This is a genomic window from Rhodanobacter sp. A1T4, assembly GCF_014207185.1.
GTDB lineage: Bacteria > Pseudomonadota > Gammaproteobacteria > Xanthomonadales > Rhodanobacteraceae > Rhodanobacter.
In genome coordinates this window covers 344,339-402,009 of the sequence record NZ_JACHCP010000002.1, presented here as the reverse complement: position 1 = coordinate 402,009, position 57,671 = coordinate 344,339, and the positions used below count along the sequence as shown (strand labels likewise).

General features: G+C 60.6%; 49 protein-coding genes (2 of these 49 running past the window's edge). 37 read left to right on the top strand and 12 right to left on the bottom strand.

Going from position 1 to position 57,671, the window contains the following annotated elements; genetic code table 11:
- On the top strand, window positions 1–192 hold the 3' end of the coding sequence (locus HDE80_RS04990; RefSeq protein WP_184668469.1) for a flavin reductase family protein. It extends 417 nt beyond the left edge of the window; only the last 192 of its 609 coding nucleotides appear in the window; its start codon lies off the left edge, out of view; it ends in the stop codon at window positions 190–192.
- A gap of 14 nt (window positions 193–206) precedes the next feature.
- On the opposite strand, the gene HDE80_RS04985 is transcribed toward HDE80_RS04990, so the two are convergent.
- Window positions 207–14,456, bottom strand: a complete 14,250-nt coding sequence (locus HDE80_RS04985) for an autotransporter-associated beta strand repeat-containing protein (RefSeq protein WP_184668467.1) — start codon at window positions 14,454–14,456, stop codon at window positions 207–209.
- A gap of 538 nt (window positions 14,457–14,994) precedes the next feature.
- Between HDE80_RS04985 and tgt the strand changes: the two genes are divergently transcribed.
- From tgt to HDE80_RS04960, 5 genes are all read left to right on the top strand, one after another.
- Window positions 14,995–16,134, top strand: coding sequence for a tRNA guanosine(34) transglycosylase Tgt (gene tgt / locus HDE80_RS04980; RefSeq protein ID WP_184668460.1), 1,140 nt, complete (start codon window positions 14,995–14,997; stop codon window positions 16,132–16,134).
- Window positions 16,135–16,390: 256 nt separating this feature from the next.
- Window positions 16,391–16,723 carry a preprotein translocase subunit YajC gene (gene yajC / locus HDE80_RS04975; RefSeq protein WP_184668458.1) on the top strand — a complete coding sequence of 111 codons (333 nt, stop codon included), beginning with the start codon at window positions 16,391–16,393 and terminating at the stop codon, window positions 16,721–16,723.
- Window positions 16,724–16,834: 111 nt separating this feature from the next.
- The gene (gene secD, locus HDE80_RS04970; RefSeq protein WP_184668457.1) at window positions 16,835–18,718 is read left to right on the top strand and encodes a protein translocase subunit SecD; all 1,884 of its coding nucleotides are present in this window, start codon (window positions 16,835–16,837) and stop codon (window positions 18,716–18,718) included.
- Between the two features lie 9 nt (window positions 18,719–18,727).
- Window positions 18,728–19,690, top strand: coding sequence for a protein translocase subunit SecF (gene secF / locus HDE80_RS04965; protein ID WP_184668455.1), 963 nt, complete (start codon window positions 18,728–18,730; stop codon window positions 19,688–19,690).
- Between the two features lie 237 nt (window positions 19,691–19,927).
- Window positions 19,928–21,043, top strand: coding sequence for an acyltransferase (locus tag HDE80_RS04960; RefSeq protein WP_184668453.1), 1,116 nt, complete (start codon window positions 19,928–19,930; stop codon window positions 21,041–21,043).
- 98 nt (window positions 21,044–21,141) lie between these two features.
- On the opposite strand, the gene murU is transcribed toward HDE80_RS04960, so the two are convergent.
- Together murU and HDE80_RS04950 are read right to left on the bottom strand one after the other, a co-directional pair.
- A complete protein-coding gene (gene murU, locus HDE80_RS04955; protein ID WP_184668451.1) occupies window positions 21,142–21,846 on the bottom strand; it encodes an N-acetylmuramate alpha-1-phosphate uridylyltransferase MurU in 705 nt (234 codons plus the stop codon).
- Complete coding sequence (locus HDE80_RS04950; RefSeq protein WP_255483582.1) at window positions 21,843–22,877, bottom strand: phosphotransferase; 1,035 nt, start codon at window positions 22,875–22,877, stop codon at window positions 21,843–21,845. Before HDE80_RS04950 ends, murU begins: the two co-directional genes overlap by 4 nt.
- Window positions 22,878–23,131: 254 nt before the next feature.
- Between HDE80_RS04950 and HDE80_RS04945 the strand changes: the two genes are divergently transcribed.
- The 3 genes from HDE80_RS04945 to HDE80_RS04935 are packed head-to-tail and all read left to right on the top strand — an operon-like array spanning window position 23,132 to window position 25,747.
- Window positions 23,132–24,742: a flavin monoamine oxidase family protein gene (locus HDE80_RS04945; RefSeq protein WP_184668449.1), complete on the top strand. Its 1,611-nt coding sequence runs from the start codon at window positions 23,132–23,134 to the stop codon at window positions 24,740–24,742.
- Window positions 24,739–25,212, top strand: a complete 474-nt coding sequence (locus HDE80_RS04940; protein WP_184668447.1) for a cytochrome c — start codon at window positions 24,739–24,741, stop codon at window positions 25,210–25,212. Before HDE80_RS04945 ends, HDE80_RS04940 begins: the two co-directional genes overlap by 4 nt.
- A 34-nt stretch (window positions 25,213–25,246) precedes the next feature.
- On the top strand, window positions 25,247–25,747 hold the full coding sequence (locus tag HDE80_RS04935; RefSeq protein WP_184668445.1) for a RidA family protein: 501 nt from the start codon (window positions 25,247–25,249) through the stop codon (window positions 25,745–25,747).
- A gap of 59 nt (window positions 25,748–25,806) precedes the next feature.
- Here HDE80_RS04935 and HDE80_RS04930 read toward each other — a convergent pair whose 3' ends face one another.
- Window positions 25,807–26,145 carry a P-II family nitrogen regulator gene (locus tag HDE80_RS04930; protein WP_184668443.1) on the bottom strand — a complete coding sequence of 113 codons (339 nt, stop codon included), beginning with the start codon at window positions 26,143–26,145 and terminating at the stop codon, window positions 25,807–25,809.
- 253 nt (window positions 26,146–26,398) lie between these two features.
- On the opposite strand from HDE80_RS04930, the gene HDE80_RS04925 reads away from it, so the two are divergent.
- From HDE80_RS04925 to HDE80_RS04885, 9 genes are all read left to right on the top strand, one after another.
- Window positions 26,399–26,950, top strand: a complete 552-nt coding sequence (locus HDE80_RS04925) for an SUF system Fe-S cluster assembly regulator (protein ID WP_184668441.1) — start codon at window positions 26,399–26,401, stop codon at window positions 26,948–26,950.
- A gap of 8 nt (window positions 26,951–26,958) precedes the next feature.
- Window positions 26,959–28,422: a Fe-S cluster assembly protein SufB gene (sufB, locus tag HDE80_RS04920; RefSeq protein WP_184605068.1), complete on the top strand. Its 1,464-nt coding sequence runs from the start codon at window positions 26,959–26,961 to the stop codon at window positions 28,420–28,422.
- Window positions 28,422–28,952, top strand: coding sequence for a GNAT family N-acetyltransferase (locus HDE80_RS04915; protein WP_184668439.1), 531 nt, complete (start codon window positions 28,422–28,424; stop codon window positions 28,950–28,952). Before sufB ends, HDE80_RS04915 begins: the two co-directional genes overlap by 1 nt.
- Before the next feature lie 43 nt (window positions 28,953–28,995).
- Window positions 28,996–29,514, top strand: coding sequence for a hypothetical protein (locus HDE80_RS04910; protein ID WP_184668432.1), 519 nt, complete (start codon window positions 28,996–28,998; stop codon window positions 29,512–29,514).
- Window positions 29,511–30,014, top strand: a complete 504-nt coding sequence (locus HDE80_RS04905) for a hypothetical protein (RefSeq protein ID WP_184668430.1) — start codon at window positions 29,511–29,513, stop codon at window positions 30,012–30,014. The genes HDE80_RS04910 and HDE80_RS04905 overlap by 4 nt, the downstream gene beginning before the upstream one ends.
- Window positions 30,015–30,019: 5 nt before the next feature.
- Complete coding sequence (gene sufC / locus HDE80_RS04900; RefSeq protein ID WP_184668892.1) at window positions 30,020–30,784, top strand: Fe-S cluster assembly ATPase SufC; 765 nt, start codon at window positions 30,020–30,022, stop codon at window positions 30,782–30,784.
- The gene (sufD, locus tag HDE80_RS04895; RefSeq protein WP_184668428.1) at window positions 30,781–32,100 is read left to right on the top strand and encodes a Fe-S cluster assembly protein SufD; all 1,320 of its coding nucleotides are present in this window, start codon (window positions 30,781–30,783) and stop codon (window positions 32,098–32,100) included. The genes sufC and sufD overlap by 4 nt, the downstream gene beginning before the upstream one ends.
- Before the next feature lie 15 nt (window positions 32,101–32,115).
- Complete coding sequence (locus HDE80_RS04890) at window positions 32,116–33,363, top strand: cysteine desulfurase (RefSeq protein WP_184668426.1); 1,248 nt, start codon at window positions 32,116–32,118, stop codon at window positions 33,361–33,363.
- Between the two features lie 81 nt (window positions 33,364–33,444).
- Window positions 33,445–34,335 carry an acyltransferase gene (locus HDE80_RS04885; RefSeq protein WP_184668424.1) on the top strand — a complete coding sequence of 297 codons (891 nt, stop codon included), beginning with the start codon at window positions 33,445–33,447 and terminating at the stop codon, window positions 34,333–34,335.
- Window positions 34,336–34,420: 85 nt separating this feature from the next.
- Here HDE80_RS04885 and HDE80_RS04880 read toward each other — a convergent pair whose 3' ends face one another.
- Complete coding sequence (locus HDE80_RS04880; RefSeq protein WP_184668422.1) at window positions 34,421–35,410, bottom strand: hypothetical protein; 990 nt, start codon at window positions 35,408–35,410, stop codon at window positions 34,421–34,423.
- A gap of 346 nt (window positions 35,411–35,756) precedes the next feature.
- Between HDE80_RS04880 and HDE80_RS04875 the strand changes: the two genes are divergently transcribed.
- The 3 genes from HDE80_RS04875 to HDE80_RS04865 all read left to right on the top strand — a co-directional run bounded on the left by HDE80_RS04875 (window position 35,757) and on the right by HDE80_RS04865 (window position 37,978).
- Window positions 35,757–37,277: a helix-turn-helix transcriptional regulator gene (locus HDE80_RS04875; protein WP_184668420.1), complete on the top strand. Its 1,521-nt coding sequence runs from the start codon at window positions 35,757–35,759 to the stop codon at window positions 37,275–37,277.
- 161 nt (window positions 37,278–37,438) lie between these two features.
- Window positions 37,439–37,621 (top strand): CsbD family protein, encoded by a 183-nt coding sequence (locus HDE80_RS04870; RefSeq protein WP_184604895.1) that lies wholly within the window; start codon window positions 37,439–37,441, stop codon window positions 37,619–37,621.
- 102 nt (window positions 37,622–37,723) lie between these two features.
- On the top strand, window positions 37,724–37,978 hold the full coding sequence (locus HDE80_RS04865; protein ID WP_184668417.1) for a CsbD family protein: 255 nt from the start codon (window positions 37,724–37,726) through the stop codon (window positions 37,976–37,978).
- A gap of 155 nt (window positions 37,979–38,133) precedes the next feature.
- Here HDE80_RS04865 and HDE80_RS04860 read toward each other — a convergent pair whose 3' ends face one another.
- The 3 genes from HDE80_RS04860 to HDE80_RS04850 form a co-directional block, all read right to left on the bottom strand.
- Window positions 38,134–38,895: an ABC transporter permease gene (locus HDE80_RS04860; protein WP_184604899.1), complete on the bottom strand. Its 762-nt coding sequence runs from the start codon at window positions 38,893–38,895 to the stop codon at window positions 38,134–38,136.
- Entirely contained in the window at window positions 38,892–39,884 is a 993-nt protein-coding gene (locus HDE80_RS04855; RefSeq protein ID WP_184668415.1) for an ABC transporter ATP-binding protein, read from the bottom strand. Before HDE80_RS04855 ends, HDE80_RS04860 begins: the two co-directional genes overlap by 4 nt.
- 103 nt (window positions 39,885–39,987) lie before the next feature.
- The gene (locus tag HDE80_RS04850) at window positions 39,988–42,021 is read right to left on the bottom strand and encodes a M13-type metalloendopeptidase (protein WP_184668413.1); all 2,034 of its coding nucleotides are present in this window, start codon (window positions 42,019–42,021) and stop codon (window positions 39,988–39,990) included.
- A 194-nt stretch (window positions 42,022–42,215) separates the two neighbouring features.
- Between HDE80_RS04850 and HDE80_RS04845 the strand changes: the two genes are divergently transcribed.
- From HDE80_RS04845 to HDE80_RS04800, 10 genes are all read left to right on the top strand, one after another.
- Window positions 42,216–42,764: an N-acetyltransferase gene (locus tag HDE80_RS04845; RefSeq protein WP_184668411.1), complete on the top strand. Its 549-nt coding sequence runs from the start codon at window positions 42,216–42,218 to the stop codon at window positions 42,762–42,764.
- Window positions 42,761–43,075 (top strand): non-heme iron oxygenase ferredoxin subunit, encoded by a 315-nt coding sequence (locus tag HDE80_RS04840; protein ID WP_184668409.1) that lies wholly within the window; start codon window positions 42,761–42,763, stop codon window positions 43,073–43,075. Before HDE80_RS04845 ends, HDE80_RS04840 begins: the two co-directional genes overlap by 4 nt.
- Window positions 43,076–43,752: 677 nt before the next feature.
- A complete protein-coding gene (locus HDE80_RS04835; RefSeq protein WP_184668407.1) occupies window positions 43,753–44,133 on the top strand; it encodes a RidA family protein in 381 nt (126 codons plus the stop codon).
- Window positions 44,134–44,247: 114 nt separating this feature from the next.
- Window positions 44,248–44,637, top strand: coding sequence for a nuclear transport factor 2 family protein (locus HDE80_RS04830; RefSeq protein ID WP_184668404.1), 390 nt, complete (start codon window positions 44,248–44,250; stop codon window positions 44,635–44,637).
- Window positions 44,638–45,108, top strand: coding sequence for a VOC family protein (locus tag HDE80_RS04825; protein ID WP_255483581.1), 471 nt, complete (start codon window positions 44,638–44,640; stop codon window positions 45,106–45,108). It abuts the gene before it with no gap.
- 63 nt (window positions 45,109–45,171) lie between these two features.
- The gene (locus HDE80_RS04820; protein ID WP_184668402.1) at window positions 45,172–45,699 is read left to right on the top strand and encodes a GNAT family N-acetyltransferase; all 528 of its coding nucleotides are present in this window, start codon (window positions 45,172–45,174) and stop codon (window positions 45,697–45,699) included.
- Window positions 45,700–45,797: 98 nt separating this feature from the next.
- The gene (locus tag HDE80_RS04815; RefSeq protein WP_221437425.1) at window positions 45,798–46,352 is read left to right on the top strand and encodes an isochorismatase family protein; all 555 of its coding nucleotides are present in this window, start codon (window positions 45,798–45,800) and stop codon (window positions 46,350–46,352) included.
- A 125-nt stretch (window positions 46,353–46,477) separates the two neighbouring features.
- Entirely contained in the window at window positions 46,478–46,858 is a 381-nt protein-coding gene (locus HDE80_RS04810; RefSeq protein ID WP_184668396.1) for a tautomerase family protein, read from the top strand.
- A 93-nt stretch (window positions 46,859–46,951) separates the two neighbouring features.
- Window positions 46,952–47,356 (top strand): nuclear transport factor 2 family protein, encoded by a 405-nt coding sequence (locus HDE80_RS04805; RefSeq protein ID WP_184668394.1) that lies wholly within the window; start codon window positions 46,952–46,954, stop codon window positions 47,354–47,356.
- Between the two features lie 53 nt (window positions 47,357–47,409).
- Window positions 47,410–47,670: a hypothetical protein gene (locus tag HDE80_RS04800; RefSeq protein WP_184668392.1), complete on the top strand. Its 261-nt coding sequence runs from the start codon at window positions 47,410–47,412 to the stop codon at window positions 47,668–47,670.
- A 52-nt stretch (window positions 47,671–47,722) separates the two neighbouring features.
- On the opposite strand, the gene HDE80_RS04795 is transcribed toward HDE80_RS04800, so the two are convergent.
- Window positions 47,723–48,574, bottom strand: a complete 852-nt coding sequence (locus HDE80_RS04795; protein WP_345776412.1) for a MipA/OmpV family protein — start codon at window positions 48,572–48,574, stop codon at window positions 47,723–47,725.
- A 165-nt stretch (window positions 48,575–48,739) separates the two neighbouring features.
- Here HDE80_RS04795 and HDE80_RS04790 point away from each other — a divergent pair, with 165 nt between their 5' ends.
- Entirely contained in the window at window positions 48,740–49,447 is a 708-nt protein-coding gene (locus HDE80_RS04790) for an MtnX-like HAD-IB family phosphatase (protein ID WP_184604933.1), read from the top strand.
- A gap of 56 nt (window positions 49,448–49,503) precedes the next feature.
- On the top strand, window positions 49,504–50,904 hold the full coding sequence (locus tag HDE80_RS04785) for an aminotransferase class III-fold pyridoxal phosphate-dependent enzyme (RefSeq protein WP_184604934.1): 1,401 nt from the start codon (window positions 49,504–49,506) through the stop codon (window positions 50,902–50,904).
- A 352-nt stretch (window positions 50,905–51,256) separates the two neighbouring features.
- On the opposite strand, the gene HDE80_RS04780 is transcribed toward HDE80_RS04785, so the two are convergent.
- Both HDE80_RS04780 and HDE80_RS04775 read right to left on the bottom strand, forming a co-directional pair.
- Window positions 51,257–52,486 carry a beta-ketoacyl-[acyl-carrier-protein] synthase family protein gene (locus tag HDE80_RS04780; protein ID WP_184668380.1) on the bottom strand — a complete coding sequence of 410 codons (1,230 nt, stop codon included), beginning with the start codon at window positions 52,484–52,486 and terminating at the stop codon, window positions 51,257–51,259.
- Entirely contained in the window at window positions 52,486–52,758 is a 273-nt protein-coding gene (locus HDE80_RS04775) for a phosphopantetheine-binding protein (protein ID WP_184604938.1), read from the bottom strand. Before HDE80_RS04775 ends, HDE80_RS04780 begins: the two co-directional genes overlap by 1 nt.
- Window positions 52,759–52,826: 68 nt before the next feature.
- On the opposite strand from HDE80_RS04775, the gene HDE80_RS04770 reads away from it, so the two are divergent.
- The 4 genes from HDE80_RS04770 to HDE80_RS04755 all read left to right on the top strand — a co-directional run bounded on the left by HDE80_RS04770 (window position 52,827) and on the right by HDE80_RS04755 (window position 57,371).
- Entirely contained in the window at window positions 52,827–53,903 is a 1,077-nt protein-coding gene (locus HDE80_RS04770) for a GNAT family N-acetyltransferase (RefSeq protein WP_184668888.1), read from the top strand.
- On the top strand, window positions 53,890–54,771 hold the full coding sequence (locus HDE80_RS04765; protein WP_184668378.1) for an arginase family protein: 882 nt from the start codon (window positions 53,890–53,892) through the stop codon (window positions 54,769–54,771). The genes HDE80_RS04770 and HDE80_RS04765 overlap by 14 nt, the downstream gene beginning before the upstream one ends.
- Before the next feature lie 366 nt (window positions 54,772–55,137).
- A complete protein-coding gene (locus HDE80_RS04760) occupies window positions 55,138–55,731 on the top strand; it encodes a hypothetical protein (RefSeq protein WP_184668377.1) in 594 nt (197 codons plus the stop codon).
- Complete coding sequence (locus tag HDE80_RS04755) at window positions 55,728–57,371, top strand: XVIPCD domain-containing protein (RefSeq protein ID WP_184668375.1); 1,644 nt, start codon at window positions 55,728–55,730, stop codon at window positions 57,369–57,371. Before HDE80_RS04760 ends, HDE80_RS04755 begins: the two co-directional genes overlap by 4 nt.
- A gap of 143 nt (window positions 57,372–57,514) precedes the next feature.
- On the opposite strand, the gene HDE80_RS04750 is transcribed toward HDE80_RS04755, so the two are convergent.
- Window positions 57,515–57,671: the final stretch of a DegT/DnrJ/EryC1/StrS family aminotransferase gene (locus HDE80_RS04750; protein ID WP_184668373.1), read on the bottom strand. Its footprint extends 1,055 nt past the window's final position; 157 of the gene's 1,212 nt are visible here — the last part of the coding sequence; its start codon lies off the right edge, out of view; it ends in the stop codon at window positions 57,515–57,517.

Here is a 57,671-nt window from a genome sequence, read left to right as displayed (position 1 = left end):
GTGATTCCGTATCCCGCGAAAAACCCACGCCAGTTTCTGATCTTCGCTCGCGTGCTGCTGGCGCATATCGATGACGCTGTGATGGCGGATGGCCGGCATGTTGATCCGGCCAAACTTGACCTGGTCGGTCGCCTCAGCGGCAGCGGGTATTCGACTACGCGCGACCGCTTCGCTATGAAGCGGCCGGCGTAAACAGGCTCTCAGGCTCAGCCGCTGCACATCGGGTCATGCGGGACTTTTTCCTTGGCCAATAGCGGATGCGTCCGGTGATGGATTGCTTCGCCGGGGGCACCGACCGTGCTCTGCGGATGATTGGCTAGCAGTGCATGTTTTTTGTGCATCGCCGTGATCCCGGATGCCGCGCCATGACGTTGTTTGCATTGACCGAGTGGCGTTCCCGCCTCCGGCGTCGTCGCCGTCGTGGCAGCAGCAGGGATGGCGGTGGTAGGGGTTGCGGCAACCGACGCCACGCCCAAACCGGCGGCGATGGCCGCTGTCCCGATCGCAGGCGATGAGTTTGCCCGCGTGGTGGATGCATGGTCCGGCAGCATTGCTGCGGGCATGGGCACCGACTGTTGCCGTGCGCTGAAGGCTGGCGCCGAAGCCGGCTTGCCAAAGCTCCACCGGAACCCGAGATTGACGGCATTGCTGGTGCTGTTTTTGGCGATGTCGTTGCTGTAGTAGATATATGTGCTGGCCTGTGGCGTGATATTGATACTGATACCTAACCCGGCCTGCCAGTGATTCCGCACCGGTGCCGTACCCTGGACAGCGAAGCTATCCGAAGCAGCGCCGGCGAAGGCATTGTCGATCGATACGGTTTGATCCCTGGTGTTGTGCAGATAACGCACTAGCAGAATCGGATGGATCAGGGCCCCGTCCGGGGACATGTTGAAGTCGCCGATCAGTCGCGCGCCCACGCCGTACTCCATGCTGCTTGCGTTGGAACGGCCCACGTTGAGATCGGCATCGCCGGCGCCCTGCTCGGTGAAGGCGTCATACCTGACCTTTGCGTAGTAGGCGCCGACAAAGGGTTCCAGATGCATGTTCTCGAACTGGAAGCGGTAGCCGCCCTCCAGGGCCGCATTGATCGCGTTGCCATCGTAACTGCCGTTGGCAGTAGGACTGAACTGGGAGCCGACCTGAATCTGCCGACTGCCGTTGGCGTGTTGCCAACCGTAGGATGCGAGGCCCTCGGCCCACCATTGCTGCGGGTTGTAGTACAGCGCGTGGAGACCGATCGAGTACTGGTCGACCTTGGTAAGGTCGTCGCGTTGATCGACGGAGGTACGTGAGTTGGCAACGCTGGCATTCAGACCCAGGCGCAGGTCAGGCAGGACCGGTGTATCGGTGCCCACGATCAGTCCATGAATCTGGTAGTCGGTCGCGGCGACATTGTCGGTGCTGCTAAAGCCGCTGTCGGCGTTATAGGGTTCGGCCCAGACGGCGGTTCCCTGTTCATCGGTATCGCGCGCCAGCCGCAGTCGGTCGAACACCGTATCCTGATATTGGCTCTGGCCGCTCAACTCGGCCTGCGCGGCCGATGCGTAAGTTTCGCCGGTGAGAGTGCCGAACGACTTGACCACCTGGTTCGCGGTCAGGCCGCGCGCATAGCCGAGCAGGGTAGGCAGCTGAGTGGAACTGGTGGCGATCTTCTGCAAGGCACTGGCCATGTTGTACTGGTTGCTGTTGAGGCCAGGGAACTGGTTGAACGGCGTGCCGCCGGTGCCGCCGCCAGAGCCACCGACCTGGCTCAGCGTCAGAATCACCTGATTGCCTTGATTCGCCACGCTGGCATTGAGGAAGGGCAGCACGTTTTGCGTTACGCCGGCATACGTGCCAGTGATGCCGCCGCTGGCGTTGAGGATGGTGTAGGTGTTCGTTGCGGCATATGTTCCGGCGGAGGGCAGGGCAATCAACTGGCCGCCGAGTGAGGCAGTGCCATTGACCTGGATATGGTCGCTGCTGCCGCTGTCGTTTTCACGAATCTGCGTGGAGGAACCCGCGCTGCTCGTGAGTCCGCCCAGGGTCAGGGTGGAGCCCGGCATGTTGGTGCCTGCTGCCGAGCCACTGGCTCCGCTGACGCCGCTGGGCGCCAGGATGCCGTTTACCGTGACCGGGCCGGAGATGCTGCCGCCGCCGACCAGAGCGCCGGTACTGGCTATCGTGGCCGGTCCGCTCAGGGCTCCGTTCACGACCAGATTGCCGCCTGCCGTCGTGCCGCCGGCAAAGCTGGCCGTGGTGCCGCTGGCTATCGTCAGCGTGCCGGCACCGACATTGAGGTTGGAAATATTGCTGAACGATGCAGCGGGCAGGGTGCTGTCACCGCTACCGGTGATGTTCAAGGTGGTATCGGTACCGACTCCGTTCACCGTACCGGTGACGCCGGCCAGGTTGGCGTAGCTGACATTCAGGCTGCTATTGCCACCCAGATTCAGCGTGCCGGCAATCAGCCCGTTCGCTGTTGCCGCGCTGCCGCTGCCATTGAGGCTGGCAGTGGCACCAGTGCCTATGCTGATGCCACCGGTATAGGGATTGCTTGCGTTCAACACACCGCCGTTAACCGTCAGCGCGCCACTGAGACCACTGAGCGAGCCGTCCAGGTTCAATGTGCCGCTGCCTTCCTTGTCCAGCCCGCCAGTGCCGGCGAGGTTGCCTGTCAAGCCGAGGTTTTGCGAGCCCTGTACGGTCAGGCCAGTTGCGCCGACGTTGACGTTGTTGCTTACGGTCACCGCTGTTCCCGCCTGCAAGGTGGCGCCATCGATCGCCAATGCACCGGTACCCAGCGCATTGTTGTTGCCTAGGATCAAACTGCCGCCCGTCACCGTGGTGCCACCGCTGAAGCTGTTGGCGCCGTTCAACGTCAGCGCGGCAGAGCCGCTCTTGGTCAGGCTGCCGCTGCCGGAGAGCTGACCACCCAGGGTCAGCGCCTGGCTACCGGTGTCGGTCAGTGCCGCATTGAGTGCGATGTTGTTGGCCACGGTTACTGGAGCGGTGGCGTCTAACGTTGCCGTACCGGCTATCGTGAGTGCGCCTGTACCCAGGGCTGCATCGTTGCCGAGCAAGAGGCCGCCACTGTTGACGGTAAGCCCACCACTGAAGCTGTTGGCGCCAGCAAGGGTCAGTGTCGACGCACCGTTCTTGACCAGGTCGCCAGCGCCGGAGATCGTGCCGCCAAGATTCACTGCACTATTACCCGGCAAGGTCAGATCCGCGCCGCTGGCCAGATCGACATTGTTGGAAAGGCTCAACGGATTGCCATTGCTGTCCAATGTGGCCGAGCCTGCGACCGTCAGTGCGCCGGTGCCCAGTGCGCCGTTGTTGCCAAGGACCAGGCCACCGGCATCAAGCGTCACGCCGCCGCCGAACGTATTCGCGCCAGTCAACGTCTGCACGCCGGTACCGGTCTTGGTCAGGCCGCCACTGCCGGCGATCGTGCCAGCGAAAGTCTGGTTGCTGGCATTGCCGAAGCTCAACGTGTTCGCACCCAGGTTCACCGCCCCACCGGCACCAGCCAGCGAACCGATGACTTGATTGCTACCGGCCGAGATATCCAACGTGGCGGCGGTGCCCAGGGTGACCGCACCGGTCGCCGCCAGACTGCCGCCGGCACCAAGTGCCAGCGTGCCCGTGTCGATAGTGGTGCCACCGCTGAAGGTATTGGCGCCGGTCAGGGTCAGAGTCGCGCTGCCGTCCTTGGTCAGGGCGCCGGTGCCGGAGATCGCACCGCCTACGGTGAGCGCGTTGCTGCCCAGCACATCCAGGGTCGTCCCCGCAGCCAGGTTGACATTGTTGGCCAGGCTGACCGGTGCATTCGCATCCAGCGAAGCTGAGCTGTTGACACTCAGCGTGCCTGTGCCGAGCGCCGTATTGTTGCCGACAATCAGGCCGCCGGCGTCGAGATCGACACCGCCACTGAATGTGCTGGCGCCGGTCAGCGTCTCTACGCCGCTGCCGTTCTTGGTCAGTGCACCACTACCAGCGATCGTACCGGCGAAAGTCTGGTCGCTGGCATCGCCGAAGCTCAACGTATTCGCGCCCAGGTTCACCGCGCCGCCGGCACCGGCCAGCGAGCCGATCACCTGATTGCCGCCGGCTGAAAGATCCAGCGTGCCTGCACTGCCTAAAGTAACTGCGCCAGTTGCGGTAAGGCTGCCGCCAGCGCCGAGGGCCAGTGTGCCGGCGTCGATGGTGGTCCCACCGGTAAAGGTATTGGCGCCATCGAGGGTCTGTGTCCCTGCGCCGTTCTTGATCAGACCGCCGGTGCCGGCGATGACGCCGGCGAAGCTGGCGTTGCCAATACCACCCAGGGTCAGCGTATTGCCGCCGAGCGTGACATTGCTGCCGCCCACGCCATTCAGTGCGCCGATCGCCTGATTGCCACCGGCGGAGATATCGAAATCGGTACCAGCCGCGCTCAGGGTCACCGCACCGTTCGCTGCGAGGCTGCCGCCGGCGCCGATCGCCAGCGTGCCGGCGTCGATGATGGTGCCGCCGGTAAAGGTGTTGCTGCCGGTGAGTGTTTCAGTGCCGGTGCCCTGTTTGGTCAATGACCCGGTGCCGGCGATCGAACCACTGAACGTGCCGTTGGTGGCACTGCCCAAGGTCAGGTCGTTGGCACCCAGATTGACCGTGCCGCCACCGACCAAGGTGCCGAAGGTCTGCGTACCGTTGCCGGCGGAGAGATCGAACGTGGCACCGGTGGCCAAATTCACGATGCCGCTACCGAACAGGCTGGCGCCGGCGCCCAGCGCCAGCGTGCCGCTATCGATAAAGGTGTTGCCGGTATAGGTGTTGGCGCCATCCAAGGTCAGGGTGGCGTTGCCGTCCTTGGTCAGACTGCCGATACCGGACAAGGCACCGCCCAGGGTCAACGCGTTAGTGCCCAGCACGGTCAGTCCGGCATTCAGCACGATGTTATTGCCCAGCGTGACCGCACTGCTGGAATCCAGGGTGGTCGCACCGCCCACGGTCAGTACGCCGGTGCCGAGCGCCGCGTTATTGCCGACGATCAGGCCGCCGGCGTTGAGATCGATACCGCCACTGAAGGTATTGGCGCCATCGAGCGTCTGAGTGCCGGCGCCCAGCTTGACCAGGCTGCCGGTGCCGGCGATGACACCGCCGAAGTCGGCATTGCCCACGCCGCCCAGGGTCAGCGCATTGCCGCCGAGATTGACGCTGCCCGAGGTGCCGGCCAACGAGCCGATGCTCTGGTTGCCGCCGGCGGAAATATCGAACGTACCGCTGCCGCCCAGCGTCACCGCGCCGGTCGACAGCAGGCTGCCACCGGCACCGATGGCCAGGGTGCCCGACAGGATGTTGGTGCCGCCGGCATACGTGTTCGCACCGCTCAGCGTTAGCGTTGAGCTGCCACTCATGGTGAGGCCGCCGGCACCGGAGATCACGCCGCCGAGGGTCAACGCCCCCGCACCTTGCACAGCCAGACCGGAACCGGCACCCAGGGTGACGCTGTTGCCCAGCGTGATGTTGCCGCTGGAGGCCAGGGTCGCGGCGCCAGTGACATCGAGTACGCCGCTGCCGAGCGCGCTGTTGTTGCCGACGATCAGACCACCGGCGTTGAGATTGACGCCGCCGCTGAACGTATTGGCGCCATCAAGCGTTTGAGTGCCAGAGCCGTTCTTGATCAGGCCGCCGGTGCCGGCGATCACGCCGTCGAAGCTGGCGTTGCCGATGCCGTTCAAGGTCAGCGAATTGCCACCCAGCGCAAGATTGCTGCCGGCGACGCCGGAGAGAGCACCGATCGCCTGATTGCCGCCGGCAGAGATATCGAAGGTGGCGCCGGCACCACTCAAATTGACGGCGCCGTTGGCGGCCAGGCTGCCGCCGGCGCCCAGCGCCAGCGTACCGTCACCGATCGTCAGACCGCCGGTGAAGGTATTGGCACCGCTCAGTGTTTCGGTGCCGCTGCCTTGTTTGATCAGGCCACCGGTGCCACCGATGATGCCGCCGAAGTCCTGATTGGTCACGCCGCCAAAAGTGAGCGTGTTGGCGCCCAGGGAAACGTTGCTGCCGGCGATGCCGGACAGATCGCCGATGGTTTGATTGCCGCCGGCGGAGATATCAAAGCCAGCACCAGCACCGCTGAGATTCACCGCGCCGGTTGCTGCCAGACTACCGCCGGCGCCCAGCGCCAGCGTACCGTCACCGATCGTCAGGCCGCCGGTGAACGTGTTCGCACCGGTTAGTGTTTCGGTGCCGCTACCCTGTTTGATCAGGCTACCGGTGCCACCGATGATGCCGCCGAAGCCTTGATCGGCAATGCCGCCAAAAGTGAGCGCGTTTGCGCCCAGAGAGATGCTGCTGCCAGCCACGCCGGACAGATCACCAATGGTCTGATTACCGCTGGCAGAGATATCGAAGCCGGCACCAATACCGCTAAGGTTCACCGCACCACTCGCCGCCAGACTACCGCCAGCACCCAGAGCCACCGTGCCTGCACCGATATTCAGGCCGCCAGTAAAGGTATTGGCACCGTTCAAGGTCAGCAGCGATGAGCCGTTCTTGGTGAGACCGCCGGTACCCGATAACGAGCCACCCAGGGTCAGTGCATTACTGCCCAGTACGGTCAGCCCAGCGTCCAGCACGACGTTATTGCCCAGCGTGACCGCGCTATTGGAATCCAGCGTAGCTGCACCGTCCACGGTGAGTGCGCCGGTGCCAAGTGCAGCGTTGTTGCCGACAATCAGGCCGCCGGCGTCGAGATCGATGCCGCCACTGAACGTATTGGCACCACTGAGCGTCTGTACGCCGGTACCGAGTTTGACCAGGCTCCCGGTGCCAGCGATGACACCGCCGAAGTCGGTATTGCCCACGCCACCCAGGCTCAGTGCATTGCCGCCAAGATTGACGTTGCCCGAAGCGCCAGCCAGTGAACCGATGCTCTGGTTGCCGCCGGCGGAAATATCGAACGTGCCACTGCCGCCCAGGGTGACCGCACCGGTTGACAGCAGGCTGCCACCAGCGCCAAGCGCCAATGTGCCTGCATTGATCGTGGTGCCGCCGGTGAAGGTATCGGCACCGGTCAAGGTCAACGTGGCGCTGCCGTCTTTGCTCAGGCTGCCATCGCCGCTGATCACACCACCCAAGGTCAACGCATTGCTGCCCAATACATCCAGGCCAGCGCCTGTAGCCAGGCTGATGTCGTTGGCGAGTACGACCGGGGCATCCGCATCCAGGGTAGCGGCACCGCCGACGCTTAGTGTGCCGCTGCCGAGCGCCGTATTGTTGCCGACGATCAAGCCACCCATATTCAGTGTGACACCGCCACTAAAGGTATTGGCGCCGTCGAGGGTCTGTGTCCCTGCGCCGTTCTTGATCAGACCGCCGGTGCCGGCGATGACGCCGGCGAAGCTGGCGTTGCCAATACCACCCAGGGTCAGCGTATTGCCGCCGAGCGTGACATTGCTGCCGCCCACGCCATTCAGTGCGCCGATCGCCTGATTGCCACCGGCGGAGATATCGAAATCGGTACCAGCCGCGCTCAGGGTCACCGCACCGTTCGCTGCGAGGCTGCCGCCGGCGCCGATCGCCAGCGTGCCGGCGTCGATGATGGTGCCGCCGGTAAAGGTGTTGCTGCCGGTGAGTGTTTCAGTGCCGGTGCCCTGTTTGGTCAATGACCCGGTGCCGGCGATCGAACCACTGAACGTGCCGTTGGTGGCACTGCCCAAGGTCAGGTCGTTGGCACCCAGATTGACCGTGCCGCCACCGACCAAGGTGCCGAAGGTCTGCGTACCGTTGCCGGCGGAGAGATCGAACGTGGCACCGGTGGCCAAATTCACGATGCCGCTACCGAACAGGCTGGCGCCGGCGCCCAGCGCCAGCGTGCCGCTATCGATAAAGGTGTTGCCGGTATAGGTGTTGGCGCCATCCAAGGTCAGGGTGGCGTTGCCGTCCTTGGTCAGACTGCCGATACCGGACAAGGCACCGCCCAGGGTCAACGCGTTAGTGCCCAGCACGGTCAGTCCGGCATTCAGCACGATGTTATTGCCCAGCGTGACCGCACTGCTGGAATCCAGGGTGGTCGCACCGCCCACGGTCAGTACGCCGGTGCCGAGCGCCGCGTTATTGCCGACGATCAGGCCGCCGGCGTTGAGATCGATACCGCCACTGAAGGTATTGGCGCCATCGAGCGTCTGAGTGCCGGCGCCCAGCTTGACCAGGCTGCCGGTGCCGGCGATGACACCGCCGAAGTCGGCATTGCCCACGCCGCCCAGGGTCAGCGCATTGCCGCCGAGATTGACGCTGCCCGAGGTGCCGGCCAACGAGCCGATGCTCTGGTTGCCGCCGGCGGAAATATCGAACGTACCGCTGCCGCCCAGCGTCACCGCGCCGGTCGACAGCAGGCTGCCACCGGCACCGATGGCCAGGGTGCCCGACAGGATGTTGGTGCCGCCGGCATACGTGTTCGCACCGCTCAGCGTTAGCGTTGAGCTGCCACTCATGGTGAGGCCGCCGGCACCGGAGATCACGCCGCCGAGGGTCAACGCCCCCGCACCTTGCACAGCCAGACCGGAACCGGCACCCAGGGTGACGCTGTTGCCCAGCGTGATGTTGCCGCTGGAGGCCAGGGTCGCGGCGCCAGTGACATCGAGTACGCCGCTGCCGAGCGCGCTGTTGTTGCCGACGATCAGACCACCGGCGTTGAGATTGACGCCGCCGCTGAACGTATTGGCGCCATCAAGCGTTTGAGTGCCAGAGCCGTTCTTGATCAGGCCGCCGGTGCCGGCGATCACGCCGTCGAAGCTGGCGTTGCCGATGCCGTTCAAGGTCAGCGAATTGCCACCCAGCGCAAGATTGCTGCCGGCGACGCCGGAGAGAGCACCGATCGCCTGATTGCCGCCGGCAGAGATATCGAAGGTGGCGCCGGCACCACTCAAATTGACGGCGCCGTTGGCGGCCAGGCTGCCGCCGGCGCCCAGCGCCAGCGTACCGTCACCGATCGTCAGACCGCCGGTGAAGGTATTGGCACCGCTCAGTGTTTCGGTGCCGCTGCCTTGTTTGATCAGGCCACCGGTGCCACCGATGATGCCGCCGAAGTCCTGATTGGTCACGCCGCCAAAAGTGAGCGTGTTGGCGCCCAGGGAAACGTTGCTGCCGGCGATGCCGGACAGATCGCCGATGGTTTGATTGCCGCCGGCGGAGATATCAAAGCCAGCACCAGCACCGCTGAGATTCACCGCGCCGGTTGCTGCCAGACTACCGCCGGCGCCCAGCGCCAGCGTACCGTCACCGATCGTCAGGCCGCCGGTGAACGTGTTCGCACCGGTCAACGTCAATAGCGATGCACCGCTTTTGATCAGACTGCCGGTGCCGGCGAGCACACCGTTCAACGTGACTGCTTGGCCGCCGAGCAGATCCAGCGAACCGCCGGCCCCGAGATTGATGTTGTTGCCGAGATTGAGCGCCAGGCTGCCGTCTAAGGTGGCCGCACCGCCGACGTTCAACGCGCCCGTACCTAGCGCGGCGTTATTGCCGAGCAGCAGACCGCCTGCATTGAGGTTCAAACCACCACTGAAGGTATTGGCACCGTTCAAGCTCAGGGTCGACGCGCCATCCTTGATCAGGCTGCCGGTGCCGGAGAGCACCCCGTTCAAGGTGAGCGCCTGACCGCCAAGGAGATCCAGCGAACCGCCGGCCCCGAGATTGATGTTGTTGCCGAGATTGAGGGCCACGCTACCGTCTAACGTGGCCGCGCCGCCGACGTTCAACGCGCCCGTACCTAGCGCGGCGTTATTGCCGAGCAGCAGGCCGCCGGCATTGAGGTTCAAGCCACCGCTGAAGGTGTTCGCACCGGTCAAAGTCAACAGCGAGGCACCGCTTTTGATCAGACTGCCGGTGCCGGCGAGCACACCGTTCAACGTGACTGCTTGGCCGCCGAGCAGATCCAGCGAACCACCCACCCCGAGATTGATGTTGTTGCCGAGATTGAGGGCAAGGCTGCCGTCTAACGTGGCCGCGCCACCGACGTTCAACGCGCCCGTACCTAGCGCGGCGTTATTGCCGAGCAGCAGGCCACCGGCGTTGAGGTTCAAGCCGCCGCTGAAGGTGTTCGCACCGGTCAAAGTCAACAGCGATGCACCGCTTTTGATCAGACTGCCGGTGCCGGCGAGCACACCGTTCAACGTGACTGCTTGGCCGCCGAGCAGATCCAGCGAACCGCCGGCCCCGAGATTGATGTTGTTGCCGAGATTGAGGGCCACGCTACCGTCTAACGTGGCCGCGCCACCGACGCTCAACGCACCCGTGCCCAAGGCTGCATTGTTGCCAAGCAGCAGGCCGCCGGCATTGAGGTTCAAACCGCCACTGAAGGTATTGGCACCGTTCAAGCTGAGGGTCGACGCGCCATCCTTGATCAGGCTGCCGGTGCCGGCGAGCACCCCGTTCAACGTGAGTGCCTGGCCGCCGAGCAGATCCAGCGAACCACCCGCCCCGAGATTGATGTTGTTGCCGAGATTGAGGGCAAGGCTGCCGTCTAACGTGGCCGCGCCACCGACGTTCAACGCGCCCGTACCAAGCGCGGCGTTATTGCCGAGCAGCAGGCCACCGGCGTTGAGGTTCAAGCCGCCGCTGAAGGTGTTCGCACCGGTCAAAGTCAACAGCGATGCACCGCTTTTGATCAGACTGCCGGTGCCGGCGAGCACACCGTTCAACGTGACTGCTTGGCCGCCGAGCAGATCCAGCGAACCGCCGGCCCCGAGATTGATGTTGTTGCCGAGATTGAGCGCCAGGCTGCCGTCTAAGGTGGCCGCACCGCCGACGTTCAACGCGCCCGTACCTAGCGCGGCGTTATTGCCGAGCAGCAGACCGCCTGCATTGAGGTTCAAACCACCACTGAAGGTATTGGCACCGTTCAAGCTGAGGGTCGACGCGCCATCCTTGATCAGGCTGCCGGTGCCGGAGAGCACCCCGTTCAAGGTGAGCGCCTGACCGCCAAGGAGATCCAGCGAACCGCCGGCCCCGAGATTGATGTTGTTGCCGAGATTGAGGGCCACGCTACCGTCTAACGTGGCCGCGCCGCCGACGTTCAACGCGCCCGTACCAAGCGCGGCGTTATTGCCGAGCAGCAGGCCACCGGCGTTGAGGTTCAAGCCGCCGCTGAAGGTGTTCGCACCGGTCAAAGTCAACAGCGAGGCACCGCTTTTGATCAGACTGCCGGTGCCAGAGAGCACACCGTTCAAGGTGAGCGCCTGGCCGCCAAGGAGATCCAGCGAACCGCCTGCCCCGAGATTGATGTTGTTGCCGAGATTGAGCGCCAGGCTGCCGTCTAACGTGGCCGCGCCACCGACGTTCAACGCGCCCGTACCTAGCGCAGCGTTATTGCCGAGCAGCAGACCGCCGGCATTGAGGTTCAAACCACCGCTGAAGGTATTGGCACCGTTCAAGCTCAGGGTCGACGCGCCATCCTTGATCAGGCTGCCGGTGCCGGAGAGCACCCCGTTCAAGGTGAGCGCCTGACCGCCAAGGAGATCCAGCGAACCGCCCGCCCCGAGATTGATGTTGTTGCCGAGGTTGAGGGCCACGCTACCGTCTAACGTGGCCGCGCCACCGACGCTCAACGCACCCGTGCCCAAGGCTGCATTGTTGCCAAGCAGCAGGCCGCCGGCATTGAGGTTCAAACCGCCGCTGAAGGTATTGGCACCGTTCAAGCTGAGGGTCGACGCGCCATCCTTGATCAGGTTGCCGGTGCCGGAGAGCACCCCGTTCAACGTGAGTGCCTGGCCGCCGAGCAGATCCAGCGAACCACCCGCCCCGAGATTGATGTTGTTGCCGAGATTGAGCGCCAGGCTGCCGTCTAAGGTGGCCGCACCGCCGACGTTCAACGCGCCCGTACCTAGCGCGGCGTTATTGCCGAGCAGCAAGCCACCGGCATTGAGGTTCAAGCCGCCGCTGAAGGTATTGGCACCACTAAGTGTTTCCACCCCTGTGCCCAGTTTTACCAGCGAGCCGATACCACCGATGATGCCGCCGAAGCTCTGATTGGTGGCGTCGCCAAAACTGAGCGCGTTTGCACCCAGCGTGATGCTGCTGCCAGCAATGCCGTAGAGCGCGCCGATGGTCTGGTTGCCGCCAGCAGAGATATCGAAGCCGGCGCCGGCGCCACTGAGGTTCACTGCGCCGTTCGCCGCCAGACTGCCGCCAAGGCCCAAAGCCACCGTGCCTGCACCGATATTCAGACCGCCAGTGAAGGTGTTGGCGCCGTTCAAGGTCAACAGCGAGGCACCACTCTTGATCAGGCCACCGCCGCCCGACAATACGCCGCCCAAGGTCAGCGGCTGGCCGCCGAGAATATTCAGCGAACCACCTGCACCGAGATTGATGTTATTGCCGAGATTGAGTGCAAGACTGCCGTCCAAAGTGGCTGTGCCGCCCACGTTCAGTGTGCCGGTGCCGAGTGCCGCGTTATTGCCCAGCAACAGGCCGCCCGCGTTCAAGTTCAGGCCGCTGGTGAAGGTGTTGGCGCCGTTCAAGGTCAGCAACGCAGTACCATCCTTGATCAGGCTGCCGGTGCCGGAGAGCACGCCGTTGAACGTGAGCGCTTGGCCACCAAGCAGATCCAGCGAGCCACCCGTGCCGAGCGTTACGTTGTTGGCCAACGTAAGGGACAGGGTGCCATCCAGACTGACCGCGCCACCGACGCCAAGCGCGCCAGTGCCCAGGGCGCCGGCATTGCCCAGCAGCAGGCCGCCGCCGTTCAGCGCAAAGCCGCCGCTGAAGGTATTGGCACCCGAGAGGGTCTGGATACCCGTACCGAGTTTGATCAGGCCACCGCTGCCGAGGAGGGTGCCGGCATAGCTGGTATTGCCTAAGCCGCCCAAGGTCAAGGTGGTCGCGCCGAGATTGACGGAACCGCCAAGACCACCCAGTGAACCGATGGTCTGGTTGGCAGCCAGCGAAAGATCCAGGCTGGTGCCCGCCGCGAGATCGATCGCGCCGGTTGGCGAAAGACTTCCGCCCGCACCCAGCGCCAGTGAGCCGCCATTAATGGAGAAGCTGCCGCTGAGACTGTCGGCGCCGTTCAAGGTCAGCGTGCCGGCGCCGCTCTTGGTCAAATTGCCTGCACCGGACAGTATGCCGTTGAGCCCCAGCGTATTGCTGCCCAGGAGATTCAACGAACCGCCGCCATTGACGACGATATTGTTGGCGAGGTTGAACGCGCCACTGGTATCCAGCGTGGCGGTACCGCCCACGCTCAGGTTGCCACTGCCCAGTGCCCCGGCATTGCCCAGCAACAGGCCGCCGGCATTCAGGGCGACGCCACCACTGAACAGGTTGGCGCCACCCAGCGTCACCACGCCTGTATTCGTGACCGCCAGCCCGCCGGTGCCCGATAGGACGCCGCTCAACGAGAAGGCATTGCTGCCGCCGAGCGTGAGGTTGCCGATGTTCAGTGAGAAGTTGTTAGCCAGCGACAGGCCGGCGATGGAGGCTGCGATCGCGCCGCCGTTGACGTTGAAGATGCCGCTGCCGAAGGCGCCGGCATTGTCGAAATTGACCAGGCCGTCGTTGAGCGTGGTGTCGGCGCTGACCACGGCGCCCTGCAGGTTCCAGGTACCGCTATTGACGGTGAGGTGCTGGAAGCCCAGATAGTTCGTGGCGGAAATCGTGGTCACCGTGCCGCCCGTGCCCGAACCAGGGCCGGTGGTTGAGTTCTGCAGCTCCAGCTGGTTGCCGGTGCCGGTGCCTGCGTCGACGACGCCTGCAGCAGCCAGTTTCACGTTGACGCTGCTCACGGTGCCAGCGCCGGCGGTGCCGACAGCATTGACGCTCGAGCCGGATACCGCAGTGAAGGTATTACCGTTGACGGTATCGCCCAGGTACACGCTGCCATTGATGGTGCCGGCATTAAGAAAGGTGTTGCCGCCCGCCGCCGTGGTGGTGCCGAAGCCGATGCGACCGGTTATCGTGGCGCCAGTATTGTTGGTGAAATTGGTCTGGCCGCCGCCATAGGAGATGACAGCGGTCGCATCGGCTGTCGACCCGAGGCCGCCGAAGATCGACATGCCGATCGTGCCGCTGTTGTTGATGGTGCTGACGCCGCCGGTACCATTTTGCGTCACCAGCGCCTGGCCGCCAAAGCCGAACAAGGAAGCGATGTTGAACAATCCGTTGATCGACCCACCGGCCAGGTTGTTGACCGTGATCAGGTTGCCGGAACTATTGCCGAGTACGGCGCCGCTGGCTGCAAGGCTGAGGCCGCCGTTGATGGTTGGGTCGATCGAGCCCTGATTGTTCAGGGTGATGCCATTGCCGCTCAACGTCATGGCCGTGCCGCCAAGCAGGGGCGGCACACTGACTACGGCGCCGGTCTGCACGTTTACCGTGACGTTATTGATGTTGCTGCTGACATTATTGGTATTGGATCCGGTCGCGCAGGTAATGACGGGACTTGCCGTCGTACAGGCCGCATAAGCCGTGCCGGTTAAAAAGGGCGTCACTAAAATCGGCGCCAGGGCCAGAAAGATTCCCTTGGCCAGCGAATTCCGACGAACACGATCAAGACGATGCGGATACATGACAGCCCCTATTTTGAATGCGCTATGACATGTTTCTTGCGAGACAGACCTTTTGCTTGTGCGACGACGGCACAGCTATACCCGTCGTGTTCAATCGACCCTGCGAACTGCCTACGCCAGCTTCTGACTACACGTGATGTTTTCGTTTGAAATGCATTCTGCTGAGTTGTCCGGATACAAAATCGGCCAATTTAATTAAGAAACACGGGTATTCAATGATGGGCTTTCTAATGCCTGGCAATGCATAAAATCGGCAAATTGCAAATTTGTTGTGTGCCTTTTCTCGCGCTTCGTTACGACCCGAATCAAGAGCAAAATAAGAATAAAAATGATCGGCCGGCGCTGGACTAAAAACGCTTGACGAACGCTTCGACTGACTGGCTTTGGTGCACCAGTCGCTTGCGTTTCGCCAACAGGCCCTTCGTCAGCAGGCGTGCTCCAAACACGCGATAATGGGCGGATGACTTCGCTTACTTTTGATTTGCACGCCACCGACGGCGCAGCCCGGCGCGGCCGCCTCACGTTTGACCGTGGCACGGTGGAAACGCCGGCATTCATGCCGGTGGGCACCTACGGCTCGGTGAAGGCGATGACACCGCGCGATGTCAAGGACATCGGCGCTGAGATCATCCTCGGCAACACCTTCCACCTTTTTCTGCGACCGGGGTTGGAGGTCGTCGAGCGGTTCGGCGGTCTACACAAGTTCATCGGCTGGGACAAACCGATCCTCACCGACTCGGGCGGCTTCCAGGTTTTTTCGCTGGCGCACAAGCGAAAAATCACCGAGGAAGGTGTGACCTTCGCCTCGCCAGTCGATGGCTCGAAGGTGTTCCTGTCGCCGGAAGTGTCGATGCAGATTCAGACGACGCTGGATTCGGACATCGCGATGATCTTCGACGAGTGCACGCCGTATCCGGCCACTGAGAAAGTGGCCAGTGACTCGATGGAGCTGAGCCTGCGCTGGGCTGAGCGCTCGCGTCGTGGCTTTGATGATCTGCAACGCGCCAATTCAAAGCCGCCCAACGCGCTGTTCGGCATCGTGCAGGGCAGCGTCTACGAGAGTCTGCGCAAGCGCTCCGCCGAAGGGCTGATCAAGATCGGCTTCGACGGTTATGCGGTCGGTGGTCTGGCGGTGGGTGAGCCCGAGGCCGAACGCAACCATGCGCTGGATTTCACTGTGCCGTTGCTGCCGCAGGACAAGCCACGCTACCTAATGGGCGTGGGCCGGCCGGAGGACATCGTCGAAGCCGTGCGCCGAGGTATCGACATGTTCGACTGCGTGATGCCGACACGCAATGCGCGCAACGGTTTCCTGTTTACTGCCAAGGGTACGTTGCGCATTCGCAACGCCAAGTATTCGCTGGATACCCGGGTGATCGAGGAAGGCTGCGATTGCTACGCCTGCGCAGGCGGCTTCAGTCGGGCCTACCTGCGCCATCTGGATCGTTGTAACGAGATTCTCGGCAGCCAGCTCGCCACCATGCACAACCTGCGCTACTACCAACGGCTGATGGTGGGCTTGCGCAAAGCCATCGCTGGCCATGCGCTGGATGCCTTCACCGCCGAGTTTTATGCCCAGCGACGGCCCGCTACCGTCTAGCGTGCTACCGTCTGGCGCGGGCCAGTTCGACGCGCGTCTCGAACCTCTGCCTGTCTGACGGGTTACAGAAAACGGGGTTGGTCCGGCTCGACATGGACTTGCAATGCGGCGCCTGCACCCTCAGTAAGAGCGGGCGCCCAGGCCAACTCGAGTCGGGGCAGCCGTGCACGGCTGGGGGGTGCATGGCATAATCGTTGATCTTTGACCGGGCGGTAGCTGATTTCTCAGGCTGCGCCACCACTTGCGAGACACCCCGATGACTTTTTCGATCCCGTTCGTGCTTGCCCAGGCTGCTGCAGGTGCCCAAGGCGGCAATCCTATCCTGACTTTTCTTCCGATCATCGTGCTGTTTGGCGTGTTCTATTTTCTGATGATTCGCCCGCAGATGAAGCGCCAGAAAGAGCTGCGCACCATGCTGTCCGCGTTGGCCAAGGGCGACGAAGTGGTGACCAACGGCGGTATCGCCGGGCGCATCGACGAAGTGGGCGAGACCTTCATCAGTGTAGAAATTGCCACCAATGTGGTGGTCAAGGTGCAAAAGGGTTCGGTCTCGCAGGTGTTGCCCAAGGGCTCGTTGAAGTCCGTCTGATCGGCGGACACCGGGCGTCGGCTCGGCCGCTTTGGGGCTGCTTTTCACGGGATACTACCGATTCTCGCTAACACCGCAGGCTTTTCACTGCGGTTCTGATGGATGCAAGGCATGAGTGATTTTCCCCGCTGGAAGTACGCGCTGGTCGCGATAGTGATGTTGTTCGGCATCCTCTATGCCTTGCCGAACGCTTTTTTCCCGGTGGCCGCCGTGCAGGTCAGCGCCAACCGCGGCAGCGCGCCGATCGATCAGTCGATTCAGCAGAAGGTAACCACCGCGCTCACCGCGCAGCACATCGCGGCCACCAATGTGAGCGTGCAGGGCGACAACCTGATCGCCACCTTCACCAATGGTGACACGCAGAAGAGTGCCGCCGATGCGATCAAGGCGGCGCTCGGTGACGGTTATTCCACCGCGTTCAAACTGCAGTCCACCGTACCGGGCTGGCTGCGCGCGATTGGCGCCCGGTCAATGCCATTGGGCCTCGATCTGCAGGGCGGCGTGCACTTTCTGATGCAGGTCGATCAGAGTGGCGTGGCCGACAAGCAGGAAACCAGCTACGCGGATGATATTCGCGTCTTGCTGCAGCAGAAAAATATCCGTTATGAGTCGGTCGCACGTAATCCGGTAGCCGGGCAGGGCATTGCCGTGATCCTGCGTTCGGCGGACGACCGCAGCAAGGCATCCGATGCGATTGCCAATGAATTCACTGACCTCAATGTAGCCAACGGCACCAGCACCGGTGATCGTTTTCTGCTCAACGTCGTGGTCAAGCCGGACAAGCTGCGTCAGCTTGCACGCGATGCCATCACGCAGAACCTGAGTACCTTGCGCAACCGCATCAATGCGCTCGGTGTGTCAGAGCCTTTGATCCAGCAGCAGGGCGATAGCCGCATCGTGGTCGAACTGGCCGGCGTGCAAGATGCGACCGAAGCCAAAAAGCTGATCGGCGCCACCGCTACGCTGGAATACCGCGCAGGCATTGGCTACGCCGGCGACCCGCGGGCGCAGGAGGCGGCCAGCACCGGCAATATCCCGCCGGACGCCAACCTCTATTACATGCGTGATACACGCACACCGGTGCTGGTCAGCAAGCGCGTGATCGTCACCGGCAGCCAGCTGGTCGATGCCTCGTCGGGTACCGATACACGCAACGGCACGCCGAATGTCAGCGTGACCCTGAATGCCGCGGGTGCCAAGAAGATGGGCGACTTCACCAACGCCAACGTCGGCAAGCCGATGGCCGTGGTTTACGTGGAGCGCGTCACCGATACCAAGATCGTCGATGGCAAGGAAGTACGTACGTCCAAGGACACCGAGTCGGTGATCAATGACGCGACGATCTCCAGCCCTTTCAGCCGTCAGTTCGAAACCAACGGTCTTGCCAGCTTGAAGGATGCTTCCGATCTCGCCCTGTTGCTCAAGGGCGGCGCGCTGGCGGCACCGGTCGATATCGTCGAAGAGGGTGTGATCGGCGCCAGCCTGGGTGCCGACAATATCAACAAGGGCTTTAGTGCGGTGATGCTGGGCCTGGGCCTGGTGCTGCTGGCGGCGGCGATTTACTACAAGCTGTTTGGCTTGGTGGCTGACATCGCGCTGTTCTTCAATCTGGTGATCCTGGTCGCAGTGATGTCGCTGATCGGTGTCACATTAACGATGCCTGGTATCGCTGGTATCGTGCTGACGCTCGGTATGGCCATTGATGCGAACGTGTTAATCTGCGAACGCATTCGTGAGGAGCTGCGCAATGGTTCCAGTCCGCATGCGTCGATTCGCGCCGGTTACGAAAAGGCCTGGGCCACGATTCTCGATGCCAACGTCACCCACCTGATTGCCGCGCTGGCGCTGACCACGATGGGTACCGGCGCGATCAAGGGTTTCGGTGTGACCCTGATGATCGGCATCCTGACTTCGCTGTTCACCTCGGTAACGCTGACCCACGCGTTTACCGCGCTGATCCACGGCCACCGCAAGCTCAAGACGCTGTCGGTCTGAGGAATCGCAATGGAAATTTTCAATCACAACAGCAACATCAACTTCCTCGGCATGCGCAAGTACAGCATTGCGATTGCGGTTTTTTTGATGATTGCCTCGATCGCGCTGATCGCGACCAAGGGCCTCAACTACGGCCTGGACTTCAACGGCGGCGTATCGCTCGTTGTCGACTATGACCAGCCGGTGCAGATCAACGATGTGCGCACGGCGCTTGCCAAGGGTGGCGTAGAGAATCCCGTTGTGCAGAGCCTTGGCGGTACGCGCGAAGTCTCGATCCGCATGCAACCCAAGGATGATCCGGCCTCGGTTCAAGCCGGCGGTAAGGTCAATCTCGATCGTATCTCCGCCGACGTCATCAAGATGCTGCAGGTGTCGCGTCCGGACGCGAAGGTGAAAAGCAAGGAGTTCATCACTGCCGAAGTCGGTGCGGAGCTGCGCACCGACGGCATGTGGGCCGCACTGTTCGTGGTGCTGGGCATCGGCTTCTATCTGGGCATTCGCTTCGAGCGTCGCTTTGCCTTCGCGGCGATTCTCACCGAGTTCCACGATGTGCTGGTGACGCTGGGCATCCTGGCGCTGGTGCAGCGCGAGTTCGACATGACCGTGCTGGCTTCCGTGCTGGCGGTGATTGGTTACTCGATCAACGACAAGGTGGTGGTGTTCGACCGTATCCGTGAGCTGTTCCGCCTCGCGCGCAAGGCTGAGCCGGAGGAGATTCTCAACCGCTCGATCAACAACACGCTATCGCGAACCATCATCACCTCATTGTTTACCAGCATCACCATGGGCGCGCTGTTCTTTTTTGGTGGCACGGCGGTGCACGGTTTTGCAGTCACCATGCTGATCGGCATTCTGGTCGGTACGCTGTCGTCGATCTTCGTGGCCAGCCCGATCCTGCTGTGGCTGGGTGTATCGAAAAAGGATCTGATGCCGGTGACGCGTGAAAATCCGGAGCTGGCTCGCCGGCCGTAAACCGGTCGTTTTCATCAGCCGGGAAAGTCGGCATCTGCCTATGGCCACTCGGCTGAGGTAATGGCAAAACAAAAGGCTCATGACAATCATGAGCCTTTTGTTTTGATCGCCCGAGTCCTCGTACGCATAGAGGCTGATTCACGGTGACTGCCACCGAATTGCCATGACAATCGCCGACATCGGGCTCGATTCCACCAGGTGCACTTGGTAGCCTCGTGGCTCGCTACAGGTGCATACATGCGTCGGTTACCAGGTTTGGACTTTCTTCGCGCATCAGCGATCGTTTGGGTGATGCTCTTTCATTCGTGGCTGGTTGGCGGTCTCGGCGCCAGATTTGCTGGTATCCAAAATACTGGCTGGATGGCAGTCGACCTGTTTTTCGTACTTAGCGGTTACCTGATTGGTGGCCAACTCTTGCGGCCACTCAGCAGAGGGGAGCCTCTCGGTTTCTGGTCGTTCTATCGACGAAGAACTTTTCGCATCATTCCTGCGTACTCGGTCGTCCTGGCCCTTTACTTCCTTATGCCCGGATTCAATCGCGAAGGGGGCTTGCCGCCCTTGTGGGAATTTCTCACGTATACGGTGAATCTTTTCATCGACTACGACACCCAGAAGGCATTCTCGAACGCGTGGTCTCTCTGCGTAGAGGAGCACTTCTATCTGGTCTTCCCGCTGATCGCGTGGTATCTGACACGCAGAAATTCACGAGCGGCTGTGGCGACGGGTTTCGCCGCCATTGTTTTGGGTGGAATGCTCTTGCGATGGGGACTTTGGTATCACAGTAAGGAGCACTTCCTCGAGGTCATCTACTATCCGACCTATAACCGCCTTGATGGGCTGCTGGCAGGTGTGTTCCTTGCGACTCTCGAAGTGTATCGACCGGTGACATGGGCCTGGTTGTGTAGACATGCGAACAGCTTGTTTTTACCGCTTGGAATCATCTTGCTTGGCACAGCAATCTATATCTGCCAGGACAAGACGGGGTTGCTTGCGGCCGTTGTCGGTTACCCGCTGCTGGCTGCGGCGATGGCGTCATTTGTGATCGTCGGTGCGAGCCCGGCAGGATTTTTGGCCAGGCTTTGTCTGCCTGGCGTTCGATGGATTGCGCTTGTTTCCTACAGTGTGTACCTGGTGCATAAAGCAATCTTCAAGCAGGTCGAAGCATTTTTACCGGCTTGGTTTGCAGACCACGCCTATTTGACCTTCATCGTGTATGCACTGGCGGCATTTGCCGCAGGAGCTGTTCTCCACTACGCGGTGGAAAGGCCGTTTCTTTACCTCCGGGATCGTGGGCGCCGTCACGCTAGCGCTCACAGATCATCGGTGCTCGCACAATCGCCAACGAGTTCCTAGCAGCGCTTCCGACGACGCGCAGCTTTCGGTATCGCGCAGACCAATATCTTGAATGTGCTGGCTCCTACGCTCAGGGCGAACCACGGCGGAGAAACGGCTCAATGGTGCAGCGTTTCTTCCAACTGCGCCAAGCGCTGCCGCGTGCCGACATCGGTCCAATCGCCATGGTGATGGCTGCCGCTGACTGCTCTGGTTTTCATTGCTGCGCGCAGTAGTGGCGCGAGTTTGAATCGCGGTGGTTTTTCATCCGCACCGATGGCCGCGCCGATCACGGTGTGCCAGTTCTGCAGCAGTTCGTGGCGATAAACGCCGATGCCGCTGAAGGTCAGCCGTGTGCTGCCCTCGTCATGCACGATGCCTTGTGCATCCAGTGCAAAGTCGCCGTTCGGATGTTGCGGTGGATTGTCGACCAGGATCAGGTGCGCGAGTCCCGCGGGCTGTGCGGGCAGGGCGGTGAAATCGACATTCGTCCAGATATCGCCGTTGACTGCGATAAAAGGTTTGCTGCCAAGCAGCGGCAGCGCGTTCAACATGCCGCCACCTGTTTCCAGCGGTGTCGACCCTTCGTAGGCATAGCGGATACGTAGGCCCCAACGTGCGCCGTCACCCAGCGTGTCGGGAAACTGCTCGGCCAGATGCGACGTATTGATCACCACGTAATGCACGCCGGCGGCGGCGAGCTTTTCCAGATGCCACTCGATCAACGGTTTGCCGTTGACTGTCAGCAGGGGTTTCGGCGTGTGATCGGTCAACGGACGCATGCGTTCACCGAGGCCGGCGGCAAAGATCAATGCGTGTCTCATAGGCCAGCTGCGATACGCAGATCGCGATCGCCGACGCAGCGCTGCAGCAGCGCGACCAGGGCGCTCAGTTCGGGGTAGCGACGCGCCACACCGATCACGTAGTCGTACACGCGCGGCACGTCGGCGAGATAACCGGGTTTGCCGTCGCGATACCACAGCCGGTAGAACTGGCCGAGCAGGCGCAGGTGTCGCTGCAAGCCAGTCAGGTCGAACCAGCGCCGAAAACGCGCCGGATCCGCGCTGTTGTCGATGAGTCCGGCCGCAAGCAGGCGCTGGCGATAGGACTCTGCCCAAGCCTCGACGCGCGCCGGTGCCCAAACGATATAAGCATCGCGCAGCAGCGAGGCGAGATCATAGGTCAGCGGACCATGCAGGGCACCCTGGAAGTCAATAATCCCTGGGTTCAAGAGCCCAGGGGCGATAGGGCCGCCGGGTTCGACCATCAGCAGATTGCGGCTATGGAAATCCCGGTGCACAAAACCGTGTGGCTGCTCCTCGTGATTGCGCTCAATGAGCTTGAACGCGGCGTCCAGGATCGCGCGTTCGGAGGCATCTGGCGTATGTCCAAGATGCCGTTCGAGAAACCATTCGGGCATCACTTCCAGACCCTGCGCCACGAGTGCGCGATCAAAGCGCGGTAACCCGGTAGTGTCGAGGCGGTCCTGCATGCGCAACAGCGCATCCATGGCCGCGCCATAAAGCGCGTCGGCATTGTCGTCGCGCAGCTCGGATAGATAGAGCCGATTGCCGAGATCCTCGATCAGCAGAAAACCCTGCTGCAGATCGTGCGCACGAACCTCGGGTACATGCAGGCCGGCAGCAGCCAGTCGTGCACCGATCTCCAACCACGGCAGCGGATCTTCCTGTGCGGGAGGCGAGTCCATCACGATCCAGCTCTGGCCCTGATGGTACGTGCGCCAGTAACTGCGAAAGCTGGCATCCGCAGAAGCTGATTCGAGCAGCAGGGAATCGTCGTTCAAAATGGCCCGGGTCCAGGCCAGGCGGGCGGTGGCACGATCGTACGGTTCCATGTAGCTCATGATGGCGGAGGACACTTCAAGCTTAGCGGTTTGTGCCGCGTGACGTGAGTACGCGCGCTGGCATTGGTGCGTTGCAGCAGCATGTGTTAGTTATAACCATATAACCAGCGCAAGAACGACTCGCTCGTCGCCTGCTATAACGCAGGTGAAAGCGATAGCCAGGCGTAGCGCATTCAACGGTGCGAAGGCCAATCCGGTAGGGCCTCTAGGTAGATCAACCCAGCTAGACCAACAAGGGGAGTTGAATGGGCGAAAGCGATGGTGGATTTTCGGTAACGCGGCGGCAGCTGCTACGCATGATCGGCATGACAGCGGGTAGCGCGGCGATGTATCAGGCGATGAGCGGGCTGGGCTTGGCGGCGGAGTCGCCGTACAAGGCGCCACTGCAACTCGGTGGTGCGCCGAAGGGTTCGTCGGTGCTGATTCTGGGCGCTGGCATCGCCGGCATGGTGGCTGCGTACGAACTGCGCAAGGCCGGCTACAAGGTACAGGTGCTCGAGTACAACGCACGCGCCGGTGGCCGTAACTGGACTTTGCGCGGCGGCGACAGCTACACCGAGCTGGGCGGCGCCACCCAGAACTGCCAGTTCGACAAGGGCTTGTATATCAACCCCGGCCCCTGGCGCCTGCCATACCACCACCACGGCATCCTTCATTATTGCAAGCAGCTGGGTGTGCCGCTGGAAGCGTTCGTCCAGGTCAATTACAACGCCTATCTGCACGCCAGTGATGCGTTCGGTGGCAAGCCGCAGCGGTTTCGCGCGGTCAGGGCTGACTATCATGGTCACGTCGCCGAGCTGCTGGCCAAGACCACGCAAACCAGCCAACTCGATGCACTGGTCAGCAGGGAGGATCAGGAAAAGCTGCTGCAATCGCTGCGTAGCTGGGGGGCGCTCGACAAGAACTACGCTTACGTCAAAGGTGAGTTGAGCAGTAACCGACGTGGCTATGACAAAGATCCTGGCGGCGGCTTGAGCGGCCATCCGATCACTTCGACGCCGATGGCGCTGAAGGACATTCTCGATTCAAAGCTGTGGGAGGGCTTGCCGGTTGGTGACAACTACGAGATGCAGACCACGCTGTTCCAGCCGGTGGGCGGCATGGGTGTAATCGGCCAGGCGTTTGCCCGCGAGCTGGGTTCGCTGATCCGCTACAACGCCAAGGTGATTGCCATCCAGCAGAACGAGCACGGTGTCACCGCGACCTACGAAGACACCACCACGCCGGGCACCAAACAGACGGTGAGTGCCGATTGGTGTGTGTGCACGCTGCCGCTGTCTATCCTCGGCCAGATTCCAATCAACGTGGGGCAGGCGATGGCCGAGGCGATTGCCGCCGTGCCGTATGCCGCGGCGGTGAAGGTTGGCCTGCAGTTCAAGCGGCGCTTCTGGGAAGAGGATGATCAGATCTACGGCGGCATCAGCTACACCGATCAGGCGATCACCAATATCAGCTATCCCAGCACTGGCTATTTCAGCGGTGGCAAAGGCGTGCTGCTCGGCGCCTATATCTGGGGTCTGGACGCGATGGAGTTCACCGCGATGTCGCCCGAAGATCGCATCAAACGTGCGGTCGAGCAGGGTAGCCGGATCCATCCGCAGTATCCGAAGGAGTTCGACAACGGCATGGCCGTGGCCTGGCATCGTTCGCCATTTACCCTGGGTTGCTTCGGCCAATGGTCAGAGCAGGCCCGTGCCAAACACTACGACAACCTGTGCCAGTTCGACGGCCGCATCGTGCTGGCTGGCGAGCACGCGTCGTGCTTGCCGGCATGGCAAGAGGGTGCGGTGACTTCGGCGCTGGATGCAATCGGCCGACTGCACCAGCGCGCGGCAGCGGCAGGAGCGGCGACATGAAAATCATCAAGCCAATCAAAGCGACATATGCCGCAAGCCTTGTGCTGCTTCTGCTTGCTGGCCTCGTCAGTCAGCCAGCCTGTGCCGATAGCGCCGGCATTCGCGACGAGGCGTTGCTCAAAACCACCGACGGTGGACAGATCTACGCGCAGATCTGCCAAGGTTGTCATATGCCCAAGGGACAGGGTGCGATCGGAGCGGGGCACTACCCGGCTTTCGCGCACAATCCGACCATGTCGTCAGCGCCCTATATGGCGCTGACGATTCTTGGCGGTCGCCGAAACATGCCGGCTTTTGCCTCCAGGGACCCGGGTGACAGCGAGCAGGAGTCGTTTATCGCGCCCATCTGGCTCACTGACGCGCAAGTCGCCAGCGTGATCAACTACATCCGCACGCATTTCGGCAATGACTACAAGGACGCCATTACGGCGGATGAGGTCAAAGCACTGCATCCCGGATCAACACGTTAGAAACGATTACCTCCCATCTCACGAAGGACACGTCATGCCTCGTCTTGCTCGTACTCTCTTGCCCATGCTGTTGATGACGCTGCCGATGATCGCCAGTGCCAGCGATGTGACCCGTTACAAGCTGCCCAACAGCACGTTTCCCATCTCGGCTGCGGTGGAAGTACCGGCCGGCAAGACCATAGTCTATCTCAGCGGGCAGATGGGGCAGATGCCCAAGGACGCCAATGCGTTGAAGGGGGCGCCAGTTTCTATGGGCGACACCAGAACGCAGACCATCTCGGCACTGACCAATATCAAGAAACAGCTCGAAGGCATGCACTTGAGCATGGGCGATGTGGTGAAGATGCAGGTGTTTCTGGTAGCCGACAAGAGCAAGGGTGACAAGCTCGACTTCGCCGGATTCATGGACGGCTATACGCAATTCTTCGGTACCAAGGAACAGCCCAACCTGCCGTCACGCTCGGCGGTCCAGGTGGAAGCACTGGTGATTCCGGCCGCGTTGGTAGAGATCGAAGTGACAGCGGTACGGCCATAGTTGATCGGCCGGCGTGCTTGCGGCGGCGACGTTTGAGCCGAGCTGTGCGCTTCTAGTTTTTACAGAGCATCCGCATCCATTTCCTGGGTGCGGATGCGAACGACTTGTTCCAGTTCGGCAACGAAGATCTTGCCATCGCCGATCTTGCCGGTGCGGGCCGCGCCGGTGATTGCCTCGATCGCGTGATCGAGCCGGTCGTCGGTCACGGCGACTTCGATCTTCAGCTTGGGCAGAAAATCAACGACGTACTCGGCGCCGCGATAGAGCTCGGTATGCCCATGTTGGCGACCGAAGCCCTTCACTTCAGTCACGGTCATGCCCTGCACGCCGGCTTCGTTCAGCGCCTCGCGCACATCGTCCAGTGTGAACGGTTTGATGATCGCCGTGATCCATTTCATATTGTCTTTCTCGCGCGGGAATGACTGCATTCAGCACGATGCATGCCATGGCGTTATGCGTGTTTGTACTCGTTGCAGCGCGGGTGTCATGCAACGATGCGAATGATGTCGCACTAAAGTCGTGCAAATTGGGCAGAGTTTTGCTCATGCATGGTGCGCCTCGGACTTGCATGAGACGGCTCACATTGACTCGAACGGGTTGAATCAGTACCATTTTAGTCCCGATTCGATATTTCCAGGCCAGACCGCACCGATGTTACGTGTCAGCCGACTCACCGATTACGCCACCGTAGTGATGACCTGCATCGCCGCGCACCCGCATGACGTACTCAGCACGGGGCAGATCGCCGACGAGACGCGACTGGAATTGCCGACCGTAAGCAAGCTCCTGAAGGCGCTCGGGCATGCCACGCTGGTTGAGTCGTTCCGCGGCGTCAACGGCGGCTACCGGTTGGCGCGATCGGCGTCGGACATTTCGCTGGCGGAGATCGTCGAAGCGCTGGAAGGGCCGATCGGCATGACCGAGTGCAGCCTGGCCGATGGCCAGTGTGATCGCGAAGCGCAATGCGGTGTGCGCGGCAGCTGGCAGCAGGTTAACAGTGTGCTGGACAATGCGCTGCGCGCTGTGAGCTTGGCCGACATGCTCAAAACGCGTCTGCCGGTTGCGAATGTTGATCATCGCAACCCTGACAATCATCCTGATAACCAGGCTGCGTCGAAAAAGATGCCGCCACGGCGGATAGCCGCTACAGCGGTCAATGACGCCGCCATCTCGTCAAAATCCGGCGAGATCACAACCGAATGAACGAGACCATGATCAGCGACAGCACCAGTACCGCGCTTCGCGACAACGCCGAAGTGGCGGAAGTGCTCGGCCGCAGCTATGCGGCCGGCTTCGTCACCGATATCGAGATGACCAGCCTGCCGCCGGGCCTGAGCGAGGACATCATCCGCCAGCTCTCCGCGATCAAGCGCGAGCCGGAGTGGATGACCAACTGGCGGCTCGATGCTTATCGCCACTGGCTCACCATGCCGACACCCGATTGGGCCAAGCTGAAGATCGAGCCGATCGATTACCAGGCGCTCAGCTATTACGCCGCGCCCAAGGCGGGTCTGAAGTCACTCGACGAAGTCGACCCGAAGTTGCTGGAAATGTACGAGAAGCTTGGCGTTCCGCTGCATGAGCGTGCCAAGTTGGCCGGCGTGGCGGTCGACGCCGTATTCGATTCCGTGTCGGTCGGCACTACCTTCCGCAAGGAACTGGCCGCGGCCGGTGTGATCTTCTGCTCGATGAGCGAAGCGATCCGCGAACATTCCGAGCTGGTGCAGCAATACCTTGGCAGCGTCGTGCCCACCGGCGACAATTTTTTCGCGGCGCTCAACTCGGCGGTTTTTTCCGACGGCAGCTTTGTCTTCATTCCCAAGGGCGTGCGCTGCCCGATGGAGCTGAGCACGTACTTCCGCATCAATGCGCAGAACACCGGACAGTTCGAGCGCACCCTGATCGTGGCCGAAGAAGGCAGCCACGTGTCGTATCTGGAAGGCTGCACCGCGCCGAAGCGCGACGAGAACCAGCTGCACGCGGCGGTGGTCGAGCTCGTGGCGCTGGAAAAGGCGCAGATCAAATACTCGACCGTGCAGAACTGGTATCCGGGTGACGAGAATGGCGTCGGCGGCATTTACAACTTCGTGACCAAGCGCGGTGACTGTCGCGGCGACGATTCGAAAATTTCCTGGACTCAGGTGGAAACCGGTTCGGCAGTGACGTGGAAATACCCGAGCTGCGTACTGCGCGGCGACCGCTCGGTCGGGGAGTTCTACTCGGTGGCGTTGACGCATCATCATCAACAGGCCGATACCGGTACCAAGATGATCCACATCGGCAAACACACCAAGTCGAAGATCGTCGCCAAGGGCATCAGCGCCGGGCGTAGTTCCAACAGTTATCGCGGCCTGGTGAAAATGGAGAAAGGTGCCGAGGGCGCACGTAACTACACCCAGTGCGACAGTCTGCTGATCGGCAAGAAGTGCGGTGCGCACACTTTTCCGTACATGGAAGTGAAAAACCCCACCGCCATCGTCGAGCACGAAGCGACTACCTCGAAAATTTCCGACGACCAGATGTTCTACTGCCGTGCCCGTGGCATCAGCGCGGAAGACGCCGTGTCGATGATCGTCGACGGCTTCTGCAAGCAGGTGTTTCGCGAGCTGCCGATGGAGTTTGCGGTCGAGGCGAAGAAGCTGCTGGAAGTGTCGCTGGAAGGAGCGGTCGGTTGATGAGCGCCGTTGCCGCCACCGAAAAGTCGCTGCTGCAGTTGCGGCCGGCTACCGTGCAGGATGTTGGCGAGATTCTCTCGCTGATCCGTGAACTGGCTGACTACGAAAAGCTGCTGCACGAAGTCGATGCCAGCGAGGATGACCTGCGCCGTGACCTGTTCGGCGACACGCCTCGCGCTCATTGCGACATCGCGATGTGGAACGGTGAGGTCGCCGGTATGGCCTTGTGGTTCTACAACTATTCCACTTTCCTCGGTCGCGCCGGCATCTATCTCGAAGACCTGTTCGTGCGGCCGGCGTTTCGCGGCCATGGCATTGGCAAGTCGCTGATCGCGTATCTGGCGCAGCGTTGCATCGATGAAAATCTGTCACGGCTGCAGTGGTCAGTGCTGGACTGGAATGCGCCGTCCATCGCGTTCTACGAGTCGCTGGGCGCTGACGTGATGCGCGAGTGGCTTGCCTGCCGCATGAGCCGCAAGGCGATCGATACGTTGGCAACGAGTTATTCGCCGGTCGAGGCGTCTCCGTGAGTTTCAAAACCATCGTGCATTCACTCATCAAAAGGATCACGGCATGAAGTCGTCTTCAAGGATTTTGCTGTGTGTGCTGGCCACCGCCAGCGTCGTCGGCTGCAGCGTACCGATCAAGCATCAATATCTCACCGCGCCGCAGATCAGCGGCACCGTGACGCGCGCGGGCGAACCAGTGGAAGGTATCCACATGCAGCTGGTCGATGTGTTGAACGCATCGGGCGAGCCGGTGCTCGGCGCCGTCACGCAGGAAGCGGTCACCGATGCGCAGGGCCATTTCAAGTTGGGGCCGATGAAGCAGCTGGCGCACAGGGTCAATAACCCGCTGTTCAAGGTGGATCAGCACACCGTGCCGTGGGGCCTGCGCATGTCGAAAGACGACCAGACCTGGCACGTCGGCTGGGCGTCCGATCCAGACATGTTTGGCGAGGTGCCCAAGACGGTCGTCACCGCACAGTGCGATCTGGCGGTCGACAGCAAGTCTAGCGTCATCGATGGCGATATTGCCATTGTCGGCACGGGGCCTTGCAAGCTGAAAGTTGCGGTAACTTCAAAGAAATGAGCGCGAAGCTGAGCCGTATCCAACTCAGCCTGCTTTGCGCTGCGCCGCTGTCGCTGAGTGCATGCGTGCCGTGGCCGCATCACGAGCTGAGCGCGCCCGAGATCATCGGCAGCATCGAGAATTTTGGCGCGCCGGTGGCCCATGTGCACATACAACTGAGCGACATGCTCGACGCGTCGGGTCATGCTGAAGCCAAGGCGAAAACCCTGGATGTTGTCGCTGATGCCAGAGGACATTTTCAGATAGGACCGATTCGCCGATTTGTATGGACGTCTCATGTCCGTGATCGGCCCGTGCCGTGGGGTTTGAGCTTTTCCACCGACGGTGGGCCGCTGCGCGCAGGCTGGCTGTCGGATCCTGCGGAAAGGGGGTTTGTACTCGACGAGCCCGTCATCGCCATCTGTGATTTGAAATCATCGGCGGTGAGCAGTGGCATAGGTGGTTACCAACAATTGCAAGGCCATGGGGTTTGTTCCATGGCCGTCGTGGGATCAAAGTAATGAACATGCTGAAAATCGAAAACCTGCACGCCCGTGTCGAGGGCAAGGAAATTCTCAAGGGCCTCAACCTCACCGTCAACGCGGGCGAGGTGCACGCCATCATGGGGCCGAATGGTGCGGGCAAGTCGACACTGGGCAACGTGCTGTGCGGTCGCGAGGGTTATGAGGTGACGGCCGGTACGGTGATCTATAACGGCATCGATCTGCTGGCGCTCGATCCCGAAGCACGCGCGGCGGCTGGCGTGTTCCTGGCGTTCCAGTACCCGGTCGAGATTCCCGGCGTCAACAACACCTATTTCCTTCGCGCGGCCTTTAATGCGCAGCGTAAGGCACGTGGTGAAAAAGAATTCGATTCCATGCAGTTTCTCAAGCTGGTGCGCGAGAAGCTGAAGGTGATGCAAATCTCCGACGAGCTGCTGCATCGCGCGGTCAATGAAGGTTTCTCCGGCGGCGAAAAGAAGCGTAACGAGATATTCCAGATGGCCGTGCTCGAGCCCCAGCTGGCGATCCTTGACGAGACCGATTCCGGCCTCGATATCGATGCACTTAAGCAGGTGGCGCAGGGCGTCAATACGCTGCGCTCTCCCGAGCGTGCGTTCCTGATGATTACTCATTACCAGCGCCTGCTCGATTACGTGGTGCCGGATTTTGTGCACGTGCTGGCTGATGGTCGCATCGTCGAGAGCGGCGACAAGTCGCTGGCGTTGAAGCTGGAAGAGCAGGGCTATGCCGGCATCGCCGAGCGTCGCCCGGCGGGGGCATCGGCATGAATCAGCCGGCAACGCTGCCGCTGGTGAATGCCTTGCTGGACTCGCCGCTGCCATCCAGCGGTATTGACTGGCTGGATGCTGCACGCCAGGAAAATCGCGAGGCGTTTGCTGCTGGCGGTCTGCCCGATACGCGACTGGAAGCGTGGAAATACACCACCTTGCGCGCACTTTCCCAGCGCCGCTTTGCCAATGGCGATGCCCATGCGCAGGAACGCGAAGTGGATGCCTCGACGCTGGTATTGCCTGGCGTCGCCGGTCCGCGGCTGGTGTTCGTCAACGGCCGGTTTCGCGCTGATCTGTCGGCTATCGACACGCTGCCGGACGGGCTCACCTTGCAGCCGCTGTCGCAGGCGCTGCAGGGCGATGCCGAGCCGCTGCGCTTTGCGCTGTCGCGGTCGGCTTCGATCAGACATGTCCGTGACGCCAGTGATGCCTTCGAGCGCATCAATGCCGCCAGTGCAAATGACGGCGTGGTGCTGCGGCTTGCCGCGAACCAGAAAATCACGGTGCCGGTCCAACTGGTGTTTATCGGCGCAGCGACCGAATCGGACCTAGCCTGGCATGTGCGCAACGTCATCGAACTTGGTGAGCATGCCGAATTGAGCCTGGTCGAGCAGCACATCAGTAGCGGCGAGCCGTCGTATCTGGCCACGCTGGTCAGCGATATCGAGCTGCGTGAAGGCGCAGTGCTGCATCACACGTTGCTGCAGAACACGGCGGTGACTGCCAGCTTGATTCGACGCAGCAACCTGCGCCTGCATGCGCGCTCGCACGCAACGCTGCATGTGCTGGAACTGGGTGGCGCCTTGGTGCGCCACGATCTGCAGGCGGAGCTGATTGGTGACGAAGCGCAGCTCGATACGCGCGGCGTATTCATGCCGCATGGCCGCCAGCATATCGATACCCAGCTGGCGATCCGCCATCAGGCGTTGAACACGCAGTCCAGCTCCAACTGGCGTGGCGTCGCCAACGATCGCGCACGCGGTGTGTTTCGTGGTGCGATGGTGGTGGCGTCTGGCGCCGATGGCAGCGATGCCAGTCTCAGCAACAAGAACCTCTTGCTGTCGCCAAGCGCGGAAATCGATACCAAGCCCGAACTGGAAATCTATGCGGACGAAGTGAAAGCCGCGCACGGCGCCACGGTCGGCCAGCTCGACGAACGCGCGCTGTTCTACCTACGCTCACGCGGCATCCCGCTCGCTGATGCGCGCGTACTGCTGACTACCGCGTTCTGTCGCGCGGTGCTGGATGATCTGCCGAACGAGACGCTGCGCGAACATCTCTCTGAACTGCTGATCGCGCAGCTCCCGAACTGAAGCGAAGTCACACCCATGAATGCCCAGCCAAAAACTCCCGCTACCTTCGACATCCAGCGCATCCGCGCGGATTTTCCGGTGCTTTCGCGTACCGTCCACGACGGCAAGCCGCTGGTGTATTTCGACAACGCCAACACCAGCCAGAAACCGGTGTCGGTGATCGAGGCGGTGAACCGGCACTACCGCGAAACCAACGCCAATGTGGCGCGCGCCGTGCATCAGCTGGGCGAGGAGTCGACGGCAGCATACGAAGGCGCACGTGACAAGCTGGCGCGTTTCATCAACGCTACCTCGCGCAACGAGCTGATCCTCACCTCGGGCACGACGCAGTCGATCAACCTGGTTGCTTACAGCTATGCGTTGCCGCAGTTGAAACCCGGCGATGCGATTCTCACCACGGTGATGGAGCATCACGCCAACATCGTGCCATGGCAGCTTGTCGCCGCGCGCAGCGGTGCCAAGGTCAAGGCTGCGCCGATCGATCAGCGCGGCGAGCTCATCGTCGAGCAGTTTGTCGCCATGCTGACACCCGAGGTGAAACTGGCTTGCGTGGCGCACGTGTCGAACGTGCTCGGCACGGTCAATCCGGTGCGCGAGATCGCACGCGAATGCAAAAAGCGCGGTATCCCGCTGCTGGTGGATGGTTCGCAGGCGGTGCCGCATCGGCCGGTCGACGTGCAGGCGCTGGGCTGTGATTTCTACGCGCTCACCGGTCACAAGATGCTGGCGCCCACCGGCACCGGTGCGTTGTGGGCGAAGCGCGAGCATCTCGAAGCGATGCCGCCGTTCTTTGGTGGCGGTGAGATGATTCGCGAAGTCAGTTTCAACGGCACCACGTTTGCGCCACCGCCGCACAAGTTCGAGGCCGGCACGCCCAATATCGCCGGTTTCGTCGGCCTGGGTGCGGCAATTGACTACTATGAGTTGATTGGTTTTGACGCGATCCACGCGCAGGAGCAGGACCTGCTGCATTACGCCACCGAGCGGTTGCGCGAGATCCCCGGCGTGCACCTGTTCGGCGAGGCCAGGGAAAAAGAGGCCGTCATCTCGTTCTTGATAGAGGGCGCACAGGCGACCGACCTGGCTACCTTGCTCGATCTGCAAGGCGTGGCCGTGCGCTCGGGGCATCATTGCGCGCATCCGCTGATGCAGTTCTTCAACGTGCCAGCCACGCTGCGCGTCTCGTTGGCGTTTTACAACACGCGCGAGGAAATCGATGTATTCATTGCCGCCTTGCTCAAGGTGCGCAAGCTGCTGATGTAGGTTGGCAACGAGGCGAAGGATTCCCGTGGTGATGCGCGGGCGCTACTCTCCTATAACTTGTCTCCACGCGATTGGCCTTCCATGCTCGCAAAGCTTCCTGGTTTTATCCGCGTACCACTGGTGATGCTGTTGCTGGCACTCAACATCGTGGTGCATGTGACGCCGCTGTTTGTGCTCACGCTGTTCAAGGTGATCGTGCCGATTCGCGGCATTCGCCTCGCGTTGTCGCGCGGGCTGGTGCTGATCGCGGAGAGCTGGATTGCCGTCAATAGCGCCATGTTCGAATGGTTTACCAAGACGCGTTGGCAGCTCGAAGGGCTGAATAACCTACGCTACGACGGTAATTACCTGGTGCTGTGCAATCACCAGAGTTGGGTCGATATTCCGGTATTGCAGAAAATCTTCAATCGCCGCATTCCATTTCTGCGCTTTTTCCTCAAGAGCCAGCTGATCTGGGTGCCGCTACTGGGTCCGGCGTGGTGGGCGCTGGATTTTCCCTTCATGAAGCGCTACTCGAAGGAGACTCTGGCCGCACACCCAGAGCTGCAGGGCAAGGACATGGAGGCCACGCGTCGCGCCTGCGAAAAATTCCGGAACATGCCGGTGTCGGTGATGAACTTCGTCGAGGGCACGCGCTTTACACCGGCCAAGCACGACAAGCAGAAATCATCGTACGACTATTTGTTGCGGCCGAAAGCCGGCGGCGTCGCGTTTGTGCTGGATGCGATGGGCGATGCGCTGGATGCAATGCTCGATGTCACTATCGTTTATCCCAATGGCCCGTATACGATGATGGACCTGATCGCTGGCCGCATCAGCGAGATTCGTGTGCACGTGCGCGAGCTGCCGATCACCGCTGACCTGCGCGGCGGTTACGAAACCGATGCAGCGTTCCGCGACAGTTTCCAGATGTGGGTCAACACGCTGTGGGCCGACAAGGACGCGCAGATAGCGCGCATGCATCAGCTTTAAGCTGCCATTGGTGCCCCATTAAAAAATCGCCCCGATGCTCAGCCGTCGGGGCGATTTGCTTTGCGCTAGATCATTACTTCGACAGTCAGTCGACTTCGTATGAGCGCTTCACCACGACGTGAACCGGACGACGGGTGAAGCCGAACAGGCCAGCCAGGAAGGCGATCACGCCACCGATAACCAGCAGAACCAACGCACTCCATGCGGCCTTCGATACACCGTGGGCGGTGGCATCGGCGGCTTCGCGCGCCTTCTGCTCTGTTTCCTGTTTCAGCTGCTGGAACTTTGCCATCGCCTGTTGATAGGTCTGCGCGTAGTTGTCGACGATCTGCTGCGCTTCCTCGTGCGATTTACCGGTGCGTGCGGCGACGATATTGACCAGTGCATCCTTGTCGGCGGCATTCAGCGCCGGCTGGCCTTCCTGCTTCACGCGGGCAAACCAGTCGCTGAGTTGCTGATCGGTCTGCTGCGGGGTGTCTGCCGTTTGCTGCGCGGTCTGCTTGCCATCGTTGGTGGCCTGCTGCGCGTTGGCCTTCAGGTTGGATGGGTCCAGTTCCGGCTTGCCGGTCTGGCGCAGCAGGGTGTCGAGCTGGTTCTGCAGATCACTGGTATCAAAGCTGATGCCGTTCTTCTGCAGTTCGTCCTTGACGCCGGAGGCGATGTGCGGGGCTGCGGCGGCTACGCCGTCACCGGCCAGTGACAAGCCCTTGCCGACCACGCCAGCTGCGGCACCAGCCACGCCGGAGGCCAGCGATGCCAGCAGATAGGTCGTGACCAGCGTGGTCACCGACCAGGTCAATACGCCGTGTAGGCCACCCTGGCCCGGCGCGGAACGACCGGCAACGAAGGCGCCAACCAGAATAGCGATGAGGGTAGTGATGCCCAGCCAGATGCCGGTGCCGGCGCCGAAGCCGTTCAACGGATTGGCGTCGCGCAGGGGATCGATGGCGCCTGCGCCGATGGCCGTACCAAGCACGCTCAGCACCAGATAAGTCACCAGGGAGAGGAAGCAGCCGGCAAAGATCGCACCCCAGGAAATGCGGGGTTGCTGTTCGGGGTTAACGTAAGTGGTCATGCTGGGGCCTCGTGATCGTCAATGATGGGAAAGGGTCGAGTGTTGGTTGAGGTGGTCGCTGCAGCCTCATGCAGGTGGGGCCGGCAGGCACCAGTCGATGCGATCGGTTGACTGGGGTGCGCAGTCTGCACGGGGGCTTTGCACCAGTCGCCCTGCATATGCACCAGTGCGGCTAGTGCAATCGACTCAGGCCATAACGGCGCTGGACTATGATCCTTGGTGCTTTCGTACTGGTCGTTCGGGCTAACTGGATGGGTCAATCCGCCACACACTCTGACGCCCCACGATCGAAGGGAGTCTCCTTTCGGGATTCCCCGTTCCTCACTCCTGTCCTGAGTTCCCATCGATGATCGACCAGGTTCTACGCACCCAAACCGCCCGCCGCCAGCTGCAGCAGATCATCACTGGTCTCAGCGATGGTGTGATCTTGATCGAGCCCGACCAGACGATCATGTGGGCCAACCAGGCCGCGCTGGACATGCATGGCATCTCGGATATTGCGGCACTCGGTACGACGGTCACCGAATATCGCGAGCGCTTTCAGCTGCGCTATCGCAATAATCATCGTCTGGCTGCCGGCAACTATCCGATCGATCGCGTGATTGCGGGCGAGTCGTTCACCGATGTGGTGGTGGAAGTCATGCCGACGGCTGACGAGGAAGCTCGCTGGGTGCATCGCGTGCGCAGCCTGGTGCTGACCGACGCCGATGGTGAACCGGATTGCCTGGTGCTGATCATCGCCGACGCCACCGACTGGGCCAGCGCCGAGCAGCGCTTCGAGAAAACCTTCAATGCCAATCCCGCGCCGGCAGTGATTTGTCGCCTAAGTGACCTGCGCTATATCAAGGTCAATCAGGGCTTCATGGAAATGACGGGTTACACGCGCGAGCAGGTGATCGGTCATTCGGTGTACGAGCTCGACGTGCTGGAGCGCGCCGAGAACAAGGAGCTGGCGATCGAGCGACTCGGCGAGGGCGCCACCATTCCGCAGATGCAGGCGGAGCTGAAGCTGCCCGACGGTGGCACCAAGTTTGTCATCGTCGCCGGTCAGCCGATCGAGGTCGGCGACGAAGGGTGCATGCTGTTTTCCTTCATGGATCTTGAGCCGCGCCGCAAAGCGGAGGACGCACTGCGCCAGAGCGAAGAGCGCTTTGCCAAGGCATTTCGCATGACACCGGTATCTACGCTTGTGTGCAGCTCCGACCGCTTCCACGTGATCGAGGTCAACGAGGCTTTTGTCGCCACTACCGGTTACGCGTCGGAAGATGTGCTGGGCAAATCGATCGCCGAGATCGGCCTGCTCGACGATCGTCATGCCAACGCACAGCTCGGCAAGCTGCTGGAAACTGTAGGCAGTCTGCACAACACCGAATTCCAGATCCGCAAGAAGACCGGCGACCTGCTCGATTGCCTGGTATCTGCCGAAACCGTCAGCATCCACGGCACCACCTGCTATCTGCTGGTGCTGCTGGATATCACCGATCGCAAGCGCAGTGAAATGGAACTGGTCAGCGCGATCGAGACGGTGATGAAAGATGCCTCGTGGTTCAGCCAGACCTTGATCGAAAAAATGGCCAATGTGCGCCGCGCCAATGCGCCGGACGACGTCTCGAGTGCGGAGCTGGCCGACCTTACCGCGCGTGAGCGTGACACGCTGGGCCTGATGTGCGAAGGCCTGGCCGACAAGGAGATTGCTGCGCGATTGGGTTTGGCGCCTAACACCGTGCGCAATCATGTGGCGGCGCTGTACTCCAAACTCGATCTGCACAGTCGCAGCGAGGCCATCGTGTGGGCGCGCAAGCGCGGCGTGTTCGGCCATTCTGCCGATCGTGCCACGGTGCGGAAAAAGCCGCGTCGCACTCGTTGAAGCCGGAGTCTTAATCGCCGCTGTCCATTGCCGCAAATGCACTAGTTCAACTGGTTCAAATGGTGCTTTTTCCTTCACATCGAATCCCGCATTCTGGTCACCAGCCCGGCAGGCCCAACGCCTTCCGGCATCCATTCGACCATGATGATGAGGAGATAACGATGGACAAGAATCGTATCGACGGCACCGCCAAGCAGGTCAAGGGCTCCGTCAAAGAAGCCATCGGCAAGCTGACCGGCGACAAGAAAGCCCAGCTGGAAGGTGCTGCCGAAAAGCAGATTGGCAAGGCCCAGGCCAAAGCCGGCGAAGCGGCCGACAAAGTGCGCGACTCGCTGAAGAAATAAATCGCCGAACTCTCCAATCCAGCAGCATGCGGCGACCGATCATCGGCGCTACGTCGCTCTTTTCAGTAACCATCCAACGCAATTACCGCAGGAAGTAAAGTTATGGACAAGAATGAAGTCGAAGGCACCATCCGCAACGTTGCTGGCAAGATCGAAGATGCTGCTGGCGCGCTTACCGGTGATGCCGAGCATCAGATCAAGGGCAAGGCCCGCCAAGTTGCCGGCACTGCCCAGGCCAAGGCTGGCGAAGTACTCGATGATGTGCGCGAGTTTGCCGCTGCGAAGCCGGTTGGCGCCGTGCTGATCGCCGCTGGTGTTGCATTCGCCCTCGGTATGCTGTTCGCACGCCGCGACTGATAGGAATTGACCGTTTTTCTATCGCGGAAACAGTCAACCCAAAACGGTGAACCCAACAAAAAGAAAGTCGGAGGAGTCATCCTTCGACTTTCTTTTTTGAATCGCACTCAGATCGATACGCAAAGCCAACGACTACCCGCTTGTAATGATGCGCATCAACTTCTGAGCTTGTAACCGGTGCGAAAAATCCACCACACCACGATCAGGCACAGCGCCATGAAACCAAGCGTCGCGCCCAGGCTCACCGCAACGTTGACGTCGGCCACACCGTAGAAACTCCAGCGGAAACCGCTGATCAGGTACACCACCGGATTGAACAGGGTGAACTTCTGCCACAGCGGCGGCAGCATGCTGATCGAGTAGAACGCCCCACCCAGAAACGTCAGCGGGGTCACCACCATCAGCGGGATCACCTGCAGTTTCTGAAAGTCATCCGCCCACAGGCCGATGATGAAACCGAACAAACTGAAGGTGATCGCGGTAAGTAGCAAAAAGCCGACCATCCAGACCGGATGGGCGATCTCGTAGGGTACGAATAGCCGCGCGGTTACCAGGATCAGGATGCCTAGCAACACCGACTTGGTCGTCGCTGCACCCACATAACCGAGTACGACTTCGAAGTAAGATACGGGCGCGGACAGCAGCTCGTAGATCGTGCCGGACCACTTCGGCAGATAGATGCCGAATGAGGCATTGGAGATGCTCTCGTTGAGCAGCGACAGCATGATCAGGCCCGGGATGATGAAGGCACCGTAGCTCACGCCACCGATATGCCCCATGCGCGAACCGATCGCCGTGCCGAACACCACGAAATACAGCGACGTGGAAATCACCGGCGAGGCGATGCTCTGCATGAGGGTGCGAAAGGTGCGTGCCATTTCGAAACGGTAGATTGCGCGGACGGCGTGGATATTCATGTGCGCGCCTCCACCGGGCCAGTTCGCTTATCGGTATGCACCAGGCTAACGAAAATCTCCTCCAGCGAACTTTCGCTGGAATGCAGATCCTTGAAGTCGATGCCTAGCTCGCCGAGTTTACGCAGCAGGGGCGCGATGCCGGTCTGCTCGCCCTGCGTGTCGAAGGTGTATGTGAGGGAGCAGCCGTTCTCGCTCAGTTCCAGCGGCAGGCCGGCCAGCGCTTCGGGTATCTGTTCCAATGGACTTTGCAGTTGCAGCGTGAGTTGCTTCTTGCCGAGCTTGCGCATCAGTACATCCTTGTCCTCGATCAGCACCAGCTCGCCCTTGTTGATCACACCGATGCGGTCGGCCATCTCCTCGGCCTCCTCGATGTAATGCGTGGTCAGGATGATGGTGACGCCGCTCTCGCGCAGCGCGCGCACCATCTCCCACATGTCGTGGCGCAGCTCCACATCGACACCGGCAGTCGGTTCATCGAGAAAGAGAATCTGCGGCTCATGTGCCAGTGCCTTGGCGATCAGCACGCGGCGCTTCATGCCCCCGGACAGCGCCGCGATCTTGCTGTCTTTCTTGTCCCACAACGATAGGTCGCGCAGCACCTTTTCGATATGCGCGGGGTTGGCCGGCTTGCCGAACAGGCCGCGGCTGAAGCTGACCGTGGACCACACCGACTCGAACGCGTCGGTGGACAGCTCCTGCGGCACCAGGCCGATCTGCGCGCGCGCGGCGCGATAATCACGCACGATGTCATGGCCATTCGCCAGCACGGTACCACTGGTCGGTTTGACGATGCCGCAGATGATGCTGATCAGAGTGGTCTTGCCCGCGCCGTTGGGGCCGAGCAGGGCGAGAATCTCACCGCGGCGGATATCCAGGTCGATATGTTTCAGTGCCATGTGGCCGGAGGCGTAAACCTTGCCGAGTCCGCGGATGCTCACGATCGAGGGTGATGCCTCTGCCGGCGTGATCGAGCGTGCTGGGTTGTGCATGGTGTCTCCATAGGCTAACGGGCCATTGTCCTCCCTGCATGAAAAAACCGCAGCCCGAAGGCTGCGGTTTTCTTCAGTAGGACTTAAGGGACATGACCGGTAATTACCAGATCTTCACCTGCGTCTCCGGCGAACGCACCATCGCTTCGCCGGCCTTGCATTTGAACGCCTGCGCGAACTCCGGCATGTTCGACGGTGCGCCGATCGCGCGGAACTGCGCTGGCGCATGCGGATCGGTGTTGAGCAGGGTGATCTGCGCTTCAGGGCGGATGTTGCCACGCCAGACACGGGCCCAGTTGAGGAAGAAGCGCTGATCTTCGGTATAGCCGTCTATCTTGCGTTTGGCTTCCGCGGGATTCTTCGACAGCGCCATCTGCAGTGCGGTGTAGGCAGCGTTCAATCCGCCGAGATCGCCGATGTTCTCGCCCATCGTGAGGTGACCGTTGACGTGCTTGCCCGGCAGCGGTTCGTACGCATCGAACTGTGCGGCGAGCTTGTCGGTGCGTGCTTCGAACGCTTTGCGGTCGGCATCGGTCCACCAGTTGACGTTGTTGCCTCGGGCGTCGAACTTGCTGCCCTGGTCGTCGTAGCCGTGGCCCATCTCGTGGCCGATCACCGCGCCGATGCCACCGTAGTTCACGCCGTCATCCGCCTTGGCGTCGAAGAACGGCGGCTGCAGGATTGCTGCCGGGAACACGATCTCGTTCTGCTGTGCGTTGTAGTACGCGTTCACCGTTTGCGGCGTCATGCCCCATTCGCTGCGGTCGACCGGCTTGCCGATCTTGGCGATGCGGTAGTCGTAGTTGAACTTGTCGGCGGCCTGCACGTTGGCGTAGTAGTTGTCTTGCGTCAGGGTGAGGTCCGACCAGTCACGCCACTTGTCTGGATAGCCGATTTTCGGCACGAAGGTGGCCCATTTTTCCAGTGCCTTCTGCTTGGTCGCCTCGCTCATCCAGGCCAGGTTCTCGATACGCGTCTTGTAGGCGGCGCGCAGGTTGGCGACCAGTTCCTGGGCGCGCTGCTTGGCCACCGGCGAAAAGTTGTCGGCGACGTAGAGCTGGCCCAGCGCCATGCCCATGCCATCGTTGGTGGCGGCCAGCACGCGCTTCCAGCGCGGCTCTATTTCTTTCTGGCCGTTGAGGGTCTGGTTCTCGAAGGCGAAATCCTCCTGCTCGAACGGCGTGGAAAGATACGGTGACGCATTGGAGATCGCGTGGTAGCGGAAGTACGCCTGCCACTGCGCTATCGGTACGTCGCCGAACATCTTCTGCACTTCGCCAAAGAACTTCGGCTGCGAGAACGAGAAACCCTGGCTCACGTCTGCATCCTGCGTCTTGAAGAACGCAGTCCAGTCGAAGCCCGGCGTCAGCTTGTCGGCATCGGCAATGCTGACGTAGTGATAACGGTTTTCCGGTTTGCGCATTTCTACCGGTGGCAGCGACGCCGCGGCCAGACGCGTCTCGAATGCCAGCACATTCTTGGCCTGCTGCTGTGCGTCGGTTGTACTCACACCGGTGAGCGCCAGCAGCTTGGCGATGTGCGCCACATATGCCGTGCGGATCTTCTCGAACTCCGGCTTGCTGTAGTAATCGACGGTCGGCAGGCCGAGGCCGCCCTGGCCGACATAGGCGATCTCCTGGCTGGAATCCTTGAAGTCGCCGTTGCCACCAAAGCGGAACAGCACTGGTTCGCCCTTGGCATACGTGTCGCGGATATAGCCGGCGATGTCGCCCGCATTCTTCAAGCCATCGATCTGCGCGAGCTGCGGCTTGATCGGATCAAAGCCGGCACGATTGACTGCTGCCTCGTCCATGCCGGAGGCATAGAGGTAACCAATCTTCTGCTGGATCGATCCTGGCGTGGCTTCCGACGCATTCGCTGCCGCGGCGTCGACAATCTTGTGCTGCACATTGAGGCTGTCTTCGCGCAGCATGTCGAAAGAGCCCCAGCGCGTGCGATCGGCGGGGATCGGATGCGTCGCCACCCACTGCGCATTGACGAAGCCGTTGAAGTCGGCGCAGGGCTTGATGCTGGTGTCGAGCTCCTTCACGTCGAACACAGCGGGTGCCGCCACCGCATTGATGGACAGGGCCAGGCCCACGGCCAAAGCCAGCGGTTTCACGAGTCGGTACGTCATGGATTCTCCCTCTGCGCCGTGGCGCGTTTCGATCGCCCGTCGCCGGGCATGGTGATCCCCGACCGTAGTCAACCAGGGCAGGGCACAGACAGTGTCGAAGGTCACGGGTGAGGGCTTTGAGTGTGCGGAATGGCTGTATCGGGTCACGCTGCGCCGTATGGTGGAAAAAGCGACGTGCGCATTATCATCGCCGGATGAACACATCTGCCCCTATTGCTTTTCGTACCGCCGTGTCCGCCGATATCCCGGCTATCGTTGCCTTGGTCGAGTCCGCCTATCGCGGCGAATCGGGCTTGCGCGGCTGGACCACCGAGTCGCACCTGCTCGACGGCCGACGCACCAATAACGAAGACGTGGGCGCCGTCATCAAGCGCCCGCACAGCTGCCTGCTGTTGGCCGAGCGCGACGGTCAGCTGATCGCCAGCTGTCATGTCGAGCGGCAGGGCAAGTTCGGTTACTTCGGCATGTTTGCTGTGGACCCCGCACAGCAGGGTGGTGGCCTGGGCAAGGCCGTGCTGGCCGAAGCCGAGCGTCTGGCGCGCGAACGCTGGCAGTGCCGCGCCATGCGGATGACCGTCATCGAGCAGCGCAACGAACTCATCGCCTGGTACGAGCGCCGCGGCTATCTGCGTACCGCGGAGTACGAGCCATTTCCCTATGGCGACGAGCGCTTCGGCATCCCGCGCCGCCCTGACCTGCGCTTCGAAGTGCTGGTGAAAACCTTCGCGAAGCAGCCGGCGTGAACGGCTGGATCAAGGTAGGCACCCGCAGCGAGATCCTGCCCGGCGAATTCAAGGTCGTCTGGGACGGCGACACTGCCATCGCCGTCTACAACATCGACGGCACCCTCTACGCTATCGAAGACATCTGCTCCCATGATGGCGGCGAACTCGCTGGTGGTGACGTCCACGGTTTCGAAGTCGAATGTGCGCGCCACGGTGCGCGTTTCGACCTGCGCACAGGGGCTGTAACCAAACCACCAGCATACGAGCCGATCGCGAGTTTTCCGGTGAAGGAAGAGGGCGGAGAAATCTGGACGCGGGATGACCGGTGAATGGTGCACTTCATTTCGTGCGTGCTGTGAATCTTGACATCATCCTGGGAGGATTGGGCCGCAGGATTAGGCTGCACCAAGCGGATCAAATGGTTGATTTTTATTGGTGTAGGGCAAAACGATAGGCAGCGACAAACGTATTGTGCGGACGTATTAGGCTGCATTTTCCAACCTACATTTAGTTAGGTGTCTCAATGCGTAGCACCAAATATATATTTGCCTTACTCGTAACCGTAACTTTGGGCTACGGCACGTTTATTGGCCATGCGTTGTTGGGCGCTTACGTTGCTGGCCACCTTCCGTATGCACTATTTCTATCGGGCTTTGGTTTACTCCTGCTCCCCGGTTTGGGAGCTGCCTTGGTCACTGGATTCCTACTGGCAGCCCTCGCGCGCTTGATCATTCCACGCTTTGCCGTTGTCGTACCCGTGCTGGCTACTTTGCCATGGGTAGCGCTCCATATTTTGGCCTGGACCGTTTATGGTTCTCGAGATATTTGGTGGGTGGTCCTTAGCGATATCGCGTCGCTCATGATAGCGACATACACTCTGGCAATACTGCTTAGGCGGCATCGGCTTAGGTGGCCACCTAACGCCTCCAGCGCCGCTTAACTCCAGACATAAGCGTTAGGCCTCAGAAACCGGATCCTCGTTTGCTAAAGTGTCGAAGGAGTCAAAATGGCTCGTCAAATCATCTTCACCCCGAAAGCGGCTAAGCCGCCGCCTACCTACAGTCAAGCGGTCAAAGCTGCAGGCCTGGTGTTCGTCTCTGGTACAGCCCCTGCTGATCCAATCACTGGTGTGATCAAGGGCACAACCATTCAAGAGCAAACCCGACAGTGCCTGACTAACATACAGGCCATCCTCGAGGAAGCAGGTAGTTCCTTAGAAAAGCTTGTCAGTGTGACCGTCGTGTTGGCAGACGAAGATGATTTCGCCGGCATGAACGAGGAATGGCTCAAATGGTTTCCTTCCAATCCACCAGCTCGCCAGGGCGCCAAGCTGCCTGTGCGCATGCCTGGCCTTAAGATTTCCATTGCAGCGATCGCTGAGACCTAACCCTTCAATCAACCGGGCATGCCCTAGCAAGCTGGGGCATGCCGCTTATCTCAAACGTTAGATGCCTACTAAGCGTTGATGTCGTATGCACGCGGACTCAAATGGAGGCTGATGATGGAAGAGCAGAACATTCGGATGGCTATTGATCGACATTGGGCTGCATCCGCTGCGGGTGATCAAGTTGTCGAGCATGAGATCTATCACGATGATGCTGTCTGTGAATATCCGCAGTCAGGCGAGGTCATCCACGGTCGGCGTAACCTGCAAGCGCTTCGTAGCCATCATCCTGGTAGACCATCGGGGTTTGAGGTCCGACGGATCGTAGGAGAGGGCAATTCCTGGGTTACCGAGTATGTGATTACCTACGAGGGCAAGCGCGCCTACACGGTGAGTATCATGGAGTTCCGGGATGGAAAGGTGTTGCACGAGACTCAATACTTCGCCGATCCCTTCGACGCTCCTGTTTGGCGGACTCAGTGGGTTGAGCGGAGGCGTGATGCGTGATTGAGCGCATCTAACAACGGCATGCCGCCGACGCCGCAAACGGCGCGGCTGATGTCGAGCGTTGGGGCAGAGGAGGAAACGGTGAAGCGTACCTGGACAATCATCGGTGTTGGCGATGTTGCTCGCAGCTTCAAGTGGTATCAGTCACTGCTTGGCCTGCCAGAGACCTCTCCTGCCCACGACTATTTCGGACAGATACTCGACACGGATGGAACCGTCTTGCTTTGCCTCCATCAGTGGGGCGCACACGAGCATCCTCCGTTAGTCAGCCCCAGTCGCTCAGGGCCAGGGAACGGACTACTCTTGTTCTTTCGCGTGGATGATTTCGACGAGGCGTTGCTACGCGCACACACGCTCGTGGCTGCCCTCGCAGAGGAGCCCCATGTGAATCCAAACACGGGAACCAAAGAGTTTGCGCTGTGCGACCCTGACGGTTATTACGTCATGATCAGTGCACTCTCCGCGGCCTGACAATTCATTCAAGCCGACGTCGCTTAGCGGCGTGGCTTAACTCAAGTGTTAGACGGCGGAGCCATGCTGGACTCTTGTGCGATTACTGTTCGAAAATTCGAAGAATCTGAATTTTCTGCTTATCAAGGTCTGCGCTTGTCGGCGCTCGAAGAATCGCCCGATGTTTTTGGAAGCACTTTAAGTGCAGAACATCTGCGTACGGCCGAAGAGTGGGCTTCACGACTTCAGGTTGGATGCAATTCAGGGCTAGACCTGCCGTTGATCGGGCAAGTTGGCACGACAGCGGCTGGTTTGGCGTGGGGCAAAGTCGATAGGTCCGACCGCACAATCGTCCACCTGTACCAAATGTGGGTAGCACCTGAGTTCCGAGGCCGTGGTGTAGCGCGTCTTCTGCTGCGCACGATCGTGGCATGGGCGGCATCGCTGCAAGCTCGTTCAGTACATCTTGGGGTAGCCTGCGGGGAGTCGCCAGCCATGCGCCTCTATGTCAGCGAGGGTTTCGTCCCGTTCGGGCAAGTCGAGCCATTGCGCTCAGGTTCCGCGCTGCTGGTCCAAAGCATGCAGTTTCAAATTTCCCATGCTGCCGTTTAACCCATCGTTGCGCCGGATTACTTCCGGTAACCGGTGAACTCAAACCGTTAAGCCACACAAATTCAATGGTCGCTGAGCTGTCTCAGAGGAGAAACCACTTGGCAACAATCCGAGAAGGCAACAAAGCAGCACTGGTAGTCGTTGACGTGCAGGTCGGCGTCATGAGCGGAGCCTGGGATGCTTCGCGAGTTGTCGATAAAGTCTCCTTCGTTGTCGAACGTGCCCGCGCTGCAGGCGTCCCGGTAGTCTGGGTGCAACACTCCGACGAGCAATTGGTGAGGGAGAGCCCGCAGTGGCAGTGGGTGCCGAAGCTTGTCCCACGAGAGATTGAGCTGCGCGTACACAAGCAGTTCAACTCATCCTTCGAACAAACCAGCCTTGAGGGCGAGCTGGCGACGTTGGGAGTAACGCATATCGTCCTAGCCGGGGCTGCGACCAACTGGTGTATTCGAGCTACGGCCTATGGTGCGCTGGAACGCGGATACGACGTAACCCTTGTTAGCGACGCCCACACAACAGAGACGATGCAGCTTGAAAGCGGCGTGAAGATCGAAGCGGAGCACGTCATTCAAGAACTCAACATCGCCATGCAATGGCTTGCCTATCCCGGGCGCAAGAACGGTACGGCGAGCGCCGAGCAGGTCCAGTTTTAGCATTCCCTTTGTTGGCTGGCTCGGCGTGTGTGGCGCTGTGCTTCTTCGGAAATGCCTAACCACTCGTTCAAGGCGGACGGCTACGCCACCGCTTAACTCCAGCGTTAGTCGCCTCAGGAGGCACCATGCCACTTGTCACTGTCACTGTTCGCAAGCCAAAGTCGAGCGCATTCAAATCCACGGTCCTCGACGCAGTGCATTCCGCGCTCGTCGCATCTGGCGTACCCGCAACAGACAAATTCCAACGAGTCATCGAACTCGAATCCGATGACTTTCGCTTCGACCCAACTTACCCTGATCTTCAGTCAGAACGAAACAGCGACTTCGTACTCATCGAAATCCTGTGGTCAGTGGGCAGGAGCGTCAAAGTCAAGAAGAAGTTGCTCGAGCAACTTATGGGAACGCTCTCGCAGGCGGGGCTCAACCCGGAAAACGTCATGGTCTGTTTCAAGGAAACTGCTTGGGAAAATTGGTCATTCGGTGGTGGCCGCCTCATTCACACCTGAGCAGTCACCCATGCAAGTGCCTATTCAAGGCGGAAGGCTTCGCTGCCGCTTAACTCCAACGGTAGGCATCCGAGTAACCAGCAGAGGTATGTCATGACTGATCACCCGCTTGAAATCTGGCATAGGCTTGTCCGGGAGCGCGATCCATCGGGATTGAGTGATTTGCTCGCGGCGGACGCGGTCTTCTACTCGCCAGTCGTTCACACACCGCAACGTGGCAGGAAGCTTGCCGCCGGGTATCTGAGCGCGGCATTCCACGTATTCTTCAACCCGACCTTTCAGTACGTACGCGAGATCGTCGGCGCTTCGGACGCCATGCTGGAATTCGAGACCGAATTGGACGGAATACTGATCAATGGAGTCGACCTGATCAAATGGAACGATGAGGGGCAGATCGTCGAATTCAAAGTGATGATCAGGCCGCTCAAAGCGATCAACATCATCCACCAGCGCATGGCAGCCATGCTTCATCCAATCGATGAACGCACCGACATCTAACCCTTTCTTCAAGCGGACCCACCTCACGACCTCCTGCTACAGGCACTCAAGCAATGAAATCCAAAGGTCTGCAAAATTGGGAGAGAACGCGTGCGTTGGGTATGGCTCGCTATGTCCTGGTCAAAGGTGTTCTCTCGTATGGCCTGACCATGTTTATCGTCATGACGTTTATCGTTCACCGCAGTGATCTGAGCCCGAGATTCATTGCCCTATCGGCTGTGCTCTGGCTGATCGCAGGGGCTGTGTTCGGCACTTTTACATGGCTTTTTATGGAGCGGCATTACCGCAGAGCCGTTCCGAAGATCATTGCCTGACCACATCAGTCAAACGAAAAATTCATCAACCCGACTGGCGATGTGCCAACGTCTAGAAGTGATAGACAAACGCCAGCGCCTCGGAAATTTGCGTGCGCGATCCAAAACGCGTGATCAGCGGGCTGTCAGCGGCGTTGCCGAGCAGGCGGCCGTAGGTGAGGGCCAAAGCCACACCAGTGTGCCGGCTGGTGGGTACGAACAGATCGTATTCCAGTGAGGCGAGCTGGCTACCGGCACCTGGGTGCCAGGCGGGTACGTTGAGCACGCTGGCCTGACTGGGCGTGATGCCGAAGAAGCGGTTCGCCGCGGGCGCATTCATCGCCTGCCAATGGACCTCAAAAGAGTGCTCCAGCAGCCAAATCTTGGGCAGATCCCACTCGGCATAGACCTGGAGATACTCGCCGGCGCCATTGATGTCGTGACTGAGGTTGGTGCCGACGTCGATGGTCTTGCTGAGCTGCCACTCCAGATAGCCGCCGGTGGTGAGGCGTGGCGAGAGTGAATTGATCTTGCCGCGCAATATGCCCAGATCCTCGCTGTCGCGACCCCATTGGTAGTCGCCAAACAGGCCTCCGTGAAGCACGGTGCCCCCGATCAGATCGACCTGCAGCCCATCGAGTGTGGACAGGCTGACGTGGTCCGGCCATTCGAAGTCGACGTAGGGAATGGATTCATTCCGATGGGTTTTGCCACCCGGAAAGCTGGGCAGACGCTCTATACCCGCGCCCAGGGCCAGGGTAATGGCGTTGGGGTCAGTAGCGGTGTTGTCTCCTGTGTCGGCCCTGCTGCCGGACGACCAGCACAGGCCCGCCAGCAAGCAGGCAGACAGGAAGCCGGCCGACAGCTGAACGCGGTTATTAGGGGAAGTTCGAGGCAGAAAATCGGGCAAGGCGAAATGGGGCACGTCGGGAAGGCAGGCAGAGCAAGGGCTGGCAAGCATAGGTGATTTACCCGCCCAGACGGATGCATGGCCCGGGGCACTCCGGACATCATTCGTTAAGAATTTGAGAAAGGAGGCCGAAAGGGAGTCTTTTTATCCTTCACACATAATTTACAAGAGAAATAACCAATGCCCGTGTCTGGCTGGACCATTCTTTGTGATTTCGACGGCACCATTTCCGTCGAGGACGTGATCGATTCGCTGCTCGACCGCTTCGGCCGGCCCGGCTGGGAAGTGCTTGAGCAGGACTGGCGCGCCGGCCGCATCGGCTCACGCGAGTGCATGTCCGGTCAGGTCGATTTGCTGAAGATGACCCGCGACGAGCTGGATACGCATCTGGCCGGGCTGTGGATCGATCATGCGTTTCCGGGTTTCGTGGCGAAGGCACGTCAGCTGAATGTGCCGATCCGCATCGTCAGCGATGGCCTCGATTACGCGATCCACCAGATTCTTGGCCGTTACGGCCTGGATAACCTGCCGTTGGCCGCGAACCACTTGTCGCCGGCGCAGCCGCCGAAGCAGTGGCAGCTGACCTCGCCGTTCCAGGCGGATGGTTGCCGCAGCGGCACCTGCAAGTGCGCCTGCGTGGCGCAGGCCCGCAAGACCGGTGCAAAGACCTTGCTGATCGGCGATGGCGCCTCGGATTTCTGTGCCGCTGATCGCGTCGACTTCGTGTTTGCCAAACATCGCTTGATCGAGCATTGCCGCGCTACCGGCATCGACTACGTGCCGATCACCGGCTTCGAAGATGCACTGGAGTTTCTGCCGAAGCTGCTCGATGGCAGCCTGGCCAGCCATTGGCATCACGAGCACGCGCAGGCGCACGCGATCTCCTGATTGCGTTGCGCGCCGTTATCCTTCTGAATCCCCCCGAATCATTCCGGATTTTTCCCATGAAAATCGACAAGAACGCCGCCGGTTTCATCGACGACGCGCAGCTGCTCGCCGATGAGGCGAAGTACAGTTCCTTCGGCGACACCGTGCATTACGTGGACCCGCCGAAGATCTTCCGTCACGGCGAAGGCAGCTACATGTTCGACACCGCCGGCACGCCGTTCCTCGATTTGCAGATGTGGTACTCGGCGGTCAACTTCGGCTACGGCAACAAGCGCCTCAACAATGTGCTGAAAGACCAGATCGACCGCTTGCCGCAGGTCGCCAGCCAGTATTTGCACCAGACCCGCATCGAGCTGGCCAAGACCATCGCGATCGACGCGAAAAAGAAATTTGGTCTGGACGGCCGCGTGCATTTCAACGTCGGTGGTGCGCAGGCGATCGAGGATTCGCTGAAGATCGTGCGTAACGCCTGCAACGGCAAGAGCCTGATGTTCGCCTTCGAAGGTGGCTACCACGGCCGTACGCTGGGCGCTTCGTCGATCACCTCGAGCTACCGCTATCGCCGCCGCTTCGGCCACTTCGGTGAGCGCGCGATGTTCCTGCCGTTCCCGTACCCGTTCCGTCGCCCGAAGGGCATGACGCCGGAGGAGTATTCCGACAGCTGCGTGCGCCAGTTCGAGCGCTTGTTCGAGACCGAATACAACGGTGTGTGGGACCCGAAGACCAGTCAGTGCGAATACGCCGCGTTCTACGTCGAGCCGATTCAGGGCACCGGTGGCTACGTGATCCCACCACCGGGCTTCTTCAAGGGCTTGAAGAAGGTGCTCGACAAGTACGGCATCCTGATGGTGTCCGACGAAATCCAGATGGGTTTCTGGCGCACCGGCAAGCTGTGGTCGATCGAGAACTTCGGTGTGACGCCGGACATCGTGGTGTTCGGCAAGGCGCTGACCAACGGCCTGAACCCGCTCTCCGGTCTGTGGGCACGCGAAGAGCTGATCAATCCGACCGTATTCCCGCCGGGTTCGACCCACTCGACGTTCAACTCCAACCCGCTGGGTACGTCGCTGGGTCTGGAAGTGATCAAGATGGGTTACGAGCTGGACTACGAGACCACCGTGCCAGCCAAGGGCAAGCATTTCCTCGACGGACTGCGCGACCTGCAGAAGCGTCACAAGGAAATCGGCGACGTCGATGGCCTCGGCCTCGCGTTGCGCGCCGAGATCTGCACCGAGGATGGCTTCACGCCGAACAAGGCGTTGCTCGATGCGATGGTCGATATCGGCCTCGCTGGTGATCTCGAGCACAACGGCAAGAAGATCGGCCTCGTGCTGGACGTGGGCGGCTGGTACAAGAACGTGATCACGTTCGCGCCATCGCTCGACATCACTCATGAAGAGATCGACCTGGCGATTTCGTTGCTCGACCAGCTGCTGACGAAAGCCAAGAAGGGCTGATGTCCGAGGCGCGTGGCTTAGAGCCCGTTCGCGATCTCCGCGTAGCCCGCGTTGTGCCGTGGCGGTTTTTTGGTGGTAGTGCGTGGCGCAGCGCCTGACTGGCGGTCAGGTCAAGCCGCGCGCCGCCACCGGGCGGCCGTCACGACTCAACCCTTCGGGCCGGGTCGGTTTGCCCCCATGCCGGCGTCATCACTCGGTCGTGTGCGGACGTACACTCCGTCGTTCTTGCTTGGCCTGCGCGCAAACCGCTCCCGGCACGGGCCACGTGGAGATCGTGAACAGGCTCTTGCACGCAAAAAGAACCCGGCGATTGCTCGCCGGGTTCTTTCGTTTGTCGCGTCAGGAAAGCCTTTTACGGTGCGTGTTTGAGGGCAAGCACCGCATTCAGCCCACCGAACGCAAACGAGTTGCTCAAGGCGGCGCGCACCGGCATGTCGCGCGCCACGTTGGGCACGTAGTCCAGATCGCAGGCGGGATCAGCCTGATCGAGATTGGCGGTCGGTGGCACGATGCCGTAGCGCATGGCGTTGACTACCGCTACCAGTTCCAGCGCACCCGAGGCACCAAGTGCATGGCCATGCATCGACTTCGTGGACGACACGGCGAGGCGGTCGGCATGCGCGCCGAAGGCGAGGCGAATGGCCTTGGTCTCGGTGGCATCGTTGGCTTGCGTGCCGGTGCCGTGGGCGTTGATGTAGTCGACATCCTCGGGCGCCAGGCCGGCTTCGTCGAGCGCTTGAGTCATCGCGGAGGCAGCACCGTCGGCGCTGGGCATCACGATATCGGTGGCGTCGGCGGTCATGCCGCCGCCCGCCAGCTCGGCGAGGATCGTGGCGCCGCGCGCTTGCGCATGCTCGAGCGATTCGAGCACAAAGATGCCGGCGCCTTCGCCGAGCACCAGGCCACGTCGGTTGATGCTGAAGGGACGGCAGGTGTCGTCGGCCAGTACGCGCATCGCTTCCCATCCGCGCAGCACGACGTAGCTGATGCATGCTTCCGTGCCGCCGGTGATGGCGGTATCCGCCAAGCCGTAGCGGATCATCTGCGCCGCCTGGATGATCGCGTGGTTGGCCGACGCACAGGCACTGGCGACGGCAAAGGTCGGACCGCGCAGGCCATACTTGATGCTGATCTGGCTGGCCGAGGCATTGGTCATCACGCGCACGATGCTCAGCGGGTGAACACGGGTGGCGTTTTCGGCGTAGAGGCGCCGGCTCTGTTCGTCCTGGGTTGTCTCACCGCCGACGCCGGTGCCGACGATCACCGCCGTACGTGCACCGACTTCCTTGCTGAAATCCAGGCCGGACTGCTGGATGGCTTCGTCGGCGGCGTGCAGCGCGAATTCCGAGGTGCGATCGAGTTGCGTCAAGGTGCGCTCATCGATGCCGGCTGCCGGATCAAAACTTTCGGGCACCTGCGCGGCCACTTTTACGCGCACGCGAGCGGCATCCTGATGGCGAAGCGGGCCAATGCCGCTGCGGCCTTGGCGCAGTCCTTGCCAAAGCGCCTCCGCACCGACGCCGAGCGCACTGATGGCGCCCATACCGGTAATCACGACACGGCGCGTGGAAACGTTGGGCATTACTGGCTTCCTTCGCCTGCCGCGGCTTTTCCATCAAGCGCGGTCTGTACGGCATCGACCAGACTCTGCGCCGTGTCCTTGTCGAAGTTGGCGCCTTGCTGGTCGGGGAAGGTGATATCGAAATGCTCCTCGATGTCGAAGATCAGCTCGATCGCCTCGAGCGACTCGATGCCCAGATCCTTCAAGGTGGATTCCGGCGTGATGGTGGCCGTGTCGATCTTGGCCTGTTTGGCGATGATCTCGAACACCTGCTGCTGGGTCGACTCGTTCATGGCTGGGCGGCTCCTCGTGGTAAACGACAACATTACGTAATCATTAGTTTAGGCATTATCGCTTGCATATGTCTTTCATCGCCCAACTGGAACCCGATGCCCTGCTGGCGCATTTCATGGCCAACCCGCCGATCGGGTTTACCGTGGAGCTGTCGCCGCAGGGCATGCCGTGCTTTGTGGCGCCGTTCGATCTGCTGACTACGGCGGACGACGAGCTGCGTCGGCGCGTGACTGCTCTGCCGTTGTATCGCTGGTGGGGCAGGTTGCTGCGCTGGCGCACGCGTTTTGCCGGCACCACCGTGTCGGAATACGCGCCGCTGCCGCGTTCCGTGTCGCCCATTGCACTGGCACAGGGACTCAAAGCCGCCTACGCACGCGAGTGCAAGCTGCTTATCGTGAAAGACATTGCGCAGGATTCCCCTTTGCTGAGCGATGCCGACAATGCCCAGGCGCGCGCTTTCGCCAGCGCCTGTGAAGCCGAGGGCTACGTGTTGCTGGAAGGCCAGGCACTGGCATGGGTGCCGATCGATTTCACCAGCGACGATGAATACCTCTCGCGGTTGTCATCAGGCCGCCGGAAAAATATCCGGCGCAAGCTGCGCTCGCGTGCCGACCTCGAGATCGAGATCGTGCGCACTGGCGACGCGCGCTTCGACGACGAGACGACGCTGGCCGAGTTCTACTCGCTGTTCGACAACGTCTACGCGCAGAGCGAAATCCACTTCGATCGGCTCAGCATGGATTTTTTCCGCGCCCTGCTGCGCGATACTGCCAGTGGTGGCGTGGTGTTCGTCTATCGCCATGCCGGACAGATGATCGGCTGGAACGTCTGCTACGAAGAGGGTGGCAAGCTGATCGACAAGTACATCGGCTTTGCCTACCCGCAGGCGCGCGAGCACAACCTGTATTTCGTCAGCTGGATGCACAATCTCGATTATGCGCGGCAGCGCGGCTTTACCCACTACGTGGCCGGCTGGACCGACCCGGAAGTCAAATCTTTCCTCGGTGCGCGCATGACGTTCACACGCCACGCGGTATATGCACGACATCCGATTCTGCGTGCGCTGCTGCGCCGGCTCGGCAACCATTTCGAAAGCGATCGCCATTGGCAGACCACGGCGGAGACCACTGATGCACAGTCTTGACCATCGTCCCGTTGTGCTCGACATCGACCATTCGGTCGGGCCGTTGCCGCAGCGGCTGGTATTGCCGCTGGAACACTGGCAGGAGTCGATCCGCTTCGGCTGCTCGCTGGCAACCATGCGGCGTTTCCGCACGATGCTCGATGAGCTGCTGCCGGAACAGTACGGCACGGTGTTCCTGGGTAGCGGTGATTTTCATCACCTGAGCTGGCCACTGATCGCGCGCCTGAAACCCGAGACACCGATTCAAGTGGTGGTGCTGGACAATCATCCGGACAACATGCGCTTTCCGTTCGGCGTTCACTGCGGATCTTGGGTGCGTCGCGTGGCGATGCTGCCGTCGGTCAGTCATGTGCACGTGCTGGGCATCACCTCGGCGGATATCGGCGCAGGCCACGCGTGGGAAAACTATCTCACGCCGTTGAAGAAGGGCAAGCTCACCTACTGGAACATCGGCGTCGATACCGGCTGGGCGCGTCGGTTGGGCATCGAGAAGGCGTTCCGCGGCTTCGATACGCCGGAGGCGATGGTCGATGCCTTCGCCGAATTGCAGCGCACGCAGACGGTGCCGAGCTATCTGTCGATCGACAAGGATGCCTTCGCGCCGAACGTGGCCCATACCAACTGGGATCAGGGCCTGCTACAGGTCGACCACGCGTTGGGGCTGATCGACAGTTTGCGTAACGGCCTGGTCGGTAGCGATATCAACGGCGAGGTATCGCATTACCGCTACCAGGCCTGGTGGAAGCGCAGGCTGTCCGCGATGGATGAACAGCCCGAGATCGATCCGGCCATGCTGGCGGAATGGCAGGCGCAGCAGCACGCGTTGAATCTGCAATTGCTGGAGGCCATTGCAGCGCGATCGGGCTGAAGCGGGAGATTTTCAGGCACTAAGATCGGAGCATATCTGCAATCGGCGTAGGGGCTTTCCGACGTGAGGACTCGAAGTCCACGCGCTGAGACAAATGGCGCTAGACTCAAGTCGAGTGAAGCATGGAGCGCCTATTTATGCATAGCCAAAACATGGCTGAACCAGGCAACACATCACAGAGCTGTGGACTATCCAGCCGCGTCTGCAGCCGCTCACTCGCTGTGCTCATCATCAACACGCTGATGACATGTGAGTCCCTTGTTGGCTCAGGCAGTCAAACCCTGAAACTGTGCTATCGGTCGATGACCAGTCCCACCCGCCTTGGGACGATGGTGGCCGAACACTTTCCATAGAGGCAGGAACCCCATGCTCAACCGCGTGACTGCAGTGCTGCTTTTGTCTTTGACCCTGATCACTTCCGGATGTGGCGCATCACCTATGAAAACACCCGACATCAAACAAAATCCAAACCCGAAGATGCGCTACGAAATCACCATCACCATTGATGGTGCGCCGGGACCGTTCGATTCAATTACCAGTGAAGCGGAGTTTCAAGTAATGAATCCCACTTGTGTCCCGATGCGACCGGGTAGTGGTGCGACTCCGACGATCAGCAAGAGTCTTCCTATTGTGCTCAAGCGTGAGAGCAATAACGTTTACAAGGGCACGTTCAACACCGACTCGATGAAAGATGAAGATTATTTCGGTCTTGGGGTTTGCCATTGGGAATTGATTGCCGCGGATGTTGAGTTGGTCAACAAAAAAATCAGCATGTCCGCGTTTCTATCCTTGCACGATGTGACATCACAAAAACCTATTTCTCGATATTTCTCGAATGCCTCTTATCACAACATCGATATGGACGGCACGGATACTGGCAACGCCGAGCGTTCTGACTTTGGCCCCAAAGCGAACGAAACATTTTCTGTGACGCTCGAGGCTAAGGAGCTAGTGCAATGACGCTTCGCCCTACCGATTACGCCTTGCTCAGCCAAGCGTCTTACGATGACCCTGTTGTAAGAGGTCATGATGCGAATGGACCAACTTATAGAAATATCACGCTTGACGGAGTGACCTACAAACCGCTTCAACACGCGGATGATCCACGCACTGGTTTTCAGGCCACTTCTTATGAGGTCCAGGATGGAAGCCACACAGTCGTGATTGCTTACCGCGGCACCGAATTCGATCGGGAACCTCGACAAGACGGAATAACCGACGCACGCATGGCAATTCAAGGCATCAACAATCAAAGCCCCGATGCCGATGCCTTTACGAAGAGCGTTTTAGATAGAGCCAATCGAGATGCGAAAAATGGTAACTATGCTCCGGATGTGCAGGTTACCGGCCATTCTCTCGGAGGAACTCATGCAGAGCTGATGGCCTACAAATATGGACTCCACGGTCAGACCTTCAACGCATTTGGCGCGGCAGGCTTGGTGCAAGGCGTTCCCGCCGGTGGTAACCAAGTCATCGACAACGTGCGAGCGACAGATGTCGTGAGTGCCGCCAGCCCGCACTTTGGCCAAGTGCGCGTGTTTGCGGTACCCCAGGACACGCAAGCGTTGAGTCATGCCGGTTACTCCGATAACCGCTTGATGGATGCGCTGACACCACACGCTCCGATACTCGGCAAGATCCAGGGCGACGCGCACGCTATCGACAACTTTGTGCCTCAGAGCAAATTGCTGGGCCACTCGATCATGACCTCGCAAAACCAGGTTTACGCGCAAGAACATGAGCACATGATTCAGCCCTATCGCAACGATGTGATGGTGGCTCGGACAGTGGCCTTCGCGGGTTACCAAACGCAGAAGCCGATGATTGAGGGCGCGATCGTCGCGGGGGAGGCCACGGTCCATACCGGTCAATACGTGAGCCGGGAAGCCGTCCATGCCTACGAAGTGGGCAAAGAAAAAGCGGTCGAAGGGTTACGTGCGACCGAGCACGCGGCGCAATACGTCGGGCATGAAACAGTCAAGGGCTATAACGCCACCGTCGATGCCACCTCACGCGGCATTGAGGCGACTATGCATGCCGGGCGCCAGGCCTATGACGCCACGGTCAATGCAACATCGCATGGCATCGAGGCGACCGTAGATGGGGCCAAGGCGGTGGGGCATTTTGGTGAGCGTGCCTACGATGCCACGGTCGATGCAACTTCCCGGGGGATGGAAGACGTTACGAATTTCGCCAAGGCACATCCGATTCAGCTGAATCATCCATCACATCCTGACCACAAGCTGTTTCAGCAGGCGCATGACGGTGTAAAGAAGCTCGATGCCGAGCACGGTCGCGCGTCGGACCATCACAGTGAGAATCTGGCAGGAGCCTTAACTGTCGAGGCGAAGTCGCAAGGTTTGAAGCGAATCGATAGAGTGGCATTGAGCGATGACGGCTCGAAGGCGTTCGCCGCTGAGAAAGTCATCCCTGGCGCGTTCAAGAACGTTGCCGGTGTCGAGACGGCCAAGGCGGTCAATATGCCCATCGAGCAAAGCACACAGCAGATGGCGCACGTCAATCAGACTTCGCAGACGCAGACGCAACAGCAGGCCATTCAGGTGAACCCGCAACAAGCCAGTCCCACGATGACACGCTGAGCGGTTTCTGACGCGTGTACGTTTAGGCTGGATGGTGAGCCAATCTTCCATGGACCACTTGCTCTGAAGGCCGGGAACGCCTTAGCTGCGCCCCTAAACGCATTTCAATAATTGAAATTTTGAGGCCGCTAAAATTTGAGTGGTTAGACGACAATGGTTTCCAGCGTGCGGCAGATCGTCTCGAAGTCATCGTCGTTGACCCACAGGCTGTTGCTGATGCTGAGACTACGCTGCGCGAAGTCGCGGGCATTGGGTACATCCTGCTGCGGTACGACGCCGGCAAGATAGGCGTAGTCCGGT

Coding starts and splice junctions, on each gene's coding strand:
- secF (WP_184668455.1), top strand. CDS start 18,728: ATGGAAATTTTCAATCACAACAGCAACATCAACTTCCTCGGCATGCGC.
- secD (WP_184668457.1), top strand. CDS start 16,835: ATGAGTGATTTTCCCCGCTGGAAGTACGCGCTGGTCGCGATAGTGATG.
- HDE80_RS04860 (WP_184604899.1), bottom strand. CDS start 38,895: ATGAATATCCACGCCGTCCGCGCAATCTACCGTTTCGAAATGGCACGC.
- murU (WP_184668451.1), bottom strand. CDS start 21,846: ATGAGACACGCATTGATCTTTGCCGCCGGCCTCGGTGAACGCATGCGT.
- HDE80_RS04755 (WP_184668375.1), top strand. CDS start 55,728: ATGACGCTTCGCCCTACCGATTACGCCTTGCTCAGCCAAGCGTCTTAC.
- HDE80_RS04935 (WP_184668445.1), top strand. CDS start 25,247: ATGCCTCGTCTTGCTCGTACTCTCTTGCCCATGCTGTTGATGACGCTG.
- HDE80_RS04925 (WP_184668441.1), top strand. CDS start 26,399: ATGTTACGTGTCAGCCGACTCACCGATTACGCCACCGTAGTGATGACC.
- HDE80_RS04865 (WP_184668417.1), top strand. CDS start 37,724: ATGGACAAGAATGAAGTCGAAGGCACCATCCGCAACGTTGCTGGCAAG.
- sufD (WP_184668428.1), top strand. CDS start 30,781: ATGAATCAGCCGGCAACGCTGCCGCTGGTGAATGCCTTGCTGGACTCG.
- HDE80_RS04810 (WP_184668396.1), top strand. CDS start 46,478: ATGCCACTTGTCACTGTCACTGTTCGCAAGCCAAAGTCGAGCGCATTC.
- yajC (WP_184668458.1), top strand. CDS start 16,391: ATGACTTTTTCGATCCCGTTCGTGCTTGCCCAGGCTGCTGCAGGTGCC.
- HDE80_RS04905 (WP_184668430.1), top strand. CDS start 29,511: ATGAGCGCGAAGCTGAGCCGTATCCAACTCAGCCTGCTTTGCGCTGCG.
- HDE80_RS04915 (WP_184668439.1), top strand. CDS start 28,422: ATGAGCGCCGTTGCCGCCACCGAAAAGTCGCTGCTGCAGTTGCGGCCG.
- HDE80_RS04835 (WP_184668407.1), top strand. CDS start 43,753: ATGGCTCGTCAAATCATCTTCACCCCGAAAGCGGCTAAGCCGCCGCCT.
- HDE80_RS04765 (WP_184668378.1), top strand. CDS start 53,890: ATGCACAGTCTTGACCATCGTCCCGTTGTGCTCGACATCGACCATTCG.
- HDE80_RS04945 (WP_184668449.1), top strand. CDS start 23,132: ATGGGCGAAAGCGATGGTGGATTTTCGGTAACGCGGCGGCAGCTGCTA.
- HDE80_RS04845 (WP_184668411.1), top strand. CDS start 42,216: ATGAACACATCTGCCCCTATTGCTTTTCGTACCGCCGTGTCCGCCGAT.
- HDE80_RS04805 (WP_184668394.1), top strand. CDS start 46,952: ATGACTGATCACCCGCTTGAAATCTGGCATAGGCTTGTCCGGGAGCGC.
- tgt (WP_184668460.1), top strand. CDS start 14,995: ATGACTTCGCTTACTTTTGATTTGCACGCCACCGACGGCGCAGCCCGG.
- HDE80_RS04820 (WP_184668402.1), top strand. CDS start 45,172: ATGCTGGACTCTTGTGCGATTACTGTTCGAAAATTCGAAGAATCTGAA.
- HDE80_RS04870 (WP_184604895.1), top strand. CDS start 37,439: ATGGACAAGAATCGTATCGACGGCACCGCCAAGCAGGTCAAGGGCTCC.
- sufB (WP_184605068.1), top strand. CDS start 26,959: ATGATCAGCGACAGCACCAGTACCGCGCTTCGCGACAACGCCGAAGTG.
- sufC (WP_184668892.1), top strand. CDS start 30,020: ATGCTGAAAATCGAAAACCTGCACGCCCGTGTCGAGGGCAAGGAAATT.
- HDE80_RS04950 (WP_255483582.1), bottom strand. CDS start 22,877: ATGGAACCGTACGATCGTGCCACCGCCCGCCTGGCCTGGACCCGGGCC.
- HDE80_RS04785 (WP_184604934.1), top strand. CDS start 49,504: ATGAAAATCGACAAGAACGCCGCCGGTTTCATCGACGACGCGCAGCTG.
- HDE80_RS04850 (WP_184668413.1), bottom strand. CDS start 42,021: ATGACGTACCGACTCGTGAAACCGCTGGCTTTGGCCGTGGGCCTGGCC.
- HDE80_RS04780 (WP_184668380.1), bottom strand. CDS start 52,486: ATGCCCAACGTTTCCACGCGCCGTGTCGTGATTACCGGTATGGGCGCC.
- HDE80_RS04800 (WP_184668392.1), top strand. CDS start 47,410: ATGAAATCCAAAGGTCTGCAAAATTGGGAGAGAACGCGTGCGTTGGGT.
- HDE80_RS04855 (WP_184668415.1), bottom strand. CDS start 39,884: ATGCACAACCCAGCACGCTCGATCACGCCGGCAGAGGCATCACCCTCG.
- HDE80_RS04910 (WP_184668432.1), top strand. CDS start 28,996: ATGAAGTCGTCTTCAAGGATTTTGCTGTGTGTGCTGGCCACCGCCAGC.
- HDE80_RS04770 (WP_184668888.1), top strand. CDS start 52,827: ATGTCTTTCATCGCCCAACTGGAACCCGATGCCCTGCTGGCGCATTTC.
- HDE80_RS04775 (WP_184604938.1), bottom strand. CDS start 52,758: ATGAACGAGTCGACCCAGCAGCAGGTGTTCGAGATCATCGCCAAACAG.
- HDE80_RS04830 (WP_184668404.1), top strand. CDS start 44,248: ATGGAAGAGCAGAACATTCGGATGGCTATTGATCGACATTGGGCTGCA.
- HDE80_RS04940 (WP_184668447.1), top strand. CDS start 24,739: ATGAAAATCATCAAGCCAATCAAAGCGACATATGCCGCAAGCCTTGTG.
- HDE80_RS04875 (WP_184668420.1), top strand. CDS start 35,757: ATGATCGACCAGGTTCTACGCACCCAAACCGCCCGCCGCCAGCTGCAG.
- HDE80_RS04930 (WP_184668443.1), bottom strand. CDS start 26,145: ATGAAATGGATCACGGCGATCATCAAACCGTTCACACTGGACGATGTG.
- HDE80_RS04790 (WP_184604933.1), top strand. CDS start 48,740: ATGCCCGTGTCTGGCTGGACCATTCTTTGTGATTTCGACGGCACCATT.
- HDE80_RS04885 (WP_184668424.1), top strand. CDS start 33,445: ATGCTCGCAAAGCTTCCTGGTTTTATCCGCGTACCACTGGTGATGCTG.
- HDE80_RS04960 (WP_184668453.1), top strand. CDS start 19,928: ATGCGTCGGTTACCAGGTTTGGACTTTCTTCGCGCATCAGCGATCGTT.
- HDE80_RS04880 (WP_184668422.1), bottom strand. CDS start 35,410: ATGACCACTTACGTTAACCCCGAACAGCAACCCCGCATTTCCTGGGGT.
- HDE80_RS04890 (WP_184668426.1), top strand. CDS start 32,116: ATGAATGCCCAGCCAAAAACTCCCGCTACCTTCGACATCCAGCGCATC.
- HDE80_RS04760 (WP_184668377.1), top strand. CDS start 55,138: ATGCTCAACCGCGTGACTGCAGTGCTGCTTTTGTCTTTGACCCTGATC.